A 57,671-nucleotide genomic window follows, 5' to 3' on the forward strand; every position below is an offset into this window, starting at 1 on the left:
CGCGTGGCCGGGTCCCACTCCACATACAGCGGCACCATTTTCGTGTGCACCAGATGATCCGGGCAGGCCGCACCGACCTGTGACAGCTGCTGCGCATCCTTGCTGCCAACGAATTGGAGGATATCCTCGGCGTCGTCGTAGGTCAGGAGCATCCGCTTCGTATCGCTCACCGCTCCGCGAATGACCGGCATGACCTCGGACAATATCTCTCTGCGCTCTTTTTGGGGAATCGTCTCATAGCGGAGCCCGCCGAAAAGGGTCTCTTCCTGCACCCTCGCCTCGATATAGGCAGCCGCCTCCTGAATGATCGCGATCGTTTTTTCGTAGCACGCCTCCGCTGTTTCCCCCCACGTCACCAATCCGTGCTTTTCCATCAGAACCAGCTCGGCTTGCGGATTTTCCCGTACGCCTGTCGCAATCATCTTGGACAGCGTGAAGCCAGGACGCACGTACGGCACCCAGACGAACCGGTCTCCGAAGATCTCCCGGGCCACCTCCTTCCCGTTGTCCGCGCAGCAGATGCTGATGATCGCGTCGGGATGGGTATGGTCCACATGAGGAAACGGCAGAAACGCATGGAGCAGCGTCTCGATGGAAGCGCGCGGATGCTTGCTGTCCACCATGCAGTGCGACAGGTACGCCACCATTTCCTCGTCAGACATCTCGTCCCGCTCAAGCAATGGCCGGATGTCCTCGAGACGCAGCCCTGTGAAGTGGCCCGCTTTCATCGTCGCGAGGTCGGAGCCGCTGCCTTTTACCCACATGACCTCGATCTCTCTGCCGCGAAAATCGGTTTCTATTGTTTTGGCGGAAGTATTTCCCCCGCCCCAGTTGCACACCCGTCGATCCGAGCCGATCAGGTTGGAGCGGTATACCAGCTCATCCAGTCCGGTTTGACATTTCGCCGCCTGCTCTCGATTCCATAAGCTCTGTATCATCTCGTACCTCCACGTTTTTCTGATTGATGGATGACCCTGTCCAATGGTCAGATTTTGACCCACTTTCGCAACCGCCCTTTGAGACCCGGCACCATGACCGCCACGATCAGCAAAAGGCCAATGATGATCAAAAGCATTTGGGCCGGCACGTTGACCAGGCCAAGCCCGTACCGCAAGAAGCCGATCAGGAAAATGGCGAGAATCGCACCGATCATTCTGCCTTTGCCGCCGGACGTGCTGATGCCTCCCAATACGACCATCGCAATGACATCCAGCTCATAGCCCGTGGCGATATTCGGCCGCGTGCTGCCCATCCGCGAAGTGAGGAACAGGGCGGTGACAGCCGACATGAGCCCGGCAAGCGTGAAGACGATGATTTTGATTTTGTCGACCTGTATCCCGGAGAACTGGCTGGCCGTCAAGTTGCTGCCCATCGCATAGACACGTCTGCCAAATGTGGTTTTGTGCAGCAAAAGCCCAAATATCACAGCAAAAACCGCAAAAACAATCAGGATAAACGGAACTGTTCCCACATAGCCCCATCCAAGAAACTTGAACCATTCCGGAAATTTGCCCGCAGCCTGATCCTCGAGCAGGATGTATGCAATTCCGCGGTAAATGATCATCGTCGCCAGCGTCACGATGACTGCCGACAGCTCCTTGAATCGCGTGATCAACAGCCCGTTGATGTATCCGCAAAGCGTACCGACCGCCAGGCAGATCACGACCGCCAGCTCCATCGGGACGCCCATGGTGTACAGGTCCGCCATCACGACAGAGGACAAGGCTACGATGGAAGCGACGGAAATATCGATATCCCCGAGGATGATGACGAAGACCATCGGCAGGACGATAAACGCCTTGTCAAGAAAGGTCATCGTCGCATCGCGCAGGCTGTCGGCGTTCAGATAATAGGGCGACAGGTTGGCGTTGATCACGTTGACCAGGATGAAAATGAGGACAAGCATCCATTCCCACTGCAGAAAAAAGGTTTTCCACGAAAACTCTTTGCGAGAGATGATCACTCTCTTCTCCATCGCTACATCCTCCTCTTCACCAGATTGTTCCGATCGACGCCTCGTTTGACCAATGCATTGATGATGACAGCGATGAGGATGATCGAGCCCTGAATGCCCATTTGCCAAAACGGGGACACGTTGATCAGCGGAAGGGCGTTGTTGAGGATCCCCAGCAGGATGGAGCCCAAAATGATCCCCGATATTTTGCCGGAACCGCCCGCGATGCTGACTCCTCCCAAGACGCACGCCGCGATGACGCTCAGCTCGTAGCCGGAGGCCGTGTCGCCCTGTGCCGATGCGAACTTGGAGACCCACAAGACGCCTGCCAATCCCGACAGTCCCCCCATGATCGTGTAGACCAGCCACAGGATTTTGTCGTTGTTGATCCCGCTGATTTTTGCAGATTCCGGGTTGCTTCCTACCGCGTAAATTTGTCTGCCGGTCCTGGTGTATGTAATGAAGTAGGAAAAGACGAGGTAGACCACGATCGCGATCACGATCAGCGTATTGAGCCCCAGGACAGAGCTCGTGGCGATCGCCTTGAACGAATCCGGCATCTGATGGGCGCTCACCCATTTGCCGCCGCTCACCATAAAAGTCAAGCCGCGAAAGGCGTTCATCATCCCGAGTGTCGCGATGATGGGAAGGATGCCTGCCTTGGCGACGAGCAGGCCAATGATCATTCCGCTGACGACTCCCACCGCCGTCCCCAGCAGGATGGCGAGAAGCGGATGGGTGTCGGGATAGGCGCTCACCGTCATGGCGGAAATCATGCCTGACAAAGCGAGAGTCGCCCCGATTGACAGGTCGATTCCCCTCGTCACGATGACCAGCATCATGCCGACCGCGAGAATGCTCAGAATGGCTGTATTCGTGACCATGTCATTGATGTTCTCCAGCGTCAAAAAGCTGGGATTGCGCAGCTGTACCCCCACGCACAGCAGCAGGATGAATGCCAGCAGGCCCACCTCGCGAAACTTCGCGATGCTGGCTGTTGCCGATGTCTTTTGCAGCGAATATTCTGGCACTTCTTTCACCACCTTTTTTCCTTGTGCATTACGACCCGAACGTCTCTGCCGCGCTACCCGCAATCGTCGCCGTCTCTGCGGTGCTGCTGCTCGCCATGGCGGCTGCCAGGATCGCCTCCTGAGTCACCGTCGCGCCATCCAGCGTAGCGGTCACCCTGCCCTCCCGCATGACGACGACGCGGTCGCTCATCCCGATCACCTCGGGCATTTCGGAGGAGATCATCACGACGCCGTAGCCTTGGGCTGCGAGGGTGCCGATGATTTCGTAAATGGCCGACTTGGCTCCGACGTCCACGCCTTTCGTAGGCTCATCCAGAATGATCACATCCAGATCGGCCGTCAGCAGCTTGGCGACGACGACCTTCTGCTGGTTGCCCCCCGACAGAGAGCTGGCCAGATCAAAGATGCTCCGCGCCTTCACTTGGACCTTCTCCGCCAGCGAATGCGCCAGCTCTGCTTCCTTTCTCTCCTGGATCCAGCCTCTGCTCGACAGCTTGCCCAGGGCAGACAGCGTGATGTTGCGCCCGATTCCCCACTCCAGGACGAGCCCTTGCTTCTGCCTGTCCTCCGGCAAGTACCCGATCCCGAGCTCCATCGCCTGCAGCGGATTTTTGATGCGGATCGGCTTGCCTTTGAGAAACACCTGGCCGGTTTCGTACGGGGTGATCCCGAAGATCGCCTGGCACACCTCGGTCCGCCCCGCTCCCACCAGACCGGTCAGGCCGACGATCTCGCCCCTGCGCACCGAAAAGGACACATCGGCAAAAAATCCGGTCTTGCCGAGCCCGTCTACTCGCAGCAACTCCTCGCCCGGCTTGGTGTCCTTCTTTGGAAAGAGCTGCGTGATCTCGCGCCCAACCATGGCGACGATCAGATCGTCGTGAGAGATGTCGGAAATCCCCCACGAGCCGATGTACTTGGCGTCGCGAAACACCGTGACCTTGCTCGCCAGTCGGTACATATCCTCGAAGCGGTGAGAGATGAAGATGATGGAAGCTCCGTTATCACGCAGCTTTTCCGCGATTCTGTACAGCTCCTCGCTCTCCCTCGCCGTGAGGGCTGCCGTCGGTTCGTCCATGATGATGATTCGCGCTTCGGTTGAAAGCGCTTTCGCAATTTCGACGATTTGCTGCTGGGCGACGCTGAGCGCTCCCATCTTCGTTCTCGGGTCGAAATCGGCACCGAGCTCCGTCAACAGCCGCTTGGCCTCGGCGTGCATGTCGCTCCATAAAATTCGCCGAGTTCGCTCCGTGACTTTTTCGTGTCCCATAAAGATGTTTTCCGTCACGCTCAGGTCGGGAAAACAAGTGACGTGCTGGTAAATGGCCGCAATCCCCAGCTTTTGGGCATCCTTTGGATTTTTGATATCCGCTTTCTGCCCGTTGAAGTAGATCTCGCCTTCATCGGGCAGGTGGACTCCCGTAATGACTTTGATGAAGGTGGATTTACCCGCTCCGTTTTCGCCCATAAGCGCATGGATTTCGCCCGGCTTGAGCTGAAAGTTCACCTGGTCGAGCGCCTTTACTCCTGGAAACGTTTTCGTAATTCCTCTCAATTCAAGAACGTATTCTGACATAAACGTCCTCCCGTTTAGAAAACTTGGCTTAGCCAACTACGAGGTCAGGCGAAGCACAGATTTCCGATCGTACAAGCCGGAAATGAAGTCTCTTTCATTTTTGTTTACACCTGTTTGTTTTTATATGTTTGATTATACAGCTTTGGTTTTTGTTTGACTATGATTAATTCTGTATTTTTTTATTATTCTCTGTTTTTATTTTTGTTCCTTAAAAGCTTCTCCATCCAACTTTGGCAGTGGGGGCGGAAAAAGGAGAAAACGCTGTGGCTCTTGGGTCGCAGCGGGGATGATTGACTGTCCAGCTCCATTCCAAAAGAGGAACGGCGTCCAAAAGCAGCGGTCTCGGGGGAGTCTCTCAGGGTTGGACGCTCGGGCGTGTTCCTCTTTTTCCATTGCGCTTGGGTCGCACCCCAAAGGCCTTCGCTTTTTTCTCCTTTTTCCGGGGCGAGCTTTGGTTGGTCCCAAGGGCTTGTGTGGGCACTGCTTCGCTGTCTTTGAAAGGCCTCTTGATCCAACTGTTGCCGTGGGGCGGAAAAAGGAGAAAACGCTGTGGCTCTTGGGTCGCAGCGGGGATGATTGACTGTCCAGCTCCATTCCAAAAGAGGAACGGCGTCCAAAAGCAGCGGTCTCGGGGGAGTCTCTCAGGGTTGGACGCTCGGGCGTGTTCCTCTTTTTCCATACCGCTTGGGTCGCGCCCCAAAGGCCTTCGCTTTTTTCTCCTTTTTCCGGGGCGAGCTTTGGGGTGATGATTGAAGGCATTTTTGTTGGCTCTGCTCCGCCGTTTTTAAAAGACTCTTCACTCCAACGGTTGCCTCGGAGGCGGAAAAAGGAGATTTCGCTCCAACTAGAATGGCGCTATCCTCGATACAATGGAATTTGACGATTTGTCAGGGGCAGCGGACCGATTGGAACCGTATGATTCCATTTTTCCAAAGCGAAAAGCCGCCTTCTGTGCATTCACTCAGAAGCGCGGCTTTACCTATCGCTGATGCTATTTATCCCTTTTTTACTTCTTTCCGAATCGGACTGCCTATTTTACTCTCCCGTAGCATTCGCATGTCGTGATGTGATCGTTGACCATCCCGACCGCCTGCATGAACGCGTAGCAGATGGTCGAGCCCACGAAGGTGAAGCCCCGTTTTTTCAGGTCTTTGCTGAGTTTGTCGCTCACTTCTGTGGTAGCGGGGACTTCCGACATGGACTGGAAATGGTTTTGAATCGGCTTTCCCCCTACGAAGGACCAGATGTAATCACGGAAGGAGCCAAATTCCTCGACTACCCGGAAAAAGGCTTTGGCGTTGGTGATGACCGCCTTGATTTTCAGCCGGTTGCGGACAATGCCTTCATTGTTGAGCAGCTCTTCTATTTTTTGCTCGTCGTAGTGGATGATTTTCTCCGGTTGGAAGTTGTCAAAGGCTTTGCGGTAGTTTTCGCGCTTTTTCAGGATGGTGTACCAGCTAAGCCCTGCCTGGGCCCCTTCGAGGTTGAGGTACTCAAACAAAAGCCTGTCGTCATAGACGGGAACTCCCCACTCGTGATCGTGATAGTCCAAATAGATAGGATCTTCGTTTACCCAGCCGCAACGGTTCATCGTATGGCTTCCCCCTCATTTTGCGAACGTGCATTCCTATGGATAGAATAAACAAAGACAGGCAGCCGCGCAAGTTTCTTGAAAGGCATCCCGTCACTCCTCATAAGTTTGCAGCATCCGTGGAATAGTGAAGGAGACGGATTTGCAAAAGGAGGAAAACCATGAGTACGTTTTACGAGAAATACGGCGGAGAGCAAACGATTTCCAAGGTAGTGGACTATTTTTACGACCTGGTGCTGTCAGACGAAACCGTCAATCGCTTTTTCGAAAACACGGACATGGAGAAACAGCGCAAGCACCAAACCAAATTCATCAGCTATGCCTTGGGCGGGCCCAACCAGTACACAGGCCAGTCGATGGCGAAGGTGCATACGGGGATGAATTTGCAGCCGGTCCACTTCGATGCGATCGTCCGCCACCTGAGAGATGCCCTCGCTCATTTCGGGGTAAACGAAAGCGATATCGGCGATGCGCTGGCCAAGGTGGAGGCGCTGCGTGACGATATTTTGTACAAGTGACGCCCATGCCGGAACCGAAAAAAAGGATAGACGAGCCCCTCACCAGAAAAACAGCGACACGATCCGAACGGGCACGTGTCGCCATTTTCCGTTATTCCGGCTACATCTCCATTTCCAAAAGGGCGTAGCTTAAGCTTTTCCCGTGCGTATCCATCCCTAGCGAGGTGGTGACTCCCCCAAGCAAAGCCTGGGAACAGACGAATTGCAAAGCGCTAATATTCGGCAGCTCGTAGCGGATGACCTCTCCGGACACGATCTCGCGCAAATGCTCTCTCACCGCGTCTGCCGTCACCTTTTCGCACAGCATGCCGTAATCCCGCTCGTCATAGGGGATGACGGAGACGATCAGCGTGTTGCCTTTGTCCCCGGCCCGGCTGTGAGCCAGCTCATACAATTTCCTCTTCATCTTCTTAACACTCCCGAATGGTTACTTGAGTCTGCACCTTGTCCCTCGGAATCAGGACGGAGACGATCCCGACCACTTCATGCACGTATTTTCGCGCTCCCCCGCCGCCAGCTGGACCATTGGTGTACAGGGCCTCCACTTCTTCCCCCACCTGTTCGGCGACAGCCTGGCTGGAGGCTTTGGCCGCTACGCGCAGCCGAACCTCATAGGGCTCCTCTCCATGCCCGAAGGAAGTGCGGTGCACGGAATTGCAGCCGATCAAATCGATTCGAATATCCGAAAACGAGCGGGCTGTCAGTCTTTCTCGGATGATCTCGCCTGCCAACCGGGCTCTGGCCGGGGCATTGGAGCCTGCATAGGAGATCTCTCCTTCCCCGATGTACCCCGCGTGATACCCGACGCTCACCTTCAGCGTCTCCGGCTGCCCGCTTCCTTTGCCTCCCGATACCTGGACGCGGTCCGGCCCGAGCTGGCGCAACGAGACAGACGAGAAGTCTACCGTGCTGTCTGGCGTCAAATACGCGTACGGGTCGGTCACCTCGTAAAGCAGCTGCTCTTTCACGGTTCCCAGGTGAATGACGCCGCCGGTGCCTTCCACTTTGGAGATCACCGCCGAACCATCCGGCTCGACGTCGGCAAACGGGAAGCCCAGCTCAGCCAGCCCTGCGACATCCTTTTTCCCCGGATCGGCGAAATACCCGCCCGTGATTTGCCCGGCGCACTCGAGCAAATGCCCGATGACGGTTCCTTGCGCCAGCTTGTCCGTCTCTTCCCACGACCAGCCGAAATGGTGCATCATCGGAGCCAAAAACAGGGAGGGATCGGCTACCCGGCCTGCTACGACGATATCGGCGCCCGTCTCCAGAGCAGGCAGGAGCGCGTCCGCTCCGATGTACGCGTTGGCGGAGATCAGCGGCCCGTACGACGACAGCGGTTCGCCCGCCTCCAGTGTCCGCTGCCCGGGAGAAAGCTGCCCGAGCACGTCGTCTCCCGTCACCGCTGCTACCTTGATCGCGATGCCCTGCCTTTTGGCTATCTCGACGATCTTCTCCGCCGCCGCCACCGGATTTGCTGCCCCCATATTCGTGACCAGCCGTATGCCGTTTTTCTTCAGGATCGGCAGCAGCGGCTCCAATCTTTTTTCCAGCAAGGAATCATAGCCCATAGCTGGATCCTTCAGCTTTCTCCTCTGGGCAAGCGCAATCGTCCGCTCCGCCAGACATTCCAGCACCAGATAGTCCAGCCCTCCTCGTTCGGCCAGCAAAACGGCCGGCTCCAGTCGGTCTCCGGCAAAGCCTGCTCCTGAACCGATTCTCAACATATTCAATCACCTCATCATGTAATAGCACCTGTTGCGAGGGCGACGATGGTCATGACGATCGTCGTACCGAACGCCCATTTGAAAATAAATCGCTGATGCTCGCCCAGCGATACGCCGGCAAGCCCTACCAGGATAAACGTCGACGCCGTCAGTGGGCTCAGTGGAAACCCGGTCGTCATCTGCCCCAGAATTGCTGCGCGTCCGACCGTCAGTGGATCGAGGCCGAAATTTCCGGCCGTCTCGCTGAGGATGGGCAATACGCCGAAGTAGTAAGCATCCGGGGTGAAGACGAGGCTGAGCGGCATGCTCGTAACCGCTACGGCTACGGGAAGGTAGCTGGCGAGCGAATCCGGGATGATCGAGACCAAAGCGGTTGCCATCGCTTCGATCATTTTGGTCCCCGTCAAAATCCCCGTGAAGATGCCCGCGGCGAAAATCATTGTAATGACCATGACGACGTTGCCCGCATGGCTGGTCAGACGCTCCTGCTGCTCCTGCGGCTTGGGATAATTGATCAGGAGCGCGATCGCAAAGGCGATCATGAACAGGACCGGAAGCGGGAGCCAGACTTCGATCAAGGCAACCACCAGCACGACCGTCAGCAAGAGGTTGAACCAGAACAGCTGCGGCCGTTTGGTGTGATCGGTACCCAGCTGCACGTCTGTCTCCGCGTCGCCAAGATCGACAATCCCGAGGCGGGCACGCTCCTTTTTGCCCAGCCAGTAAGAGGCGAACAGCACCCAGACGATGCCGGCTATCATTGCGGGAATGACCGGATTGAACAAGTGCGCGGAGTCCGTGTGCAGGACGGTCATCGCTCTCGCCGTCGGCCCTCCCCACGGCGCGATATTCATGACCCCTGCCCCGAGACAGACGATTCCCGACAATACCAGCGGGCTCATGCGCAAACGCTTGTAGAGCGGCAGCAAGGCGGAAATCGTGATCATGAATGTCGATGCACCATCCCCGTCCAGCGCCACGATCATCGTGATGACAGCGGTTCCGACAGCGACCTTCATCGGATCTCCCTTCACCAGCTTGACCATCCGCACGATGAAGGGATCGAACAGCCCCGTATCGATCATCAAGCCGAAATACAAAACGGCGAAGCCGACCATGATGCCCGTCGGCGCAACCTTCGAAATTCCCTCGAGCATCATCTTGCCCATGACCGGAGCAAATCCGCCGATGACGGCGAAAGCAAGCGGGACGAGAATCAACGAGACCATGACTGACACGCGTTTCGTCATAATCAATACAAGAAAAAGTCCAACCGTCAAAAATCCAAATAACGCTAACATCCACAACCCCCCATCCAGTATGACCTTCAAAAGACCTTGCGCTACTTGGTTATGCAAGCCCCATACCAAAAAAGAAAACGCTTTTATGAAGCGCTTTCTTTTTTCCGGATTTCTATTTTTTTAGAATCGGGTTGTGGGAAGGATCGTCCAAATCCTTGCGGGAAAGCACCGTTACATTTCATTAGAATGCTATTCTAAAGATTTAGAATCATCGGAGGGATTCAGATTGTACTTGCGCATTTTGTTGTACAGCGTAGCCAGGGACACTCCCAGCTTGTTCGCCGCCCTCTTCCTCTCTTCCACATCCTCGCCAAACTGCCGCAGCGTCGCGGATATCCACTGACGCTCCGCATTTTCGACGACCTCGCGCAGCGTAACACCGGGATCGGCTGCTGCCAGATCGGCAAAATTCCGCGGGAGCTGCTGCAGATATGCCGGCAAATTGTGCACCTGAATCTCGCGCCCTTCTGCCATGCACATCGCGTAGTCCATCGTGTTTTTCAGCTCGCGGATATTCCCCGGCCATTCGTATCGAAGCAGCAGCTGGAAAACCTCTTCGTGAACGCTCATGCGCGGCTGTCCGCCTTCCGCCGCCAAAAAAGAAGCGACCAGCCCGGGAATGTCTTCTTTGCGGTCGCGCAAGGAAGGAATGTGGATGGACAGAACATGCAGACGGTAATACAGATCCTCGCGAAACAGCCGTTTCTCGACCAGCTGTCCGAGATCCCGGTTCGTGGCCGCTATGACGCGTACGTCGATCTCCCTCTCCCTGACCTCCCCCACTTTTCGGATGGAGCCCTCCTGCAGGACGCGCAGCAGCTTGGCTTGCAGTTCGTATGGCAGCTCGCCGATTTCATCCAGAAAGATCGTGCCGCCGTTGGCGATCTCAAACAGCCCGGTCTTCCCGCCTTTTTTCGCATGGGTAAAGGAGCCTTCCTCGTAGCCGAACAGCTCGCTTTCCAGCAAAGCTGCCGGGATGGCCGCGCAGTTGACCGGAATAAAAGGGCGGTGGGCTCGTCTGCTTTCGTTGTGAATGGACTGGGCGAACAATTCCTTCCCGGTTCCGCTTTCGCCCGTAATCAGCACGGGGAGCTGGGAGTCGGCCGCTTTTTTGGCGATCCGAACGAGCTCGGAAAGGCCGCCGCGCGCACCCACAATGTGATCGAACGTGTATCGGGCACGGTACAGCGATCCCATCGTCTTCTCGAGCTGCTGCAGCTTTTGCTTGTTCTTTTCCAGCTCCAAAGACAGCTTGTGCACTTCGGTCAGCCCTTTGCAGATCGAAACCGCCCCTACGATCTCCCCTTCGATTACGATCGGGGCCATGTCGACGACGTACTCGGTGTCGCCCTCCTTGCGATAAATCCCCACGCGCGCTTTGCCGTCCCGAAGCGTCTCTACCAATTGGGCGCCCGGCCGCACGGACCGCAGCGGTTTTCCCATGATGACCTCGGGCCTTACGCCGGTAATTCTCGTATACTCCGGGTTGATCAAGCGGACGATCTCTTCTCTGTCGATGACGAGCACGCCGTCGTGAATCGAATGGATGATGGCGCGGAACCACTCCTGATCCTGGTCCAGGTATTGCTTGCGCATGTCGACCCTTTCCTTTCTATCCTGTCTTGCATCTCTCGTTATATTGTAGCACCAATCCCGACCGTCCGCAGTCTCGCGGAAACGGCGGCCTCTTCAGGCGCAAATCATAGAAGATAGAATTTTACCGGAACCTTTTTCTTGCAATTTCAGTCTGGTATAGACGGGAAAAACCACATACTATCTATAGTAAGGAGAAGCAGCCGGGAAAGTGGCTGCCCTCGCCAAAACCATTAACAGAAGGAGGAATCTGCGCATGAGAGAGTTGCTGATCGCAGGAGCCATAGTTGCAGCGATTTCCTCTATCGTTTCGGGGGTGTCCATCGCTTCCCCCATCGACGCTCCGGACGGCATGATCGCCCTCCACGATGAGGTAGACGGGATCTATGTACGAAACGGGATGCTGCTCGATTATCACTAGCGGCCACTCCCATCCCCCGATCGGCTCGCAAGAACATAACTTTGGCGGAGCCTTTGTGTCCTGCCCCCTCAGTCTGAACGGGATCCAAAAGCGAAAAAGCAGCTACTCGGGCTCGCACCTGAGATCGCTGCTTTTTTGCTTGGAGAACCGTTCGTGATTTCGCCCGCATGGCGTCTTTTCTTCGTCCGATTACGCCTTGCGCTTCCGGCGCAGCTGGTAGTACGTGATGGCAAGTGCCAGCGCCAGCACAATTCCTTTGACGATGTCGTATGCATAGTACGGCAGGTTGAGCATCGTCATCCCGTTCAGCAGCACCCCGATCAGGATCGCTCCGACAAAGGTGCCAAAGACGTTCGGTTTCCCCGCGCCGAACACGGAAAAGCCTACGAAAGCGGCTGCGACTGCGTCCATCAGCATCGAGCTGCCGCTGCTGACCTGGCCGGTCCCGATCCGTGCAGCGAGGAGCATCCCGCCCAGCCCGGAGAACAGCGCAGACAGCACGTACGCCAGCGTCCGGTAGCGGTCGACCGGAATCCCGGACAAGCGCGCCGCTTCGAGGTTGCCGCCCGTCATGTACAGCATCCGGCCTTGGCGCGTATAGGTCAAATAGATGTGGGTGACGACCACGAGCAGGAAGGTCAAGATGACCGGGACCGGAACAGAAGCGATCTCCCCTTGGCCCAGCCACAGGAACCAGTCCTGGAATTTTCCGGGCGCCGTCGATCCGTCTTCCATCGGCATGTTCGCGTAGATGGAGTATCCTTTGGAGTACGTCATCTGAATGCCGTTGACGATATAGAGCATGGCGAGGGTCGCGAGCAAATCGGGAATGCGGATCTTCACCGTCAGCAGCGCGTTGATCAGGCCGACGAGCAAGCTGAGCACGATCGGGACGAGCAGTGTCAGCCACGCGCTTTGCTGGTACCAAACCATCATCGAGGCAGACACGATGGTGGTCAAGGAAACGGTCGAACCAACCGACAGGTCGAAGCCGCCGACGATCAAGGAAAACGTCACCCCGATCGCCACAAAGGTCACGATCGAAATGGATCGCAAAATATCGGTAATGTTGTCATAAGTAAAGAAATATTGGTTGGTCAGGCTGAAGACCAGCATGACGATCACGATCACCGCGACAGTACCGTACTTGTACACAAAATCAAACAGGCTGAATTTCTTTCCTTCCACATTACTCACCTCCGCTTGCATAATACATGATCACTTCTTGCGTAGCTTCTTCGCGGCTCAGCTCTTTTACGATCCGGCCCTCGCACATGACGAGAATACGGTCTGCGATCCCGATGACCTCCGGAAACTCGCAGGAAAAGTAAAGAATCCCTTTCCTTTGCTGGGCGAGATTTCCGATCAGCCGGTAAATGTCGCTTTTCGCCCCGATATCCACGCCTTTGGTAGGCTCGTCGAACATGAAGACGCTGGCGTCCGTTTCCAGCCATTTGCCGATCGCTACCTTCTGCTGGTTTCCCCCGCTAAGAAATCCGACCAATTGGCTGATGTCCGCCGTTTTGACTCCCAGCCGCTGGACCAGCTCCCGGGCCAGTCCCGATTCGGACCCGCCACGGACAAAGCCGAAACGCGACCACTTGGTCAGAGAGGCAACCGACAGATTGTTTTTGACCGATTCCTCGACGAAAATGCCTTCCTTCCGCCGTTCTTCCGGCACGAGCACGATCCCGGCATCGACGGCATCTTTGGGCGTACGCAGCTGCAGCGGCGCTCCTTTCAGCCGGATGTCCCCCGCTTCCGCCGCATCCGCGCCGAACAGCAGGCGGGCCAGCTCCGTTTTGCCCGCTCCGACCAATCCGACGACTCCGACGATCTCTCCTTCACGTACCGTCAAATCGGCTCCGCGTACTTTGCCGCCCTTTGCCCCTTTGACTTCGAGGATGGGCTCGCCGATGTCGACCTTGGCTTTCGGGAATTCCTCTTCAAAGCTTTTTCCGAGCATGTGGCCGATAATTTCGTCGATGCTGGTGCTCGCCGTCTCCGTCGTGACCACGTGCCGCCCGTCCCGCATGACCGTGATGCGGTCGCAAATTTCGAAGATTTCCGGCAGGCGATGGGAGATATAAATAATGCCGACGCCTTCTTGCTTGAGCTGGGCGATGATCTGAAACAGCCGTTCACTCTCCTTCGTGCTGAGCGGCGCGGTCGGCTCGTCGAAAATGACGTATTTCGCTTTTTGCAGCGCAGCCCGCGCGATCAGGATCAGCTGTTTTTCGGACAAGGAGCACTCTTCGACGGTCATTTTCACAGGAATGGAAAAGCCGAATTTGCGAAGCAGCTCCTCTGACTCGTCGTAAAGCCGCTTCCAGTTGATCCATCCCGATCCCGTTGCCTGAACGAGCCGGTCCTGCAAAATATTTTCGGCTACGCTCAGATAAGGAATCAGCGCGGTATCGACTTCCTGGTACACGCATTGGATCCCCAGCGCCTTGGCATCCTGCGGAGACTGGATCTGGACCGTCTCGCCGCCGATGGAGATCGTCCCGCTGTCCAGCTGGTACGCCCCCGTGAGAATCTTCATCAAGGTGCTTTTTCCCGCCCCGTTTGCACCCAGCAGGGCGTGCACTTCTCCGGCCTTTACTTCAAAATCGACGCTGCGGAGGGCGGGAACACCGGAAAACTGCTTCTCGATTCCTTGCATTTGTAAAGTGGACACTCCATACACCCCCTATATAAGGAAGATTCCCGTTGAGCTTTCAACGGGAATCGCCAACCATTCTATCCGATCTTACTTGCCCCACTCTTTCACGTATTGGGGAAGGTCGCCCATCGTTACTTTCTTATCCTTTGGCAAGTCGTCCTGTTTCACGAGAACAGGGTTCAGCTTCACGTTGTCTGGCACTTCTTCGCCTTTGATTTTCTTGAATACGGTCTCGGCCTGGATGCGTCCGATGTTCGACGGATCTACCGCAGCCGTTGCTGTCCAAGGAGAGTTTGCGTCTTGCATCATTTGCAGGTCCTCGTCGCTCAGGTCGATGGAGTACACTTTGATTTCCGTGCGTCCCGCCTGTTGGATCGCGCGAGTCGCTCCTTTGGCGAATTCATCCCAGGATGCCCATACCGCGGTGATGTCGCCTTTGTTCGGATACTTTTTCAGGATGGCTTCCATTTGCGATTGCGTGTCTTGGGCAGTGTTGTTGGTGGCCGATCCGAAAGCAGCCACTTCTTTTACGTCCGGATATTTTTTCAGGAACGATTCATACGTGATTTGGCGTTTTTCCATGGGGGCGAAACCGGCTACCCAGATCTTGACGATGTTTCCTTTGCCGCCCGTGTCCGCCGCCAGCTTCTCGAGGCTCAAGTCGGCCAGCTTCTGGTCGTCCTGCTCGACGATCGGCACTCCCGGGATTTTGATGTCCGTGTCGAAGAGTACGACCGGAATCTTTTTGTCCACCGCTTTTTGGGTGCCTTGCTGCAAAGCTTCCGCTGTACCGTGGTCAATCAGGATGCCATCAAAGTGCTGGTTGACCGCCGCATCCAGATTGGACGCCATCTTCGCCAAATCGGTGTCCGCGTTGAATACGGTGAGCTCGCCGCCGTTTTTCTCCACTTCTTTCTTGACCCCGTTGATGTATTGTGCCGAAAAAGTCCCAACATTTTGACGCATAATCAACGCAATTTTCTTTGTTTTCTCACCAGACGCACCGCCAGCTGCATTTCCGCCTCCGCCGTTTCCGCATGCCGTCAATGCGAGAGACGCTGTCAGTGCGAGTGTGACCAATAGACCCAGTTTCTTTTTCATGGATGCTCCCCCTTTTGTAAATCGCTCGTCGCAGAAAAGGTCTTTGTTTTTGCCAATAAGAAAAGCCTCTTCCACAGATGAAAGAGGCTTAAATCAGCGAGATTCCCGCCTCTTATCTGTCAGGTAAAACGCTACCTGTTGGAGTTAGCACCTTGGCTCGCGAGACGTCGGTCGCGCGTGCTAGGTTGCCGGGCTTCATAGGGCCAAATCCCTCAGCCTTCTCTGGATAAGAGTAGTTTTGATTTTCGTTTCGTTGCCGTTGTATATACAGACTATAATCCCGAGTTGCCTATCTGTCAACAAGGGTTTTTTTAGATATTTTGCGTTGTTGTGACAAATTGCCCCCCTATGGCATGGAGGGATTGGACCACATGGTGTCGAAATATCGGGAAATGATAGTGAGTCAGCCTTCGGTGGAGATGCCAGATGAGCCTAATAAAAGAATTGATCCTGCAAATTTTCTTTGTGCTGATCCCATTCGTCCTGTTCAACATCTACTACCGGGACAAAATGCGCAACTACAGCGATGTGTTCATTCTCGTAACGAGTTCGATCAGCCTGTTTCTCGCCATGACGTTTTCATCCGCCGTGATCGACGGCATTATTTTTGACGTTCGGTATGTCATCATGTTCTTCGGGCTTGTCTACGGCGGAATCCAGACAGGTCTGCTTCTCCTTGCCGAATTCGTCATCTACCGGATTTATTTGGGCGGCGATGGTGCAGTGGTCGCCCTCGTCATCTCGGTGATTTCCTTTTCCGTGTCTCTGCTTCTGTACCGAACATACAAAACAACCCACCGGAAAACGCTCTTCACCCTTTTGATGGGCATGCTGTTTTCGTTTATCGCCCTGATTCTGACCTATTTCTACTTCCCTCGTTATTTTGTCGAGAACTTGATGTTCCATCTTTTGGTTATTCCATTGCAAAATTCGCTGGGCAGCTGGATCCTGATGTCTTTGTTCAGCAAATCCGTGTCTGACAAGGAAATTTTCATCAAGCACGCGCAAAACGAAAAGATCGAAACGATGAGTCACGTCGCCGCCTCGCTCGCCCACGAGGTACGCAATCCGCTCACAGCGGTCAAGGGCTTCCTGCGGCTCATCCAGGAAAATCCGTCCGATACGATCAAAACGACGCAATACATGGGGATTTGCATGGAAGAAATCCAACGCACGGAAGCAATCCTCTCCGAGTACCTCGCCATCTCGAAGCCGCTGACCAACCGGCATGAGCTGGTGAATGTCGCCGAGCTGCTCAAGGTGATGCGGGCTGTCATGTCTCCTTTTGCCATCCTGCACAATGTAGAGCTGGATGTCCGTACGCCGGATACTTCGGTCAACATCATGGCCAATCCGGATGAAATCAAGCAGGTCCTCGTCAATTTCATCAAAAATGCGATCGAGGCATGCGCAGACGTCCGACGGGGTCGCGTGTTTCTCTCCTTGAGCGTTGAGGAGGGAAAAGCGGTCCTGGTCATCAAGGACAACGGGATCGGAATGGACGAAGGACAAATGAAGCGGCTGGGCTCGATTTACTTTTCCACCAAGTCAAGCGGCACGGGGCTGGGGCTCACGTACTCGTACCACGTCATCCATACCATCGGCGGTACAGTCTCCGTGAACAGCAAGCCGAATGTGGGCACCAAATTCTCCATCATCTTTCCTTATCAAGAGCAATAATCCCCATATCCGGGAAGCGGGTATGGGGATTTGCTTTGGTTGACACCGCTACGGGCGCGTAAACCTTTGAAACTGACCGGCCGGCACTTCTTTGAAGTCAGGCAGTGTCGTCAGACCTTTTTCCGCTCCTCCCGGATTGTAGAAGGCCAGCAGACGCAGCGGCTCCCAGCCTGTGTTGTAGGTAGAATGGAAGACCGCTTGCGGGATGTAGATGACGTCTCCGGCCTTCACAGAAAACGGCTCTTCATCTCCGATCATCTGCCTCCCCTCTCCGGACAGCACGTACAGGATCTCCTCCGCATCCGGGTGATTGTGGCGGTCGTGCCCCTGTTCGGGAAGCAAGATCACTTCCCCGAAAGTCACCTTGGCCCCTTCCGTCTGATCCGGTGTGATCATCCATTTAATCATGCCCCAGTCAAATGAGTGGGTCGAAACGTCGTTCGGATGGATCTGTTTCAATTCATTCCCCTCCATGTCCGATGGATTTGAATTTGCGCATGTTTGCAGAAATGGCGACTTCGGTAGGAAGCCGCTCCATGCTCGACGCCCCGAAGAAACCGACTACGCCCGTCGTTCTCTCCAGCACGTAGGCGGCATCGTCCGGCTCGGCGATCGGGCCGCCGTGGCACAGCACGATGATGTCCGGATTGACTTCCTTGGCTGCGTCATGCATGGCTTGTACCCGTTCGACTGCTTCATCGAGCGTGAGAGCCGTCTTCGCGCCGATCGTGCCGGAAGTGGTCAGCCCCACGTGCGGAACGAGGATATCGGCTCCCGCTTCGGCCATTTTTCTGGCCTGTTCCTCGTCGAAAACGTACGGAGCCGTCAAGAGCCCGAGCTCGTGCGCGTGGCGAATCATGTTCACTTCCAGGTCGTAGCCCATCCCCGTCTCTTCCAGATTGGCGCGGAAATTGCCATCGAACAGCCCTACCGTCGGGAAGTTTTGCACCCCGGTGAAGCCCATTTCCTTCAGCTGCTTCAGGAACACAGGCATCAGGCGAAACGGATCGGTGCCGCACACGCCCGCCAGCACCGGCGTTTTCTGTACGACCGGAAGCACCTCGCCCGCCATTTCCACCACGATCTGGTTGGCATCGCCATACGGAAGCAGCCCCGCCAGAGAGCCGCGTCCCGCCATCCGGTAACGGCCGGAGTTGTAGATGATGATGAGGTCTGCGCCTCCCGCTTCAGCTGACTTTGCCGACAGGCCCGTGCCTGCCCCTGCACCGATGATAGGACGTCCTGCCTGGATTTCGCTTTTCAAAGTCGCCAGTGCTTGTTCTCGTGTGATCATGAATCGATTTCCTCCTTTTGTGGTTCCCAGATGATCGTTGTGATTGTTGACTTCATGTCCGCTGACTCGGGACGGACGCTTGCAGGAGTGCATGGAGACGCTCTGCCATGGCGCGGGCGAATACAGGATCGTTCATGTCCGTATCCATCTCCACCCATTCGACCACGGCTGGATCTACATGCTGGCGCAGCGCCCCGATCAAAGCCTGGTCTGCCGCCGGATCGTGGAACAGCTGTCCTTCCTTGGAGAGGATCGACACCCCGCGCAACGGAACAAACAGCGCGACCGGGCCCTTCGCCTGATTCAGCTTGAGTGCGATCCGGCGCCCCAGCTCCGCGCATTCCTCCGGTGTTGTGCGCATCAGCGTCACCGTCGGGTTGTGTTCGTACAGCAGCCTTCCTTCAAAGCGGTCCGGCACGGTATCCATCGGTCCGAAATTGACCATGTCCAATGCCCCCAGCGATACGACCTGCGGAATTCCCAGCTCGCCTGCTGTCTCCAGACGATGCGGCCCTGCCGAAAGCACGCCGCCTACCAGATCGTCGGCCAGCTCGGTCGTGGTCAAATCGAGAGCTCCCCGGATAAATCCGTCACGCATCAATGCCTCCATCGACTGTCCGCCGGTGCCGGTCGCATGGAAGACGAGAATTTCATACCCGAGCTCCTCCAGATGCTTGCGGGCCGTCTCGACGGCTGGCGTCGTCACCCCGAACATCGTAGCGGCGATCAGCGGTTTTTCGCCTGCCAGCTCGGGGGCCGCAGCCTTGACCATGCCGGCGATCGCCCCGGCTGCGTTGGACAAAATCCGGGCGGAAAATTGATTGATCCCGGCGATGTCGACCACCGAGTACATCATGGCGATATCCACTTCCCCGACGTACGGCCGTGTATCGCCCGATGCCATCGTGGAGACCATCAGCTTGGGCACTCCTACAGGCAGCTCGCGCATCGCCTGCGTGATCATCGCCGTTCCGCCCGAACCCCCGAGTCCCAATATCCCTTGCAAGCGTCCTTCGCCATGGAGCTGCTTCACGATCATCGCCGCCCCGGCTGCCATCGCTTTGATGGCCGCCCCGCGATCTTCCGCATCCACGAGCTCCCGCAAGCTGCTGCCTGCCGCCTGCGCGACCTCTTCTTTTGTCACATCCGGCTGAACCCCCGGCTCTCCCAGGACCCCCGCGTCGATCAGGAGGACGTTCAATCCGCTCTCATGTAAGCGCTCTCGTATATAGCCATACTCGGTTCCTTTGGTATCCAATGTGCCGAGCAGTACGACAGTGGGTGTTCGTTGCAGCTGTTGTCCCATCTTGTCCTTTCCCCTTCCCATGGAAATGTGCCTGCCATCCACTCTATAAAGCAACGATCATGCCAATCGAAAACCGTTGGGAAATCAGCATGGGAAAGGGCAAGGCGAGAAATGTTTTCCCACGCAACTTGCCCACTCCGAGAAAAAAATTCCCAAACAAAAGAACGGACTGTTCTCTCACTTGGGAAGAGGCTCGATGCCGTATTTTTTCATTTTGTTAAACAGCGTCCGTCTGGTAAACCCCAGCGCTTCCGCAGCCTTGGTCCGGTTCCAGGAGTGCTTGGCCAGCGCCTCGAGGATCCACTCTTTTTCCAGCGATTTGAGCGGCTTGACGGTTCTTTCTCTTGCCCGTTCATTGATTCCGCCGGCACCCCACTGCACGAGCTGCAGATGTGCAGGCAAATCCTCCAAACCGATCCGGTCGCCCTCACACAGGACAGATGCCCGCTCCAGCACATGCTCCAGCTCCCTGACATTCCCCGGCCAGTCGTAGGCGAGCAAGGCATCAAACGCTTGCGGCGTCAGTCCGTTGATCGAAGACTGGAATTTCTCGTTGATCTTCTTCAGAAAGTGGCTGACCATCAGGGGGATATCCTCTTTCAGCTCGCGGAGGGGCACGGTCTGAATCGATACGACGTTCAGGCGGTAGTACAAGTCTTCGCGAAACCGCCCTTCCTGGACGTCCTTCCACAGATCCCGATTGGTAGCGCATACAATTCGCGTGTCGACCTTAATCGTCTTGCTTCCGCCCACCCGCTCAAACTCGCGGTACTGGATCGCCCGCAGCAGTTTGGCCTGCGTCACCAGACTCATCTCGCCGATCTCGTCCAGAAACAGCGTCCCTTGATGCGCCAGCTCGAAGCGTCCGATTCGCTGCTGGATCGCTCCCGTGAACGAACCTTTCTCATGCCCGAACAATTCGCTCTCCAGCAGCTGCTCCGGCAGGGACGCACAGTTCACTTTGATGAAGGCGTGTTTGAAGCGGTCGCTGTTGTAGTGAATGGAGCGCACGATCAGTTCCTTGCCCGTCCCGCTTTCCCCTTGGACCAGGACGTTCACATTCTTTCCCGCTACCTTGCTGATGATCTCGTAGATCTCCTGCATCGCCCGGCTCTGCCCGACGATCTCGTCGAAGCGCATCTTTTTTTGCAGCTCTTTTTTGAGGTAGCGGTTTTCTTCCACCAGCACGCCGACTCTTTTAAACTCGCCGATGACACCTTTGATCCGCTCTTCGGTAGGGATCCGCTCAAAGGTAGATCCGCCGATCACCCCGATCGCGCTCGTCTCCAGGTAAAAGTGGCTGGCGTGCTCGGGGGAGACGATGGGGCCGCCGTAGACCATGTGCAAGCATTCCGGATTGACCTCTTTGGCCGCCTGGAAGATACCGCCGGCCATGCGAACGGCTTCCGGGATGCTCATGCCGTGCTTGATCCCGGTGCCGCCCCCGATCGTCCAGCCAAAGTGGGCGCAGACCACATCGACACCGGCCGCTGCCATCGCGCGGGCCTGCTCCTGGGTAAACACGAATCCGATCGTAAACAGCCCCCGCTCGGCGCACTCCGCCAGGAAGTCCACTTCCTGCTGAAAGCCCATTCCTTCCGCTTCCAACAGCTCTCGGACGGTTCCGTCGATCAGCCCCACCGACGGAAAGTTGTTGACGCCCTGAAAGCCCGCCGCGATGATCTGGTCAATCAACACGGGACGATGAATGGTCGGATCCGTCGCACACACCCCGAAGATCACGGGCTTTTCCCCTGCATGGGGCAGCACTTCCCGCGTGCCTACTTTCATCACCATCTCGTTGCTGTTCGCAAAGGGCAGCAGAGAGCCCAAAGACGACACCCCCGCATTGCGAAACAGGCTGGCGTGCAGGACCAGCAGCAAATCGGCGCCGCCCTCCACCGCCTGCTTGGCCGAAAAGCCCGACCCGGTTGCTACCCCAATGATCGGCTTGCGTTTTTGGATCGAGTCTGTGAGGGTTTTGCGGATGGCTTCCTTTGCATTCATGGCTGCCTCGTCTCCTTTCCTGGTTGATTCGCTGCTCGCTCTTTCTTGTCCGTGTACCCTTTCCCCTTTCGAGAAGAGATTTCCTGCACGCATGGGAGAAAAGAGCTCGAGCAAAGACGACTTTGATTCCTTTGATTGTAGATCGAAACGGGGAGTCTGCGGGCGGCAAAAGTTTCCATTCGGTGGCTTCAATGGTTTATGATGAAAAATGAAAGAGAAGGGCTCCATGCCCGAAGGAGGGGGAGTTGTATAGGATGGTTCATTCTGGTCGTGATCGCTCATTTGCCGGTTCTGTATCGAATTCATAGACGTCTGGATGCCTTGGAAAAAGAGGTCGCCAGACTAAAAGGCGAGAAAAATTTGCACTAGGATTCGGGAAGGCAAATCCGAAATCTCCACTCGAAATCCAGAAGGGAGGGCTTGCTTTGATCGCGTTTTTTGAATACAACTGGCAGGTGCGAGATGAATGGTTCGACTGGTGTGCCCAGCTATCGGCGGAGGAATTGCTGAAGGAGCGTACGGGTGGGGCAGGAAGCATTCTCTATACCCTTTTTCACATCATGGATGTGGAGTACAGCTGGATTCGCGGAATTCAGGGAAAGGAGGATGTGACCGTTGCGTTTGCTGATTATGCTACGCTGGAACGGATAAAAGCTCTTTCCAACCAATGGCGAAGGGAGGTGGCCGAATTTTTGCAATCGGATCTCGAGCAACTCAGAGAAAAACTCGTCCGCGTACCTTGGGATGAACGTACATACACCGGGAATGAGATCCTGCACCATGTCATCGCCCACGAAATTCATCACATCGGCCAGCTTTCCGTGTGGGCGCGGGAATTGAATCTGAGCCCTGTATCTGCCGCCTTTGTGGGGAGGGAGTTGAAACCAAGACAAATCAAAAAGGCATGAGACCGGTACAACACCAGCTCATGCCTCCCCTCACCCAAACAACCTTCCCTCCAGCCGCGGCCGATACCGGTAAGGACCGACCGGCACCTGGATCAGGCACGTTAATCCCCGGGCCTCCAGCTGATACAGTTCATCGCAGGAAATCGCATCAAATCCGAGCAGCGGATGTCCTCCCAGTCCAATGGCTCCCGCAGCCAAAAGCAGCCTCTGCACGAGCATGCCTGCCTCCATCTGCAGGATCCGATAGCCCCTGTAGCCGAGCTCCTTCAGAAGGAAGTCCCTGTCACCCGCGACGTGAAAGCAAAGCGGCACCTGAAACAAGTTGACATTGTCCATCGACATCCCTTGCTGCAGCCATAGCCGCTGATCCCCCGGACGTATCGGCTGCAAGGCATGCAAGGCAGCATCGTAGCGGTAAGCGCCGTCGGCTACGCCCTCTACGCCATGCAGACAGACGTAAAGGGAGACCCGCATGCCGCTGTTTTGAGGCGTCCGGTCCAAATCGTTCCGGTACGAAAAAGCAGTGGTGGTCTCTCGCAGCAAAGCGGCAAGCTCCGAAAGCGTTACCTTCCCCCACGTGAAATCCAACTCGGGCGAAACCCGTTTTCGGCAAATTTCCGCCAGATCGTAGCTCAGCTTTTCACCTATAGGCAGCTCCAGCTCCCCTGCTCGATCCGCCTGCTCCCCGTCCTCAACCCCGAGCGCGCTGCGGAACGCATCGGCCGTTTCCATCCAGGAGGCTTCATTGATCGCAAGCAGTTGCGGGTACTCCTTGATTGTGCGGGACCGGACGTAGTGGCGGTGCTCCAGCTTGGGCAGCTCCTGGATCAGGTCAGCCGCAGCCGCTCCGCTGGCCTCAGCTTCCCCTTTCTCCGTCGCCTTCCCTTTGGGGAACCAGGCTTTCCCCGGATCCGCCGACAGGGGGATGACAGCGTACACGCTCTCCTCTCGTTCGGACAATCCGAGCAGATGATGTACCGCCCGATCGAGAAACTGGAAGTGCACTCCCGCTTCGTAGCCAAACCGCTTCGCCACTTCCAGCAGCTGCCCAATGGCCACGCCCGCATCCAGCCCTTGCAGACGATAGGCAAAGCTGCTGTATTTAAAGTAGTTTTTCCAAAACATGGTCGATACGAAGACCGTCGCAAAGCAATCCGAAACGTCGCAGCGACCGCCGAGAACGCGAGCGAGGTAGGAATCAAACCGACCTGGGCGCAAGAGGACCAAGCGATGATGCGCCGCGTCGTAATGGTAGATTCCGCTGCCGTTGTCGAGCTCTTCGCCCCGTACATAGACGTACAGCTCGCTCGGATACAGCCCGCCGCCCGAGGGCAAAAAACGCCGGAGCGATTGCATAGGCCACCCTTCTGGAACGGTTACCGATTGAGTGATTTGCGCAAGTCCGTACACGTACCACAGAAAGTGGCCGAGATCGCGCCATTCGGTACCAGCCGGCCCCGCCTTACCTGCCATGATCAAGGGCACCTCCAGCGAAAGGGGAATGGCCGGCAAGCCTCGATACAGCTTGTATGGCAAGGGAGCGTCTGTCCAATCGACTTCAAAGGAAGGCGGCTGTTCCTTTTCCGGGCTGTATTGCAAGTGGCGCAAAAACGCCTCCAGATTCATTTTTCTTCCTCCTCCCGCCGCTTGCTGCCCTGCACCTTCCGTTTCGACCTTCCCTGCCGGCAGGTTCTTTTCACGGAAACGGATGCGGGTGCGGATTGAGCTGTTCATAGGTCAGCGGCCCCGACGCATACCCGAGCTCCATCGGCACCCGCAGCACTCTCTCCAGCCCGGACACGCGGGTGAGATGATGGCCAAACGTCATGGGCAGCATCCCCGGGATCAACACCCGTACGCAATGCAAGCCGTTGCGGGAGATTTCGGGAGTCGTTTGGTCCACGACAATCACATCGAGGTTCAGCCGGCGAAACGTCCGAAGCAGTTCTTTCAAATCATCCGTCAGGTCGGCGTTTCTGTCTCTTTCCCCGAATGCCTGGGCAAACGTCTGCAGTGGACGAGTGCCGCCTAGCAGAAAATGCAGCCGTTCTTCCGCCTCGGTCAAAGCGTACAGCATGGAGTGATCGTCCATCTTCTGCACCAGGGACGGGTTGTGAAGCATTTCCAGATAGCGATCCCGGTTCGCCTCGAATTTGTCCGAAAGCGGCAGCAGCATCGCCGCGACCTCAAACAGCGAGCTTTTTACCGCCCGTATCGGATCTGGATGGGCCCCGCCCGCGCAGATCAGGTTTACTCCCGCTTGGTTGTTCGCTTTCTTCGCAATCGTCCAGACGCTCGGAATTCCACTTTCCAGCGTCGCATTAAACAAGTGGATCTCGTATCCCGCCGCCGCCCGGATTCGTTCGATCATCAAGCTCAATTCCTCGTCACGAGCAGAGTCGGGATCCAGTCGGGGGAGGCCGAGCCTCGCATACCAGGTCAGCAGGAAGGAATCCCGCTCCACCACTTCCAGAATGCCGTAAAAGATCGCTTCCTCCAGACTTCCGCCAAGCGCGCAGCCGTTTGACGTCTCAAAGACGAAGCCATCCCCCGTGCCCAGGCTGTAATAAGCCAGCAGCTCCGGTACCAAAAGCGGGCGCTCCTGCAGAAAGGAGTAGCCCCATACCCAGTCGAGCGGACGATCGGGGTGAAAGGGCTGGAACGGAAAGCCGGGCAAGTCGTACTGCTCCTTCGTGTGCAGCCCGACCGTCGCGGGATCGAGCGCCTGGTCACGGAGCGCGCGGTAGCTGTCGCGGACGACTGTCCGTTTGCCGCGGGGCATCATGCCGCAGTAGCGCTCCAAGCCCTCCAGGATGGCGGCCATCTCGCTGTCCTCATACGAGTGAGTCCGGCCGGCCGTGGACTCATCGCCCCTGAACAGCGGCAAATTTACGCCCACGTCGGCAAACGGCGATACGAGATCGCGCATCTTGCCGTTGATAAAGCCCGTCCGGTAATCCAGATAATCGGCTTTCAGCACCTTTTTCAGATCGCCCAGCGAACGGCAGCGATAGCTGTCGATATGGGGCTTGGGGTTTGGTTGAAGCGAGATTCGGGCCGCTTCTGCACTGTCCTCGGGAAGATGGCCGCAGACGTCGCAGGACGGATCCGGCAGGACAAAATGGCGCGAGCTCCTGAGTGTTTTCAAATGGAGCAGGTATACGTGCCCTTCCGTATGGGCCCGCCCCCCTGCCAGCACCCTCTGCGTCTCCGCCGCGATCACCTCCGCCATTTGCATCAGCCCAGACCGGGAAGCCCATGCGTCCCGCGGCATGCCGCCGTACTCGCCGAGCCTGCGGGCCAGCTCCCACATCTCCTTTCGGTCGCGCCCCGCCATGAGCTTTCGTCTATCCGCACAGCGGGAGCAGCCCTGCCCGCCCGGACGCACCAGCGGTCCGATCACGCCTTCGCCAAAGGAAACAAAGCCCCGCAGCCACGGAATGCCGGATGACAGCATGAGCTTTTCCGTCTCCCGATGGACGGAAGGGTGCCAGGCATCGTGCAGCACCAGGGCCAATCGCGTTTCATTCGCCACTCCTGCCGTCCAATCCGGCTGGCGCACGACCGAAAACGACGCGGACAGTCGATCGCTCACCAGCTGTGCCAGCTGTCCGTCTCCGACAACCATGACGACTCCGCTCACCTGGATTCCTCCTTTCGCACCAGCACACCGTACACCCCGGCCAATCCCTTTTTAAACAGGGGCTCCAGCTCCAGCTCGAAAATGTCTACCCGCCTGCCCTGCTGCATGAGCACGTCAAGAGCGGACTTCACCGCCTCGGTATGCCCTGCTGCCGGTTCTGTCGGGATAGCAAGGCATTGCTCCAACGTTTCCTGCACATGGGCAACGGTGGCAGTTCCAGCCTCGTGTGACAGCTCTCCTTCGTTTTGTATGGCCATGATCGCCAGCTGCAGCGACTGGCGCAGGGCCCTGGTCACATTCAGCCCGACACTGCCGTGCCAGCTTCCATTCGCCTGGACCCATACGACCGGGAATCCGAACACCTTCTCCCCCAGTCCGACCAGGGGCGCTTCCTCCATCAAGGCCAATGCGTCCCAAAAATAGCGGCAGCGCTCATCTTCCACCTCTCCCAACCGGACAGGTACGATTGACGGTTTTCCTGTCTCCCTACTCTGCTTGCTCCATTCGTCCGCCAAGCACGCCTCGATTCCCCGGCATACAGCCTCGGAAGCCGTTTCGCCCGCGCCAACCCCCATAAATTCAGCGGGTCCCAGCTCCCATTCGATGGAGGAAGCTGCCAGGACTTTGTCCATCAACCGGGAAGCATACGCTTCGATTCCAGCCAGTCCCGCTTCTTTCCTGGCCTCTTCGTGCGTCAATCCGGAGAGGATCCTTTTCGGCAGCAGTCCGGCCGGTCCATCCCCGATAGGGTCGGCTGCCTGCACGCAGCATTGGGCAAGCGGGAGCTGTTTCAGGTCTTCCTCCTCGTACGTATGGAAGATCCCCGTTTCCGCCGATGTCAACGTATTGAAAAAAGAGAGCACGCCGTCCGACTCTACTGGCTTAGGCTCGCTTTCCAGGAGGATCGCAGCCTCCTCCTTTCGCATTAGACGAACGTTTCCGGACACCAGTGGATGAACCGCAAATGAATGCCAGTTTCCCTCCAGCGTCTCCAGATCAAGCAAAAAAACCTTGTTTTTTTCCGAGTCGCTCACACCGGCAGCGGTCTTCAACCATTCAAACGCCACCACGTTCGCCAGCAGCGCACCAGCGGGAGCAGAAAAAGCATGGAGATCCGGATCTTTTTTTACCGCCGATTGGTGCAGTCGACGCCACATCGACTCCCAGCACGCCTCTTCGCCCGGCGACACAAGGGGTCCCGCGAGGCCGATCTGCTCCGCAAAGATTGCAGGCAAAAACAGCTTGCCCTCGTCTCTGCACAACGCTTGCAGCTGCCGCAGTTCTTCGATGTTTCCTTGCTGCGACACGTACAGGACGGCCTCAAACGGCTGCAGAGCCTCACACAAGCGGCTCACGTCCCCGTCTGGCACAGGGAGCTCCTCAACAGCGACTTCCGCGTCCATACTCCGGGCGTGTCCAATCAGCTCCTCCAGCCTCTGCCGATTGGTCGGCACCTCATCGGTGATCAGCAGGTGGAATTTGGGCAGGCCAGAATCGAGCAGCGCCGCTACCAGCGAGACAAAGAAGGGGCCGCAGCCCGCTGCAAGCACGTTCGACTGGCGAAATTTCATGAACCGATATGCTCCGGAATCGGCGACGTTGCTCAGAAACTCGATTTGCGTCCCATACCGCTCGAGCACCTTGTCCGGCAAGGAATGCGGGCGCTCCTGGCTTGCATCCTGAGCGAATCCATTGTGAAACAGGCTCCCTGCGATTTCAAAAACCCGGTCCCGGTATTCGTCTGGAAGTCCGTCCGTGAGCTCTTCCAGCGTATACTCCCCATTGAACATGGGCAGAAGCCGCTCCACCCATTGATCGATCATCCTGCCTTCCATCCGGAACGAACCGACGTTGTTTCGGAAATACACGCTGCCATGCGGATCGGGGAGAAAAAACGTGTCCCTTTTCACCTTCAACCGCATCGAAGGGGGCAATTTCGTCATGTCACTCCTCCTGACCGTTTCCCGTCCTTATGCCTTTGCACGTTTGATCGCTTTCATCGTCATTTTATGTAGCCCTCTTTGTCCCTCATGCCAGTTGGCAAAGAGATAGCCCCCGCAGGCATCCGTCCGTGCTTGGCAGGGGCTGTTTTCCGATTCGGCGGTTCAGTGGGCCATACCCGGTAACAAGAAGCAGGCTGTCTTCAAATAAAGCAGTTGAAGAAACAAGGAAAGAAACAACTGCAAAAACAGCTGCAAGAACAACTGCACGAACAACTGCACGAACAACTGCAGGAACAACTGCAGGAACAACTGCACGAGCAGCGTGCACATCTGTGGCAACCCCCGCAGCGTCCGCGAACCATCATCGCATCTTGCTGATCAGCATTATCCCAAGGCGTTACTTCCTCGCTATTAAATGAATCCACCTGCAATTTTTTAATTTCGTTTTTGAAATCATCCATGTGTTCCACCTCCCGTATATACGAACGGGTTTCCTCTCCACCTACGCGGATACCCATCGTCGTTTTATACCTTAGGTGTATGAAACATGGGCAGGTGCTGGTTACAATGGCAGGCGCCCATTTTTTGTGTGCAGGCCAGTTTTGCCGTCTCCCCCCGGCCTCATGCGAAGAAGGAAAGACCTATTTTCCCCTTGAGAAAACCATGACGGAAGAACCAAAACATCTTTTCTCTGAAATAAAATTTCATGATGCGACGACGCTACCTTGAACAGCCGAAGCATTTGTTCCAAAAAAAACAACAACCTCCACCTGAATTCAGGGGAGGTTGTTGAACCATTCGTTAGATAGAAGCGCCTGCTCCGTTTTTCGGATTGACTCCGTACTGGTTGTCTTCCGTGCTGTCCAAGCACAGGAATACCAGCAAGACAATCGTGCCGATGACGGGGATCAACGAGATGAGGATCCACCAGCCGGTTCTGCCTGTATCGTGCAGTCGGCGCACGATCACGCCAAGGGAAGGAAGCAATACAGCCAAGGAGTAGAGTCCGCTCAACACCGAAGGAATACCGATCAGGTTTTCCACGATAGCCAGTACCGTATAAATGATGACATGAAACAGGACAAACATCCAATACTCCTTGCGTCTAGCCCTTCCTGTAAAACCTACGTAGTTCTTAACTACTTTCAAATACCACTCCACGCAAAAATCCTCCAATCTTTTCCAAAATTTTTATACACCTGGTTATTTTACCATTGAAGCACATGTAAAAAAACTACATTTTTTCACCTTTTTCCATTTAGTTCTTTGGTAGTGCATGCAATCCGGGACGTTAGTAGCGCAGAATCTGTCAAGAACCGACGTAAAAAAAGAGAGACCCTGGTCTTGGTCGAATCTCATGCTTACTGCGCAAAATCGCTTCGCCCCCACTACCACTCGGCCTGCTGACCTCCCCACGATACGAGGGCAGGTAGAAAAAGGAGAATGACATGATCGTCACCACAATCGGTTTCTCCAAAAAATCACTCCGCACCTTTGCCACGGCCCTGCAGCACCATCAGGTAAACCGCGTCATTGACACCAGACTGCAAAATACGTCACAGCTGGCTGGCTTCGCCAAGAAAGAGGACCTCTCCTATATTTTGGAGCTGCTGAACATCGAGTACCTCCACGAGCTTTCCTTGGCGCCGACGGAAGAGCTGCTCAAGGCCATCAAGCAGAAAGAGGTTTCCTGGAAGGAGTTTGAGACGACGTTTCTCGATTTGCTGCAGCAGCGCAAAATCGAAACGAAGATCAATGACTGGGTCGGCGACAAGGTCCCCTGTTTTCTGTGCAGCGAAGAGAAGCCCCACCATTGCCACCGAAAGCTGGTGGTCGAGTATTTGCGCGAGTTCGATCCTCGGATGGAGATTGTGCATTTGTAGGCAGCCCCAAGCGTCGATTTGGGCGATTCTTTCTACCCCTATTCCTATGCGAAAGAAATCGCGAAAAGCCCTCCTTGAAGAGGGCTTTTTGTGTACATGAGCGGATTTTCCATGCTCCGCCTTTCCTTCTGTTTCCTTATTTCAAATCCTCATTCAGGAGAGCTTCTTGATTCGTTCCAATCCTGATCGTAGACTCGGCTGGCCTCCACAAGCCGGTGACTTCATCCACTCCCTGGAGGACGTATTTGGGATTGCTTTTTCCAATTTGGGATGCAGCTTCTTTGGAAATGTTGCCGAAGTCCCCGCTGCTCAGGTGGTTGACGATCAGCCCGAGCTCAATCCCTTTTAATAGAGTAAAGTTCCCGTAGTCCGAATTGCTGTCCCCCGCTACCAGAATCGGATCGCGTCCGCCGCTTTTGACGGCGATTTCCTTGCGAATCAACTCAGCTTTCCCTTCCCGATACGTAAACGGATATTCCTTTTTGTACAAGGGCTGATACTGATTCTGGGCGTTTTGCTCCAACCGCAAGCCAAACACGTGGTCTTTTGGAACGTTGTAGCCAAACTCGGGGCTGGACGCGATGGCCTCCACGACTGGTTCAAAGCCTGCCGAAACTACGTACACATCGATTCCGTTGCTTCGGAGTGTGTTCATCAGATTGGAAATTTCAGGCGCCAAACGCATTCCTTCCACGTAGGAAATGCTGACCACGCCGGCCTCTCCTGCCATTGACGCGGGGCTCGTCCCTTTCACCTCCGAAATGGCCGAAGACAAGCTGTGGCGGTGAGAAGCCGTCGCCAATTCCACCACTTCTGCTTCCGTCATGTTCGCACAGAAATAAATTTCCCACGGGTACGCAATGTTCGCTCCGTACGCCTTGCTGATGGCTCTGTACAAGAAGTAAAGCTTGATTTTGAAATCGTGGAACTGGTCCGTCTGGCGAATTTCCTCAAGGGTGCTGCTGCCCTTGAAGCCCTCGTAATGGGCATACAAATAGTCGTAGTCTCTCTTCAGATCGTTCGTTATTTGCTCCAAAGTTATCGGCTTTCCACTGTCATTTTTCACACCGGTTAAAACGCCGCTTGGGACAGTGAGCTTGACCACATTCGCGAACTCGCTCGGAGTCAGCTTGTAAGCCAGCTGGTCCATCTGGTAGAGGAAAAATTTATCCGTCACGTCGTTGATGATGCTGGTATCGTCCCAGTCGAACGCGGCATAAGGCTTCGCTTTGACGTCGTACCCCGGGTTGTTTTTGCTGTATTTTTCAATCACGTTTTGCACGGCCGTATACGTCGCAGGCGCCCACTTCCCCTTGTCGAGCACCGCTGGCACTTCCGCTTTTTGGGCTTCCCTGGAGATCTCGCCCGCGAACGCCCCGGTGCCGGGAATGCTAACGCCAATAGCAGCCAGCAGCAGCGCGCCCACCATGACTTTTTTTTGTTTCGACGAACCCTTCATTCCGTTTCCTCCCCTTTATCGTGAAAGATAGAACACCGTACCTTCCCTGAAGCTGGAACGGAACCTAGAGCATCTTCTCCAGAAACTGCCGGGTCCGTTCGCTTTTGGGATTCGTAAAAAACTCTTTCGGAGAAGCTTCCTCGATCAGCTGTCCTCCGTCCAGGAAGCAGATGCGGTCAGCCACTTCCCGGGCGAAGCCCATCTCGTGCGTGACGATCACCATGGTAATCCCTGTGTGGGCCAACGATTTGATGACTTCCAGCACTTCCTTCACCATCTCCGGATCCAGCGCAGAGGTCGGTTCGTCAAACAGCATGATCTGTGGCTCCATCGCCAGCGAACGGGCGATGGCTACCCGCTGTTTTTGCCCTCCCGACAATTTTCCCGGATACACGTCCACCTTTTCGCGCAGCCCGACCTTCTCCAGCAGCTCCATGGCCTTTTGCGTCGCCTGCGGTTTGGACACCTTCTTCACGGTTATCGGCGCATAAATCATATTTTCCATGACCGTTTTATGGGGAAAGAGGTGAAAGTGCTGGAATACCATCCCGATCTGTTGGCGAACCTCCATGATATTGGTTCCGGGCGAAGCCAGATCACGGCCATTCACATACACGTGCCCGCTCGTCGGCGTTTCCAGCAGGTTCATACACCGCAGCAGCGTGGACTTTCCCGAACCCGACGGACCGATGAGCGCGACCACCTCTCCCTTCTCGATCGTGGTGGAAATACCCCGCAGCACTTCCAATCTTCCAAACGACTTATAAACATTCTCGACCTTAATCACTGCGGCGAAGCCTCCTCTCCAGCCCGCGGGCGCCCCACGTCATTGTCACAATCATCAGATAATAAATCAGCCCGACAATCAATAGCGGCTCGAAGTACAAATATTTTTCCGCAGCGATTATGTTGGCCCGGCGCAGCAAATCCGCCGCCCCGATCGTCGAGACGAGGGCCGAATCCTTCAACAGGTTGATCCCTTCGTTTACCATGGCCGGCAAAATGTTTTTCATCGCCTGGGGCAGGATAATGTCCCACATCATTCGGTTGTACGGCACCCCGAGCGCCATCGCCGCCTCCCTCTGTCCCTTGTCCACAGCGAGTATGCCGCCCCGAATCGTCTCGGACGTATAGGCAGCCGAATTGAGCGCGAAGGTGATCACCCCTGCCTGCAAAGCGGATATATCGTACTGCAGGAGCTGTGGCGTCGCAAAATAAATCATCGTCAATTGCAAAATCAGCGGCGTCCCGCGAAAGACCGATGTGTAGGCAGTGGCCAGCCCCTGGAGCGGCTTGACCGAGGAGATTTTGCAAAGCGACAGGAGTACTCCTAGCAAAAAGCCGAAAATAGCAGACAACAGCGTAAATTCTAGGGTGACCAGAATTCCTTCGAAAATAAACGGGACTTTCGGGAGGATCTGGTCAAAGTGCAGGTTCACATCCCATCACACCTTCTCTTGTTGGTAGGCCCAGCCGTTATTTTTTTCCGAACCACTTTTCCTCCAGCTTTTGCAGTTCTCCCTGATCCTTTAGCGCTTGGACGGCTTTGTTGAATTCCTCCACACGCTTGGAGCCTTTCGGGAATGCGATGGAGACGTCGAGTCCCTCCAGATCGTCCAGGGAGCTGTAAGCCAGCTCGTTGTTGGCTTTGACGTAATCCTCCGCTACCAGGTCTTCGACGATGACGCCGTCGATGCGGTTGGATTTCAGCTCCTGGATCAGGTCGGGCACCTTGTTGAGACTCACCAGGTCCATCCCGCCTGCCTTTTGGGCCGCCGCCTCCTGCGAACTGCCGAGCTGAACCCCTATTTTCTTGCCCTTGAGGTCGGAAATGCTTTTGTACGAGTTTCCGCTCTTGTACACAACCGCAAATTTGGTCTTGTAGTACGGATCGGAGAAATCCACATTCTTCCTGCGCTCTTCCGTCGGATTCATGGCGGCCATGACAAAATCAAACCGATTTGCCTGAAGGGCGGAAAGCAAGCCTGTGTAATCCATGTCTTTTATATCCAGCTCGTAATTCAATTCCTTCGCGATCGCTTTGGCCACATCGATATCAAAGCCATCGATCACGTCATTGCCGCTCGATGTGTCATGGAATTCAAACGGCTTGAAATCGGCGGAAGTCGCCATCGTTATTTTCCCTTTGAAGGCATTGCTCTGACCTTGACCGGTGTTCCCGGCTTGTCCCGCGGCTTGCTGATTTCCCCCTCCGCATCCGGATAACACGCCGAACGCCAGAGCTGCTGCTATCCCCCACAGGCATATCGCCTTTCGCATGAACCCACCCTCTTTTTTGATTTTTTAAAATAGTAGCACGATAGATTCGCGAGGGAACAATTGTAATGATTTATGGTAACCATTGTGAAATCTTATTCCTGCCGCTCTGCTGAAAAAAGAAAAACCCGACATTCGCGGGAAATGTCGGTTCGGCTGTTCTAGCTTTCCTTGCTTTCTGCCTGGGCCGTCTCATCCCAGCCCTCCACCACCAGCTCGGTGAACGATCGGATCGTCACCTCGTCAGCGCGGTCCTTTAGCGTGATGATAAAGGTCTCCAACGGTTGACGAAAGCGGTGCAAGGGAACGATCTCTCCCTTTTTCAGCTCCTCACGGATGAGATCCACGCTGATGATCCCCACACCTGTACCGTTCAACACCCCTTGCTTGATCGCTTCCTCACTGCTGCTCTCAATCACGGACAGCGGTTTTGGCGTAATTTCCTCCATGCAGCGGTCATAGAGCCCATCGAGGTGGTAGCTTTCTTTATAGATCAACGGATATTTTTGAAAAACAACGGACAAGTCAGCGCTCTCGAAAAGGTCTCTGCTCGTTACCAGGAGCAGCTCTTCCTCGTCCAGCAGGGTAGCTTCGATGTCATCGCTCTTGTGGTTCCCCGCGATCACTCCTACATCCGCTTCGTTGGACGTAATCATCCGGATCACATCCACACTGCTGCTGGAGACGAGCTTCAGCTTGACCTTGGGATGAAGCGAGACGTAGGAATGGATGAGCAACGTGAGAAAATGCGTCCAGTAGTATTCCGGCGCAGCGATGACGAGCTTGCCGTTGGGGCCGTTCAACAGGTTCAGCGCCTTGTCCATCTCGTCCCTGTAAGCCAGCAGCTTGTCCACGTGCTGTTTCAGCACTTTTCCGGCCGGCGTCAGATACGTTTTCTTCCCTACCCGGTTAAAGAGCGGGTGGCCGATCTCCTGTTCCAAATTCCGAATCTGCATCGTGATGGTCGGCTGGGTATAGCCGAGGATCTCAGCGGCTTTCGTCTGATTGAGTTGGTCTGCGACGACCTGAAAGGTTTTCAGCGTCCGAAGCTCCATGTTCTTCCCCCCTCATCCGGCATTCTCTAAGCATTTGTGATGGTAACTATAAAAACCCTCAATTTTTATAGCCCGTAGCCTGTATGTTAAAGTCAAAGCCATAGCATTTCAACCACTTTCAAAGGGAGGGTCAACCTTGCTGCCTTTCAGAGTCGTCGATCAGGAACACGTAGAACAGCTGCTTGATATGAAACATGTGATCCAACTGGTTGAACGCTCCTACACCTTGAAGGAGCAAAACGAAGCGGCTTTGTTCCCCTTAGTCTTCCACGAATTTTCTCCCGGAGTAGCAGATATGGACATCAAATCCGGCCACTTGACCGGAGCCGATATTTTTGGCTTGAAACTGGTGTCGTGGTTTGGCGGGAATCCTGCGAAGGGCCTGCCCCCGCTCGTCGGTTTTGTCCTGGTGCTCGACAGCCGGACCGGAGTCCCCGTCGGAATGATGGGCGGAGAAGCCGTCACTTTGATGCGGACGGGAGCTGCCGGCGGAATCGGGGCGAAGTATTTGGCAAGAAGGGACTCGGAGAATTTGCTGCTGGTCGGCTCCGGCCACCTCGCCCCGTTCCTGATCATGTCGACACTCATGGTCATGGAGCATATCAAAAAGGTGACCGTCTATAATGCCCGTTCGCACGAAAAGGCGGTATCTTTCTGCTCTTCTCTCAAGGACAAATTGAAGGAAAAGTTTCTCGCCCCCTACGAGGCAGACGCCGAGCTGTATCGTACGCTGCTGCGCCGCATTGATATAATAGAGGTGGCAGCAGCAGATGACATCCAGCGGGCGACAGAAGAGGCCGACATCATCCTGACGGCGACGCCTTCTCGCCAGCCGCTCATCAAGAAGGAATGGGTAAAGCCGGGAACGCACTTGTCCTGCGTAGGCGCGGATATGGAAGGAAAGCAGGAGATTGACGAAAATCTGTTTCCGGCTGCCCGCGTATTCGTGGATGACATCACCCAAGCTGTCCATGTGGGCGAAACGGAGGTCCCGATCAAAAAGGGGACGTTCGCCAAGGAAGACATTGTCGCGGAAATCGGCAGCGTCATCCTGGGCAAGACGCCTGGCAGGCTTTCCGATGACGACATTACGATTTACGACAGCACGGGCATCGCTCTTCAAGATTTGATAACCGCAGATTACATTTTGAAACAGGCGGAAGCACGCGGAATCGGCGTTGTCGCCCGCCTGTAAATCAGAGGAGGCTGTGTTATGGAAATCAAAGCTTTTTCCGTAGAGGAATGGATGAATGCCTACGAAATGAGCGCGACCTACAATATCGCCGAGACCTGCGTGGACTCGCTCACTCTCGAGGAGCTCGTCACAATGGATGGCACCAACCCGGACGAATTTTTCCGTTCCCTGTACAGCAAAAAGCTGACGTACGGCCACATCGAAGGTTCTCCTGAATTCAGGCAGCTGGTGGCCGGACTCTACACCTCCATCGAACCGCACAACGTTCTCGTCATGAATGGAGGCATCGGCGCCAATTTCCTGGTCTTCTACTCGCTCGTCCAGCCTGGAGATCACGTCGTCTCCGTCCATCCGACCTATCAACAAATTTACGAGGTACCCGCATCGTTTGGAGCGACCGTCGACCTGCTCAAGCTGCGTCCGGAAAACAACTTCCTTCCCGACCTCGATGAGCTGCGGTCCCTTGTCCGCTCCAACACGAAGCTGATCTGCATCAACAATCCGAACAACCCGTCCGGCGCGGTCATGGAGCGGGACATCCTGGAGCAAATCGTCGAGATCGCCCGTTCCTGCGGGGCTTACGTGCTCTGCGACGAAGTATACCGCAATCTTTTGCAGGACGACGATGCCGACGTGCCTTCCATCGCGGACCTGTATGAAAAAGGCATCAGCACGTCCAGCGTGTCCAAAGCCCTTTCGCTTGCGGGCCTTCGCCTGGGCTGGATCGCCGCCCCGCAGGAAGTCATCGCGGAGTGCATGAAGCATCGCGATTACACGACGATCAGCTGCGGCATGCTGGACGATATTCTCGCGGTCCACGCGCTGAAAAACTACGACAACATCCTGAAGCGAAACCGCAAAATCGTACGGGACAACCTGGCCATTTTGGACGAATGGGTCAAAAATGAGCCGCTCTTCTCTTATGTAAAACCGCGTGCCGGGACGACCGCTCTGTTGAAATACGACCTGCCCGTTCCGTCGGTCACCTTCTGCACCGGACTCTTGGCAAACACAGGCGCCTTTTTGACGCCGGGCACCTGCTTTGACATGGAAGGCTACGTGCGTATCGGGTATGCGTGCAGTACGGAAATGCTGCGGGAAGGCTTGACCAAGCTGTCGGAGTATGTACGGACATTAAGGTAACGGGGTTTGAAAGGGGAAAAGGCAAGGGCCTGTGGGTCCTTGCCTTTGTTGTGCCCTCATCTGGTTTGATAGGCCGACGCAAGAAACCGCCAATCCTCTAAAAAATGCAGCCATAGGTTGGGACGCCTGCGTACAGCCAGCGGATGGTAGGAAACAGCTGTTTTCATCCCCCTCGGCGAATGCCAGGCTTGCCGTAGCTTTTTCACGTCGGCCTCTTCGCTGGCGAAAAAGGACTGAACCGCTACATTTCCCAAACAAAAAACAAGCCGGGGCGACTTGCTCTCCAGCTGCACCAGCAAATGCTGCAAGCATCTCTTTCGCGCTTCCGCCTTGTCGTATGCTTTGATCGGACGCCGTTTCAACACATAGGTGACGTACAGATCCTGTTCGCGAAACCCGGCCTCAAAAGCCGCCTTTTGCAGCGTCTCCCTCGTCCCGCATAGAAACGGACTTCCTTCCCTGTCTTCCCTTGCTCCCGGATTATCCAGCAGGATCATCACAGGCGCATGCGGATTGCCCTCTCCCCAAATCAGGCGGGATCCATGCTCGTAAAGTCCGCAATCCGTGCAATCCGCGACTCCTTGCGGCGGCTTTTCCTCCGGCCACAATGCCGGGCAATGCTGGTCCATTCCCTCTCACTCCTGTTCGCTTCATTCGGTCCCCTTTTGCACAGCATGGCGTGCGTTTCCTGATTTCAAACGTACTGGACCTTGATCCCAATTACTGCTCCTTCGCCCTTTTCCACGATTGACAAAACAATTTCTGGAATGGTTCAATGTAATTTGTTTACATTTTTTCAGGAGGGCACCAAATTGGAGAACCATCCATCACCGCAGCCAGTAACGGCAGAAGCTGCCCCCGCGGCACAGCCGGACAGCTTCGCCCCGATCGAGCCACCAAACATGGCTGCCTTGTCCGAAACATACGGGTCGTCCACTTTCTTCAGAAGATGGGGCGCCCACGTCATTGATCACATCCTGCTAGCTTGCTTTCTGCTTGGGATGTCGTCGTTCGCTGAACAGTCCGGGGAAACATGGGCCGTCTTTCTCATTCTCGCTCTTTTGATCGGCATCCCTTGTTATTATGTGCTTTTGGAAGGGCTCACCGGGTTTACGGTCGGAAAGCTGGCTCTTCAAATAAAAGCGGTGGATGCGGATGGACGGCCGCCGGGTTTGGGGAAATCGTTCATCCGTTCGCTGCTTCGCTTCGTCGACACGAACCCCTTGCTCGTCGGCGGGTTGCCTGCCGGGATCAGCGTACTCGTGACGAAACGAAAGCAAAGACTGGGAGATCTGGCCGCCAATACCTACGTCGTGAAGCTGAAAGATTTGCCTCACGCGAGCAAAAAATCGACAGCGCGCTTCACTGTTATCTTTTCCATTGCGGCGCTTCTTTGCCTTATTTTTGGCATGTACGGCGTCGTCTCTCTCGCCAAAAGCACCCCCAAGGAACGGGTTTTTACCTCAAAAGACAAGCTGGTGCAGCTGACGGCAACCTCGGGATGGAGCAAGGATAATTCCCTCCATGAAGAAGCCAATCTCGTCATCTCCAACCGATTCGCAGACAAATATGTACTCGTGATCTCCGAGGCCAAAGACGACTTGGGCGATTCCCTGACACTGGAGGAATATGCGGAAATTGTCGAAACGAATTTCGATGACGAATTGGTCAATAGTTCGATCGGCAAATTCCGTCCTGCCATCGTCGACCACAATCCGGCCATACGATTTACCGTGAGCGGGGAAGTGGACGATGTAGATGTCACGTACATCATGACGGTCATCGAAACGCCGACGCATTTTCATCAGGTCATGGCCTGGACGGAAGCACGAAAATTCGATTCTCTCGAGGAAGAGCTGCTGGATATCACTTCGAGCTTCAGAGAGAGCGCGGATACGGCTGGAGAGTTATGATGCAAACTTATGAAAATCTGACACTGACAAACGTAAATGATGCTTGCTTGATCTCGAAAGTAGAGCGAGATCACTAGCTGTAAAAAACCGCCCTGAATGATGGCGGTTTTTTTATGCAGGAATTTTAGAAACCGGTATTCATGGCATCGGCACGTTATCCCTCTACCTTTTGTTGCTCCGTCCCCGGGATCATCCCGCTTTTCCCTTCTCGTTAACGACGAAATCTTGACAATGGTAAACCTCCTTTATTCGTTTGTGGAAAGTATATGGGGATCAACCCGCCGCGGATTGTACAGGAGTCTACTTCACTTTTTGGGGAAGAGCCTGATTTCTTCGGGCAAACAAACATCGCTGGCTCTGCTGGAAGCCTGCACCAAATACTCGGAGAATGGTAGGGTCAAAGTGGTCCCTTTTTCCCCTCACTTGACTCTCCCCTTAACTGGATAGTTATACTCGGTAAAGACAAATGGGTTTCCGATCTTTTCAGCAAGGAGGATGTTTCGATGTATAAAATCAGCGAGTTTTCGAAGCTCAGCCAAGTATCCGTCAAGACGCTTCGTTACTACGACCAGTTGGATTTGCTCAAACCGGCCCATACCGACAAATTTACAGGCTATCGATATTACTCGGCAGACCAGATGTTCCAGCTCCACCGCATTTTGGCTTTTAAGGAATTGGGCTTCTCACTGGAACAGATCCGCCGGATGATGGGCGAAAATATACCGCTCGACCAAATCCGGGGGATGTTCCGGATGAAGCAAAGCGAGATTCAATCCCTTCTGGATAAGGAACAAGCGAGACTTGCGCGGATCAAGGAACGTCTGAGCTACATTGAAAAGGAAGGGAAAGACATGGCCTCACTAGATGTCGTCCTAAAAGAAATGGATGAGCAACTCGTACTCTCGTATCGCCAAAAAGCTTCGCTGAAACAAATTCCCGAGCTTTTCGGGCAAGTGGACGATTATTTGGGAAGCTTTGGACTATCCTCGCTTACTCAAATGGTCATTTGGCATGGCTGCGATGAGTGCGAAGACGATATCGACATGGAGGTGGCTCGCGTGCTCCCCCACGAGATACCCGGCCGCTCTCCCTTTACCGTGAAACGACTGCCGAAGGTCCCCATGATGGCCACGTTGATCCACCATTGCCGGACGACAAGTCCCTGCACCGCCAGCACGGAGCTCGCGATATGGATCGAACGAAACGGTTATCGCATGGTAGAAAATGAGCCCAGACGCGAAATCTGCATTCCTCAGGAGGCTTCCGTTGATCCGGAAGTTTATGTCGCCGAGGTCCAGATCGCTGTCGAACGGGCTTGAGCAAACAGGGAAGGTGATTTTGCTTTGAACACACAACAAAAGCTATTGACTTTCAATCTGTTTTTATTGACCTTTGTTCTGGGAACAAGTGAGTTTGTCATTGTCGGACTCCTGGATGAGGTATCGACCTCATTGGGGATCGCCCTTTCCAAAGCAGGGGCCCTAGTCTCGGCCTTTGCCCTATCGTTTGCCATCGGCACGCCTGTCATGACGGCGATCTGCAGCCGATTCTCCAAATATCCGCTAATGCTTTCGTTAATCGGAGTCTTTATTGCAGGGAACGTCTTTACCGCTTTGTCCGAGTCGTATGCTCTTCTGCTTTTGTCCAGAATGGTCACCGCTGTGGTTACCGGTGTTTTGATCGCTCTGGCCATGACGGTTGCCGGCAGTACGATCCCTGCTGAAAAGAGGGGCAAGGTGATTTCGATCATTTTCGCCGGCTTCACGATTGCCAGCGTAGTCGGGGTGCCTCTGGGTACAGCCATCGGACAATGGGGCGGCTGGCAGATGGCCTTTTGGTTTACCTCCGTCTTGGGAGTCATTTCTTTGATCGCCAGCTCGGCGACGATACCCAAGGGACTGAAAGGATCGCAGAGCACCTTGCAAAAACAGATCGGATTGGTGACCCATTCGCGGATTGTCATCGCGTTCTTCATACCGGCGCTAAGCATTGCGGCTACCTATACCGTCTACACCTACTTGACGCCGCTGCTGCAAAATGTGCTCGCGGTCCCGGCGCGCTATTTGAGCCTGGTATTCATGCTTTACGGAGTTGTTTCCGTATTCAGCACGCTGCTGGGAGGCAAAATCGCAACCGCCAACGGAATGGGAAGACTGAGGTATGTGTTTCTGATTCAAGCCGCCATTCTCGCGTCCCTTTATGTGACTTCCCACTGGATTTTCGCAGCATTCATCAGCATCTCGTTCATAGCCCTCGTCGTTTATGCGATGAACTCCACCATCCAATTGTATTTCCTCGATCTGGCCGACAGACACTTCCCGTCTGCGAAAGAGCTGGCGTCTTCGCTGGCTCCCGTATCCGTCAACGTCGGAATTGCGATGGGTTCAGCGTTGGGCGGATTTGTGACGACGAGCATGGAGTTGATTGATGTTTCGTGGGTCGGGGCGATCCCTGCGCTTGGAGCTGCGTTGTTGACTTTTATCAGCTATCGGCTGGATCAGAGAGGTATGGCGAAGCGGGAAGCGGAGCAAGCGACCTGCTGTGTGTGAGATCGTGGTCTTGCAATAAAAGCAGCTGCAGCCTTGGGCTTGAAAACAAAGTCCCGGCTGCAGCTGCTTTTTCTACGTCATCCGCCATTCTCGTGAAGGACGGGCCAATGCTTGGCATGCTGTTCGCGCGCTTTCTCCAGATAAGACTGCTGATCGGGCGTAACCACATCGGTCGGCAACTGCCGGAGGGCGGGAGCGAACGGATCATCTACGCCGCTTTTGGCGCCGCTCAACGCTTCGATTATGCGCAGCGTGCAAAAAGGAACATAGGCCGCGCTGTACCCGCCTTCGTGGCAAGCGATGATCCTGCCCTGGCAACAGTCATCCGCCACAGCAAGCAGTTCCTCTGCCATGCGGGAATACCCTTCCGCGGTCACCATCATTCTGCCCAAAGGATCAAACAGGCTGGCATCCTGCCCCGCGGAGATGAGGATCAGCTCCGGCTGAAACTGCCGGAGCACGGGGACGGCGATGGTGCGGATCGCTTCCAAATATCCGGCGTCGGCAGTTCCGGCGGGCAACGGAATGTTGATCGTGTACCCGGTGCCGCGCCCGGCTCCCGTATCGTGCGGATTGCCCCGCATCGGAGGATATAGATACTCCTGATGGAGGGAAACAAACAGAACATCGGGATCGTCGTAGAACATGCTTTCTGTGCCGTTGCCATGGTGCACATCCCAATCCACGATCGCAATCCGCTTCAAGCCGTACGCTTGCTTGGCGTATTGGGCCGCGATCGCGATGTTGTTGAACAGGCAAAACCCCATACCTCTGTCTTTTTCCGCATGGTGGCCGGGCGGTCTGTTCAAGACGTAGGCATTGTCCACTTCCCCTTGCAAAACGGCATCGACAGCGCACAACCCTCCCCCTGCCGACAAGCAAGCGATTTCGTATGAACCGAGTCCAACCAGCGCCATTTCCCCCGCGTCCCCCGTCGTCTGGCTCAATCGCTCCACCCGCTTTATATACGCCTCGTCATGCACAGCGGCAATCTCTTCTACGGTAGCCATTCGGGGAGCGAGTCTCTCCAGCTCCCGAATGAACCCGGAACGCTCCAGCAGATTGATGACACGGCGCTTGGTTGCGGGGTTCTCCGAATGCACATCCGCTTCCACCCATCCGCCTGCAGGCAAAAACAAGGCGCCATTTCCCGTTTGATGCCAAAAGTAGCTTTCATCGCAAATAAAGCCTGTTTTTCTTTTCATTGCCGCATCCAGTCCTTTCCGGCCAGCTTCTGCTTCCGACGTTTCCAGCTGTACCCGGCCGCATACCAGACGATCATGGCGGCAGGCACGAGACTGAGAACGGCGAACACGCCAAAGACCACGTGCCCGAACCCGCTTTCCCATACGATCGGGGCCACCGGAGCGCCAGATTCTTTCAACCGGGTGATCCATATATTGCCGGCTGCCCCTCCCGTCTGCAGCGATGTCTCGACCATGAGGCTAAATAGACTGGCGGAGATGGAGCTTCCGATTACGGCGCCCCCCAGGCGGAGCATATTCAGCAGAGCAGAGCCGAAGCCGAGCCAGTGATAGGTGAATTTCTTCATCCAAGCCGAGGTAATGGAAATGATCACGATGCCAAGGCCAAGGCCGGCCAGAAAGGAGGCCCCCATATATACGGACAGAGGCGCTTCCCTGATGATATACAGACAAAAACTGGCCAGCAGACAGAAAAATCCTGTGCTGATCAGCCATTCCAGCGGCATTCTTTTCTCCAGTCTGCCGACGATCGCGACCGAAACGATGACGGCCAGACACAGAGGGGTGACGGTCAATGACACGCGTACACTGTCGTAATCGAGAAAATTGCCCAGCATGAACGGCAGCAGATACAACAGACTGTTCATGACAAACCCTGCAAAAAAATTGCCGATGAGGAGCATGTACGTCTCGCTTTCCTGCCAAAGCCGCGGAATACGATGAACAGGCGCTGCTTCGTCCTCCCTTGACTCTGGACGCGATTTCGCCATCGAGGCGATCATGCCCAGCAAGGACAGGGAAACCGCGACGCCGTTCAGCAAAAACGTGAATGGCCAGCTGGCGAAATGACCGATCACCCCTGCGCTGACGGGACCGCAGGCAGCTGCCAGCGCGCACGTGGCACTCCACGAGCCGATCGCGTGCGTGTAGCGTCCCTCTCCATATTGCCGCAGCAAAATCACGAGACTGACGGGAACGAGAATGGACGAACCGACTCCCTGGATGAAACGGCACCCAACCAAAAAGGCGAAGGACCCGCCGAGATACCCGAGAAAGGAGCCTGCCAGATAGATGGCCAGGCCGAACAGGAATATCCGGATATGCCCGTAACGGTCCGCCACTCTGCCCATGGGGACCATGAGCAGAGCGAACGGCAGAATATACAGATTCATCACCCAGATCGACTCAGACAGACTCGTTGCGTAATGCTGCTGGATCTGCGGCAATAGCACATACAGCAAGGTGCCGTCCTGCATCACAATGAACAGGCTGAGGAGGACAGAAGCCAAAAACAGCTTTTTCATCGCCGATCACACAGGCGCCTTCATTTCTTGCATCTGGCGTTCCTTGTACAGCATCTGCTGCAGGTGCGCCGAAGCGAGGGCGACAGCAATGATGCGGACGGTTTCCTGCTGCTCCATGCTCTGCGTCAACACGGTCCGGACCATCCTGCGTATCCGATTTGCCGATTCTGTCCACATGTGCTGAGGAAGAGCTTCCCCCGTAATGATCAGCCCAAACGACAGAGCCGAACCCGCATTCACCATGAAATCCGGCAGCACGAGCACCCCTTTTTCCCGAAGGATCTCATCCGCTTCCTGCGTGGTTGGCATGTTGGCCGCCTCCACGACGATCTTCGCCTGAATCGACTCTGCATTCCCTTCGTGGATCACCTGCGAGACGGACGCCGGAATCAACAGGTCGACGGGCAATTGCAGCAGCTCTTCATGAGTCAGCAGCTGCACGCGGTCAAGCTGCTTGCGGTCGATGCATCCGTTCGGCTGGCGAATGGCCAGCAGCTGATGGATATCCAGGCCCTCTTCCCGATAGATGGCTCCTTCCACATCGCTTACTGCTGTAATCTTTACTCCCTGCTCATGCAGCAGCTTGGCGATCTCACCGCCTACCGTCCCGAATCCGTGAACGGCGGCAGTCGCTTCGCTCAGCGGCAGCTGTATCAACTCGCTCGCCTCCAGCAAGCTCTCCATCAATCCAAAACCTGCCGTCCTCTCCATGTTGTGATCAGACAGCAAGTCGTTGGCCTGTACGCCCGAGCCGATCTCATACAGAACCCCACGATCGCGCAGGCGGTTCAATACCTTTTCCAGTGGGTCGAACTGGATGTGCGCATACATGGCTCTCACGTCATCCGCATACACGCCCATGTCCTCCCCGAGCAAAAGGCAGCTTCGAAGCAGCGGTTCTGCCATTCTCGCAAATGCTTCTATTTTCTTCTTTTTGTCAGGAGCGGACGGGTCTCCGACGATCCCGGCCTTGGCTCCGCCGAGCGGCAGGTTCATCAGGCCGTGTTTGAATGTCATGACTTCCGCCAAATCCCGCACTTCCTCAAGCGTAACCGTCGGGGACATCCGCAAGCCGCCTGTCGCGATGCCCCCGATCAGCCTGTCGATCACGATAAAGGCCGTCGTGTCTGTCTCCGGATCGTGCATCGTAATTTCGTAGTACGTATTCATGATCTACTCCCCCCGTTTTTTCAGGACTTCAAAAGTAAAGGCGAACGCCAAATCTTCGTGATTCAGCCGCTCGATCATTTCCGTATCCCGCTCATACTGGGCCAAGAGCACAGGGTCCGGCACCCGCTTCGCCAAAAAGTTCCGGTAACAAAGAATTCCGTTGCTCCTCATTTTTCCGGTGATTTCATAGAGGATCTTCTGAAAGGTCTGGTTCGGAATCCAGCCCGAAATATCCGAGAGAGACACCTTGTCAATGAACGGCGCCTTCTCCCTCGCCAAATAGTTGTCGATGAGGTCCGTCACGATCTCCACTCTGTCGAGATTTTTTTTGATCGTGTCGTAATGCCTCTTTTGCAAATAGACGGGAAGCGCCTCCTCGTTCATGTACTGTCCGCAGTACAAAAAGGTGAGGAAATGATTGTCCCGGACCAGGTGATTTTCAAACGTGTGAATCAGCCTTTGCAAAATATAGTTGCCGATGCTTTGCTGCTCGCTGACCTGATTGTCGTAGCTCGGGTCTCCCAGTGCCCATTTAAACACGCTTTGACGGCACAAGGTCTCCATGGACCAGCGCCAAAGCGGCGTATTGAAATGCTCTTGAAAATACGCCCTCTGCTCTTCCAGAGAGGATAGCCGGAGCATGTGCATGAATTGCTTTCGTTTCGGGCGGAACAGAAGCGAACCGATGAATCGTTTGTAAAATTGCTCGTGCTTTCCCAAGTAAATCAGGCCCTCTTCGATCTTGCTGCTGTACCGGCGCCAGTAATCCTGGGCTTGCAGGGTCAAATCCGGTTCCACCTGTCTGTATATATCCAGCCTGGAAAAGGATGCCGGCCTCACGCCGAGGAATTGGAGATACTCCTCATGGGAAAGCAGGCGCATGGCCTCAATTTTCAGCTCCAACAAGTAGTTTTGATAAGGATTGGCATCCACGGAAATCAGTCGCTTGGGCTCATCGGCCAGCAAGGCGAGGCTGCGGCATCCGCTCCCGGTGATCAACAAGACAGAGTCGCTTGGACGGATTCGCAATGCTTTCAATTCGGAATAAGAATCTTCGTCGCTCGTTGTGTACAAAATCCACTCTTTTTTATAGATGCTGTCGTTCACAGAATGGATGATTCGCTTTGACTCGGGCTTTTCTTTGATCGCCGTTGCCATCCGGGGCACACCTCATTTACGGGTAATGGTTACCGAACTCTTGCCATGAAGGTCAGCAAGCCCCCCGGCTATGTATCCCTGCAGTTGCTTGCGTATTCGCACACAGGAGGCTTGAACTGATCTCACGGCTCTTTCACGAAAGTCGATTCAGGACGGTACCGAAAACACCTTGTCGGCTTAGTTCAAGTATTCGAGCCCGATTTTCTCCAGACGCTCCCTGTGTCCGCCGACTATGTCGCGCAGCAGCATGTTCACTTGGTCCACCACCGGCGTGTCAATCATGCGCATGCCGGGGGCAATCTCGGCATCTCCCACTTTTTCTTTATGTTCCTGGCACGCATCCTGATAGAGCCCTACGAATTCATTGAGGAAGCTTTCAAAGGCCTTTTCCATTTTGATCGAGCATTCTGTCGCCAGGCGCGACAGACGGGCTTTTTCTTCCGGTCGCTGCAGGATGCACTCCGCCAGTTTTTTCTCGGCGAATCCTACATGGCGGGTCTCGTCCTTGAACGCTCCGATGATGATTTCGGTCAGACCGGGATCAAATGGCTTCCAGAATCTCGCCTCGTAGCCGTACAGCGGGAAAGCCATTCCTTCCAGAATGATATTGAGCGTGACCAATCCGCCCAGCAGGTCTTTGTTGTCCACCTGCTGCAGCATGATCTTTTGGAATTCGCGATACTCCGGACTGGCCACTTCCTCAATCAAATGGGCGATCTGTTCATCGGAAAGACCCATTTCGCGGATTCGCTCGACGAATATTTCATAGTGGCGCGCTTCGTCAAACGTCTGGGTCGCGAGAAAAATACGGCTCCAGTCATCATCGGCGACGCTCGTCAAACCGGCGGCGGTGGTCACGGCAATCTTTTCGGCGGAAGCAAAAATCGCCAAATCGTACAGGCACACTTGACGCAGCTTGCCTTCCTCCATCAGGTAGTCAGGCACACTGTACTGCGGAGAATGGCCGTAAATCATCCCTTTCAGATAGCCATGCGGCACGGTCTCCAGCCACTTCTCGGCGGTAAAATTACGGACGGATACTCTCTTTTTGCTGGAAATGGTAGTCATTGCGATTTCCTCCTCTATATCAAGAAAGTTTTGAAACTACTTTTTCGTTCGCCGCCTCTTTGACTCGCGCAATGTAATCGTCGTCGATTTCCTTCTCGAAGCTGTGCAAGCTGGCCAGCGTAAAGCCGTGTTTTTCCGCAAGGTCTTGAATATAGTACATGTCTTCCATCGTGATTCTTCCGCCGATCCCCATGCTGCGGTTGCTATTTTCCAAGGTTAAGAGAATCGTCTCCGACAGGCAGGCCAAATTGACCCCTGGTTTGTACCCCAGGTTCTGGCCAAACGACAGCTCTTCCGGGAACTTGACCAAGCCGCCCTCGATGACCAGTACATCCGGGCGTCTCTGCTCGACAATCTTGCCGACATTGGCAGGACGGGATACGTCACAAATCACTGCCCCCGATTTGATCAATTCAGGGTGCAGCAGCTCCCCGATGCTGCTCGTCGCGACCAGGATGACATCGAGCTCTGGCAAGAAGGAATCGATATCGACGCCGTACCGGATTGGCGGTTCCAGCTTGGCATGACGGAACAGCCGCTCGATATCCGCAATGACGCTTTCGCCCATCAGCTCTTCGCGATTCTGCTCCTGCACCTCGCCCGCCTGGAACAGTTCATACAGCCTGTGGCGCACGGGGGAGAGTTCGAGATCGAAAATGGCTTCGCTTTGCAAAACCGACAAGATTCTGGCTCTGACCCCTGTATACTCTTTGTGGTAAAGCAGGGCGTGCAAATAGATTTCGTTGGCCAGTTCCCTCAGCCTCTCCATGTTGAGCTGCTCATTACTCTTTCTGCCAATCAATACGATATTTTCCATTTTTTGAGACAAAAGAATCGCACAAAGACGGCCGATGGACCCATTGGCGCCCACGACAGCTCCTCTGCATGTATCGATGGAAATATCCATTTTGGCTGCGCCTGTCAACAAGGCATTCACTGATGTAATGACGGTAAACGTATTGCCGGTCGTTAAGATTTCATGGTCTAGCATCATGTCACGGACATCGATGCCGCCGCGTGTGACGATGGAGGTGTAGGCACCGAGCCCGAATACGGTTGCGCCCATTTCACGGCCTTCGAGGATCGCGGCTCGAATCGCGGAGACGACTTCCTTTCTCGGACGCTCCAACACCTTGGGACCGCCGTACGGAATGGCGATAATGCTGCCGGTGGCAACCTCTCCATGCTTCGATGAGATTTTGGAAAGGGTGCAGACCACTCCCGGATCTCCGTAATCGGCCTGCCACTCCAATATTTCCGACAGCTCTGATTCCTGAAATTGTTCAAACGATGGTGTGTTGAGAGCTAGATCTCTCGTTTGAGGGTAGTGTGCAATAAAGGCAAAATTGCGCTGAGGCTCTTGGCTGGTCGAAGAAACGATAATCTCTCTTCTTCTGGGACGATAGTCTGTAATCGTCTCGGGGACGGTATTGTCTTGAATCGTATACCGGTATAAATGATAGAAGTCGCGGTAATAGAGTATCTCGCAGGTCCGATCGATGGCGAGGAGCAGCTGGTCGATTTCTTCCTTGGGCATCGTGAGCGGCGGTTCAATCCGCACGGCCATTTCCTGGTTGAGGTAAGGCATGATTCTCAGTTTGTACACGTTGAGCAAAAAGCCGCTGATCAGATAGCCGAGACCGCCCTGCGAGCAGAGGATGGAAAACTCAAAGGAATCGCCCGCATCAATTTCTTCAAATTCAATGGCTTGCAAATAAGCCTCTCCGCGGACTTCCTTGATGACGCCCGGCCACTTCCGCTGAATGTGCTCCAGACGCTCCCGCATGTAGGCCCCATTTTGCTTGACCTGCTCGAAAATGTGAGGGTTTTGGTCCATATACGTCAGAAATGCCAGGCTGACGGAGCATGTAAAATTGTTGTTGGCAAACGTCGAGCTGTGATTTTTCCCAAAATCGTCGCCTTCCCAAAGCGCAGGAGTGCTCATGCACACGCTGATGGGAACAATTCCTCCGCCCAACGCTTTGGAGAGAAGCAGGATATCCGGCTGCAAGCCTTGCTCGACGCACACGGCCCAATTGCCCATCCGCCCGAGCCCTGTCTGGATCTCATCCAGAATAAACAGCACGCCGTACTGACGGCACAGCTCCTGGGCCTTTCTCAAGTAATCGGGCGATGGCACGCGCACTCCGCCTTCCCCCTGAACGGGCTCGACCAGAAATCCGGCAATGTCGGCTCCTTGCTCTTGCAACACCTTTTCCAGTGCTTCCACATCGTTGAACGGGATTTTGATATAGTCGGAGGTATCTATGAAAAACGGCTTCTGATAGACTTCCTGTCCAGTCGCTGCCAACGCGCCTGTCGTTTTCCCGTGAAAGCTTTTCAGGGTACTGACGATTTTGCGTTTTCGCGTCGACGCTCTGGCCAGCTTGATCGCCGCTTCCACAGCTTCAGCGCCGCTTTGTCCGAAGGTGCAGACAGACAGATCTCCCGGCATTTTCTCACTCAGAAACTCGGCCAATTCCTCCGCCTTGATCGGCGTGGACGGCTGGCACAGACTCGGAAGCTGTCTCTCCCTGATGTCATCCAAAGCTGCCCAGATCGCCTCATGGTTGTACCCGAGGGGAACAGCGCCATATTGCGCGATGAAATCCGTATAGCGCGTGCCGTCTCCTTCGAATAAGTAGTGACCTTCCCCCCTGACGTACTTTTTGTCCATCTTGAAAATGCGAAGCAAGTCTGCAACCACGGGGTTCAATCTCTTCACCGTCGTTTCCTCCAACTCTATGGTAAATTTACTTGTTGCCTTTTGCCATGAACAACGGAATCACCAAATACAGGCCGTAGGCAAACGCCATCCAGATCGTAAAGGCGAGCAATTGTTCAGAGGATAGCTTGGAAAAAAACACATCACGGTTCCACAGCACAAACGCGTCGATGATGAGCCCAACCGCGCTGCCGATCGTTCCCAGCTTCACTGCCGCGTAAGGACTCGGGTCCAACCTGCGAAAGATGACGAAGACCACATACAGAACCACGGCTGTTGCCGCTTCGAGCAAAAGAAACGGCAAGAGAAAGCTTTCCTGAAAAGGATCGACCAATACCATGCTGCCAAAAAATACGAAGAATAGTGTTGCGCCCAACCAGACCAAGATGGAGAAAAGCAAGGTCAAGCCCAGTTTTTGCGAGAACATCGAGACACCCCTTTTCTTTCAAGTGAGATATATGGAAGGAAGTCCTTGGAACCCCGTGATGGCGCGCACAGCGAAGCGGAACCTCGGACTTCGGATTGGCTTAGTCGGCATTCCCATGCTGGAAGAGATGCTGAAAGAAAACCCCCAGTTCTGCGAATACCTTATCCCGGTCGAATTCCGGAGCGACGAGACTTTGTACGGCCAAGCCGTCAATCAGCGCGTTTATAATCACTGCCCACGTCTCGGAGGAAACCCCCATCAACCGGTTCCCATGCGGGGAGTCGCCAGCAGCCGAACTCTCTGCCATCAATCCCTGAATCTTTTCCGACAGCACCTGATTTTCAAAGGAAAGCAGCTGTCCCAGCTCTTGCTTGATGTCCGCATTGTTAAAACTAAATACGACCAACGACAGGAACAGCCGGTGAAAAAAAGAATCGGGACTGCATCGTTCTTTCGCCGAATCGAGAGCTTCCTGGATGACGAAGTCAATATTTTGCGTATGGGACATCTCTTCCCAGGACCGAAGGCAGACGTCTTTTACCACGTCCATCATCAACTGGTTTTTGGTGTGGAAATGGTAGTAGACGGTCCCCTGCGAGACACTGGCCCCCTCCGCCACGGTTTTCAAGGTGAGTTTCTCCAGGCCGTTTTGCACGATGCAATTCTTGGCTGCTTCAATGAGCTCCTGCTTCGAAACGACGTTCGGTTTTGCCATTATTCTCAATCCTTCGCTTGTATTTACAGCAACAGTTCCCTGCTCCACCGTCCTATTTATCTATGGGAAGACATGGGCTCCCCTTGAGTCAGTTATGCGACTAACTAATAACAATATATACCATATCTTACAGAAAAGACATCACGATATCCATATCTTTCCTATAAATTTTTTGTAAAAAAAATTCGCTACGGGGCCTTGCCTTTCATCAGACTGCGTCGTCGTACACCTGCTCTTTCTGCCGCATGTTGCCAAATCAGCCATGATCCTGTGATAAAAATGGGCTTTTCTCCTCTTCGTTCGTAGACGTTTGCCCATTCTCGGCGTTAGGCATTGACATAGAATACAGGGCAGGACTCCGCATGAGTCTACCCACACAAAAGACTAATCCGCATTTATCCGCTTCGAGCCCGGTTGATTTGGCACGATCTCTATTCAAAATAAGGAGGAATCAGGATGAGTATGAGCATGAGTGCAGATCCACTTTGCCAGCAGTTTTGTTCGATATTGGGCACTCCCCCACAGGTGATAAACGGTGTTTGTACCGCGATGACCGTCAGAAAATTCGATGTCACGATTATGGGCAGGCCTTCCCGATCGGCCGTTACCGTACCCATGATGTTCACGTTTGAGTCCATGGACAAAGACGGCAATGCCCTTTGCCTGGGGGAAACCGTGATTCTCCCCGAAGAAATCAACCCGTTTATATCCGTACTTCGCTCTTACGATATTCTTGTGACCGCTCTGCACAATCACTGGCTTTTCAACAATCCAGGGATTATGTATATTCACTTTCAATCCATTGAGAATCCGATCCAGTTTGCCTATAAGGTTCGAAACGCACTGAGTGTTCTGAGGCAATAGCGGAAACGATGAAAGTGCACCTCTTCAAGTGGACATGGGGAATCCCTCCTGGGGAAAAACCGATGTGACCGTAGGGGTGCATTTTTATGGCCGTCTACGGACAAGCAAGCGTGGTCCGCTATGCTCGGTGCCCAGTGCATAACTTTTCCACGTATAGAAGACCCTAACCGGTAAACAGCGCATAGGAGATTGTCCATGGGTTTTTGGAAACAGCTGCTCAACAACAACAGGCATACCCCGGCTTCACCTGCGAACGCAAATGATTTGCCTGCCCAAGCCGTATCCTCCTGCTTGCCCGACAACACCACCTACATACGCAAAGCGTTTTTTGACACGGACGATCTGAAAATTCGCGAGGTGATGCTGGGGCCACGAAAAGGTCTGCTCCTTTATCTGGAGTCTCTTTGTGACGACAAGACCATCTCTGAAAAAATAATCAAACCGCTCGTGGAAACAGAGAAACCGATAACAGAAGAAGTTTTGATCACCATCAGTCAATACAGATACGATGAACTGACGCGTGTCGTTGACTCGATCGCAAAAGGCTATGTCGCGCTTTTCGGGGAAGGCACGGCCGAATGCTGTTTGATCAATGCGAAGGCAAATAATGAGCGAGCCGTCAACGAACCGGAAAATGAGAAAGTCGTACGCGGCCCGCACAAAGGGTTCATCGAAAACCTCGACGTGAATCTGCAGATGGTCCGCAAGCTGATTGCAAGCCGGCATTTGGTCATACGTTATTATGAATTGGGATCAGAGACAAAAAGCCGCACAGCCATGGTCTACCTCCAAAATCTGGCGAACCCCAGCCTTGTTCAAGAGGCAGATCGCAGGATCCGCAGCATTTCCGTTGACAGCGTGGCGTATTTAGGGATGATCGAAGAAAACCTGGAAGGCCGCTCCTATAGTCCGTTTCCGCAATTGCTTACGACGGAACGGCCAGGGAGAGTAGTGAACAACCTGCTGGAAGGGAGAGTCGCTCTTTTTCTGGAGGGGCATCCGGCCGCAAACCTGTTTCCGGCCACTTTTATTGCTTTTTATCAATCTCCGGATGATTATGGGAGCCGGTCACTGACTGGTACTTTCATCCGTTTGATCCGCCTGTTCAGCTTTTTCATCGCGATCGTGCTGCCCGCCTTTTATATTGCCGTCATTTCGTTTCATTTTGAAGTCATTCCAACCGATTTGTTTCTCACATTAAAAAGCGGTGTGGAGAGGATCCCCTTTTCCCCCATCCTCGAAGCGTTAATTATGGAGCTGACGATCGAGCTGCTGAGCGAAGCAAGCATTCGGCTGCCGGGACGCGTCGGACAGACCATCGGCATTGTCGGGGGTCTGGTGATCGGGGATGCGGTCGTAAAGGCAGGTCTGGTCTCCAATGCGATGATCGTCGTAGTCGCGTTGACGGCGCTCGCTTCCTTTGTCGTGCCCAGCTATGAGATGAGCAGCGCCCTTCGCGTTCTGCGCTTCCCTGTCATGATCTCGGCCGCCTTGTTTGGTTTTCTCGGCATTGTGGTCAGTGTGACGGCGATTGTCATCCATCTATGCAAATTGGAATCATTCGGCACCCCGTATTTTGCTCCGTTGGCACCTTTTCGTTTGAAGGATTTCAAAGATGCTCTCGTACGGCTGCCTGCATGGAAGCTGAACGAACGGCCTCTCGACGCCCACCCGCAAAAGCTCCGGCAAGAGTATCCGTCAAGGGAGTGGGAAAGAGATGACGACAAATGAACAAAACCGGATCACGCCTGGCCAGCTTGCCTTTCTGATCTTCCATTCCCAGCTCGGCCAAGGCATCCTGGCCCTCCCTTATGCCGTATATTCCGTATCAAAAGCAGACGGGTGGATATCCACCTTGCTCGCCGGTGTGGGGACCCAGCTGATCATCCTCATCATGTGGGCAGTCGGCAAACGGTTCCCGTCCGCTACCTTGTACGAAATTCTGCCTCGCGTTTTCGGGAAGACCCTAGGTACCCTATTGAAGGCGGGATATATCCTGTATTTCATCCTGATGGGCGTCCTCATCGTCGATCGATTTGGCAGTATCCTGGAAAAATGGGCGTACCCCAAAACGCCCAGCTGGGCCATTTACCTGTTGATGATTGCTCTTTGCATGTATTTGGTCCGGGAGCCATTGCGGACGATCGCCCGTTTTTATGTGCTGGTGAATATACCGGTTGCCATGATGTTCGTGATCGCCGCCTATTCCTACACCAAGGCCAATCTTCTCTACCTCCTTCCGATCGGACAGGCCGGATGGACAAACATCTTCAAAGGCAGCATCGAGGCGACGGACGCCATGCTCGGGTTTGAAATTTTGCTGGTGGTCTACCCGTTCGTGGAAGGAGGCAGCAAAGAAATCGTCAAAGCCGCTTCGATCGGCAACGCCCTGTCCACCCTGCTCTATACCTTCATGGTGCTAACCAGTCTCGCTTTCTTCAGCCCCCCTGTGATGGCGCTTGTTCCGGAGCCGGTTTTGTACATGCTGCGAGCCCTTACGTTTGAATTGGCGGAAAGGCCGGATCTTTACTTTCTCACCATTTGGATGGTCGTGGTCACGACGGCCATCATGAGCAATATGTTCATGGCTGCCACCGGAATTGCCCGCATGTTTGGCGCAAAGAACCATCGCCACGCGGTGACTTGGGTGGCGATCCTCAGCTTTTTCCTGGCACTGTGGCCGCAGGACCCGTTTCAACTGGACTGGCTTAGCAAATCGATCGTGAATGTCAGCTATGTCTTTACGCTTGCCATTCCCCTCGTCATTCTTGTGATCGCTTCGTCCCCCTGGATCCGAAACAGGAGAGGTGTCCAATCGTGAAAGGCGTCTATCGGCTTCTCGCAATCGTCTTGCCGTCTGTACTTCTATCCGGATGTTGGGATCAGCAGCTGTTGAAAGATGTGCAGATCATTTCCACGCTGGGAATCGACGTCACCCCCCAGGGGAAAGTGCAAAGCACGGCCTCCGTCTTGAACGTAAAGAAGACCGAGACAGGAAACTCGGAACAAGCGGAGATCCATTCTGTCATCTCCAAAACGCTGCGGGACGGACGCGATGTTCTCAATCAAGAGGTACCGGGCTTGCTTACGGCCAACAAAATGAATGTGCTGCTGCTAGGAGAAAAGGTGGCCAGACAAGGGATCTACCCGTACATCCACGTCTATTACCGGGATACCCGGACCGCCATCGACGCCCGGGTGGCTGTCGTAAAGGGAGATGCGCGAGAGTTCGTGGAAATGAAAAAGGTCGACAACAAACTGGTCGGGGAGCATCTCCGGAATCAAATCAAAGCGTTGGAGGAAGTCACGATCGTTCCGAAGGTAAACATCCAGACATTCTTTCCCGTCATGCTTGACCCGGGCCAGGATATCGCCCTCCCCTATCTCTATAAAAAAGAAGACAAAATTGTGGTTCGGGGGATTGCGCTTTTTGACGGCGACCGCATGAGCGGGGAGCTGAACAAGGACGAATCCATCCTGTATCTGCTGCTGCTTGACAAGAAAGGGAAATCCGCTGCCCGACTTACGCCAAAAATTCACGGCTCCAAGCAAGCCAAAGTGACTGATTACATCTCGATCGATGTCAAACGAGTAAAGAGAAACATGAAGGTACTCGTCGGAGAAAATCGGAGCATTACCGTGCAGCTTCGGGTACAGCTGCCTGTCGTGGCTTATGAGTACGCTCGCGATCATCTGAACGAAAAACGGGTGGTGGAAGAGTTGAATCAGACGCTGTCAAAGGAACTGACTGAACAGGCAAAAATCGTCCTTCAGAAGATGCAAAAAGCCAATCACGATGGGCTGGGAGTGGGGCGTTATCTCATTGCTTTTTATCCGGATACGTGGAAGACGCTAAAGTGGTCAGAGGATTATGCGAAGGTGGTGTTTGAGCCGCAGGTGGATGTGCATATTGTGGGGCATGGGATTTTGGATTGAGGGATGGGGATTCAGCCCCCCATCCCTCCTGTCGATGTACCCAAAGGGTCAACCGGCGATACCTCCTCCAACACAGCAGCTCAGTCACTTCACCGCGAGTTCATTCGCACGGTCAAACACGACTTTTCCATCGACAATCGTTACCACCGCTTTTACTTCAGGGATGTCATCGACGGGGACTTCAAAGAGATTTCGCTCCAGTACGACGATGTCAGCCAGCTTGCCTGCTTCCAATGTCCCGAGCTCATGCTCCCGGAAGCAGCCGTAAGCAGACCCGGACGTATACGCCTTCAATGCGTCAGCCAGCGAGATTCGTTCATGCGGATGCCAGACAGTTTTTCCGCTGCTGTCGATTCGGGTGACCGCTCGATAGATCTGGAGGAGCGGATTTAAGACATCGATCGGGAAGTCGGTGCCGAACGCCAGTCTCGCTCCGGCCTCTTTCAGCGTGCGAATCGGAAATACGTGCTTTTCCCGCTCACCACCGATGCGTGCGGTATAGACCCCCCGCTCGGACATGGCGAAGTGATCGGGCTGCATGGAAGCCGTGACACCCAGCTCTTTGAAGCGACGGATGTCATCCGGATGAATTACTTCCACATGCTCGATGGAATGGCGGGAATCCCGCTTCCCGTTCGCCAGCTGCGCTTCCTCATAGGCGTCAAAGGCAAGGCGGATCGCCCCGTCTCCGATCGCATGGAAACGAATGCTGAACCCCTCCTTATCCGCATCCACGACCCATTTTTTGATCGTGTCAGCTGGAAACGTCGTCTCTCCCCGCGTCTCCGGATCATCTGCATAAGGCTCGAGCATATAAGCCGTACGCGCGGTGATGACCCCGTCGATGAACTGCTTCAACCCCGATACGCGTAGCCGATCCGACTGGTACCTGTCCCGCAGCTGCTTGGCGTGCTCCAGATCTCCGTCCAGCGCGGGCCACAGATGGAGGCGCGCCGTTAGACCCCCTTCGTCCTCGAATTCCTTGAAGAGCTCATAGTCCGTGAGAATCGCAAGGGATTCCGTCGCAAACAAATCGTGGACCGCCGTCACTCCGAGACTGGCCGCATGCGCCAGGAAATTGGCGAACAGCTCCCTCTTCTTTTCCTTGGTAAAACGGTAGGCATGCTCGATGACGGCTCCCATGGCTTTTTCGTACAAGATGCCGTCCGGCTCGCCGTTTTCGTCCTTCCCGATGATCCCGAACGCGGGGTTTTTGGTATCCCGATCAATGCCCGCGATTTCCAACGCCTTTGAATTCACCCAGGCATAATGGCCTTCCGCGTGAAACATGAGCGCGGGACGATCCGGGAGAATCCGATCCAGTGCATAGCGATCGGGCAGTTTTTGCGTATCCCAATAGCCCGAA

The 57,671-nt window shown here is 54.7% G+C and carries 50 protein-coding genes and 1 riboswitch (2 of these 51 running past the window's edge); of the genes, 14 read left to right on the plus strand and 36 right to left on the minus strand.

The annotated features are described in order from the left end of the window. From RGB73_RS27085 to RGB73_RS27105, 5 genes are all read right to left on the minus strand, one after another. On the minus strand, positions 1-938 hold the 5' end (the start) of the coding sequence (locus RGB73_RS27085; RefSeq protein ID WP_310766238.1) for a bifunctional aldolase/short-chain dehydrogenase. It extends 1,132 nt beyond the left edge of the window; only the first 938 of its 2,070 coding nucleotides appear in the window; the start codon lies at positions 936-938; its stop codon lies off the left edge, out of view. Positions 939-985: 47 nt separating this feature from the next. After that, positions 986-1,975: an ABC transporter permease gene (locus tag RGB73_RS27090; RefSeq protein ID WP_310766239.1), complete on the minus strand. Its 990-nt coding sequence runs from the start codon at positions 1,973-1,975 to the stop codon at positions 986-988. Positions 1,976-1,977: 2 nt separating this feature from the next. Next, positions 1,978-2,994: an ABC transporter permease gene (locus RGB73_RS27095; protein WP_310766240.1), complete on the minus strand. Its 1,017-nt coding sequence runs from the start codon at positions 2,992-2,994 to the stop codon at positions 1,978-1,980. Positions 2,995-3,013: 19 nt separating this feature from the next. Then, positions 3,014-4,561, minus strand: coding sequence for a sugar ABC transporter ATP-binding protein (locus tag RGB73_RS27100; RefSeq protein WP_310766241.1), 1,548 nt, complete (start codon positions 4,559-4,561; stop codon positions 3,014-3,016). A gap of 1,030 nt (positions 4,562-5,591) precedes the next feature. Further along, a complete protein-coding gene (locus RGB73_RS27105) occupies positions 5,592-6,152 on the minus strand; it encodes a DNA-3-methyladenine glycosylase I (RefSeq protein ID WP_310766242.1) in 561 nt (186 codons plus the stop codon). Positions 6,153-6,313: 161 nt separating this feature from the next. On the opposite strand from RGB73_RS27105, the gene RGB73_RS27110 reads away from it, so the two are divergent. Further along, complete coding sequence (locus tag RGB73_RS27110) at positions 6,314-6,670, plus strand: group I truncated hemoglobin (protein ID WP_310766243.1); 357 nt, start codon at positions 6,314-6,316, stop codon at positions 6,668-6,670. A 100-nt stretch (positions 6,671-6,770) separates the two neighbouring features. Here the strand turns inward: RGB73_RS27110 and RGB73_RS27115 are convergent, their stop codons facing one another. The 4 genes from RGB73_RS27115 to RGB73_RS27130 form a co-directional block, all read right to left on the minus strand. Further along, on the minus strand, positions 6,771-7,076 hold the full coding sequence (locus tag RGB73_RS27115; RefSeq protein WP_310766244.1) for an AtuA-related protein: 306 nt from the start codon (positions 7,074-7,076) through the stop codon (positions 6,771-6,773). Positions 7,077-7,080: 4 nt separating this feature from the next. Then, positions 7,081-8,397, minus strand: a complete 1,317-nt coding sequence (locus tag RGB73_RS27120) for an acyclic terpene utilization AtuA family protein (protein ID WP_310766245.1) — start codon at positions 8,395-8,397, stop codon at positions 7,081-7,083. Between the two features lie 14 nt (positions 8,398-8,411). After that, positions 8,412-9,698 (minus strand): CitMHS family transporter, encoded by a 1,287-nt coding sequence (locus RGB73_RS27125; RefSeq protein WP_310766246.1) that lies wholly within the window; start codon positions 9,696-9,698, stop codon positions 8,412-8,414. A 189-nt stretch (positions 9,699-9,887) separates the two neighbouring features. Beyond that, positions 9,888-11,294: a sigma-54 interaction domain-containing protein gene (locus RGB73_RS27130; RefSeq protein WP_310766247.1), complete on the minus strand. Its 1,407-nt coding sequence runs from the start codon at positions 11,292-11,294 to the stop codon at positions 9,888-9,890. A gap of 253 nt (positions 11,295-11,547) precedes the next feature. Between RGB73_RS27130 and RGB73_RS27135 the strand changes: the two genes are divergently transcribed. After that, positions 11,548-11,712, plus strand: coding sequence for a hypothetical protein (locus tag RGB73_RS27135; RefSeq protein WP_310766248.1), 165 nt, complete (start codon positions 11,548-11,550; stop codon positions 11,710-11,712). A gap of 189 nt (positions 11,713-11,901) precedes the next feature. On the opposite strand, the gene RGB73_RS27140 is transcribed toward RGB73_RS27135, so the two are convergent. From RGB73_RS27140 to RGB73_RS27150, 3 genes are all read right to left on the minus strand, one after another. Beyond that, on the minus strand, positions 11,902-12,900 hold the full coding sequence (locus RGB73_RS27140; RefSeq protein ID WP_310766249.1) for an ABC transporter permease: 999 nt from the start codon (positions 12,898-12,900) through the stop codon (positions 11,902-11,904). A gap of 1 nt (position 12,901) precedes the next feature. After that, a complete protein-coding gene (locus RGB73_RS27145; protein WP_310766250.1) occupies positions 12,902-14,392 on the minus strand; it encodes a sugar ABC transporter ATP-binding protein in 1,491 nt (496 codons plus the stop codon). A 72-nt stretch (positions 14,393-14,464) separates the two neighbouring features. Further along, positions 14,465-15,478: a sugar ABC transporter substrate-binding protein gene (locus RGB73_RS27150; protein ID WP_310766251.1), complete on the minus strand. Its 1,014-nt coding sequence runs from the start codon at positions 15,476-15,478 to the stop codon at positions 14,465-14,467. Between the two features lie 109 nt (positions 15,479-15,587). After that, positions 15,588-15,711: riboswitch (SAM riboswitch) on the minus strand. A gap of 193 nt (positions 15,712-15,904) precedes the next feature. Between RGB73_RS27150 and RGB73_RS27155 the strand changes: the two genes are divergently transcribed. Next, entirely contained in the window at positions 15,905-17,158 is a 1,254-nt protein-coding gene (locus RGB73_RS27155) for an ATP-binding protein (RefSeq protein ID WP_310766252.1), read from the plus strand. 48 nt (positions 17,159-17,206) lie between these two features. Here RGB73_RS27155 and RGB73_RS27160 read toward each other — a convergent pair whose 3' ends face one another. The 4 genes from RGB73_RS27160 to RGB73_RS27175 all read right to left on the minus strand — a co-directional run bounded on the left by RGB73_RS27160 (position 17,207) and on the right by RGB73_RS27175 (position 21,765). Continuing rightward, positions 17,207-17,617, minus strand: coding sequence for a cupin domain-containing protein (locus RGB73_RS27160; protein ID WP_310766253.1), 411 nt, complete (start codon positions 17,615-17,617; stop codon positions 17,207-17,209). 1 nt (position 17,618) lies between these two features. After that, positions 17,619-18,452, minus strand: a complete 834-nt coding sequence (locus tag RGB73_RS27165; RefSeq protein ID WP_310766254.1) for a phosphoenolpyruvate hydrolase family protein — start codon at positions 18,450-18,452, stop codon at positions 17,619-17,621. Between the two features lie 52 nt (positions 18,453-18,504). Next, a complete protein-coding gene (locus tag RGB73_RS27170; RefSeq protein WP_310766255.1) occupies positions 18,505-19,758 on the minus strand; it encodes a Tm-1-like ATP-binding domain-containing protein in 1,254 nt (417 codons plus the stop codon). Positions 19,759-19,935: 177 nt separating this feature from the next. Then, positions 19,936-21,765 carry a phosphoenolpyruvate hydrolase family protein gene (locus RGB73_RS27175; RefSeq protein ID WP_310766256.1) on the minus strand — a complete coding sequence of 610 codons (1,830 nt, stop codon included), beginning with the start codon at positions 21,763-21,765 and terminating at the stop codon, positions 19,936-19,938. A gap of 425 nt (positions 21,766-22,190) precedes the next feature. Here RGB73_RS27175 and RGB73_RS27180 point away from each other — a divergent pair, with 425 nt between their 5' ends. Then, on the plus strand, positions 22,191-22,673 hold the full coding sequence (locus RGB73_RS27180; protein ID WP_310766257.1) for a DinB family protein: 483 nt from the start codon (positions 22,191-22,193) through the stop codon (positions 22,671-22,673). A gap of 30 nt (positions 22,674-22,703) precedes the next feature. On the opposite strand, the gene RGB73_RS27185 is transcribed toward RGB73_RS27180, so the two are convergent. The 5 genes from RGB73_RS27185 to RGB73_RS27205 form a co-directional block, all read right to left on the minus strand. Further along, positions 22,704-24,299 carry a SagB family peptide dehydrogenase gene (locus RGB73_RS27185; protein ID WP_310774572.1) on the minus strand — a complete coding sequence of 532 codons (1,596 nt, stop codon included), beginning with the start codon at positions 24,297-24,299 and terminating at the stop codon, positions 22,704-22,706. A 70-nt stretch (positions 24,300-24,369) separates the two neighbouring features. Next, entirely contained in the window at positions 24,370-26,316 is a 1,947-nt protein-coding gene (locus RGB73_RS27190) for a TOMM precursor leader peptide-binding protein (protein WP_310766258.1), read from the minus strand. Beyond that, on the minus strand, positions 26,313-28,259 hold the full coding sequence (locus RGB73_RS27195; protein WP_310766259.1) for a putative thiazole-containing bacteriocin maturation protein: 1,947 nt from the start codon (positions 28,257-28,259) through the stop codon (positions 26,313-26,315). Before RGB73_RS27195 ends, RGB73_RS27190 begins: the two co-directional genes overlap by 4 nt. Before the next feature lie 200 nt (positions 28,260-28,459). Further along, positions 28,460-28,777: a heterocycloanthracin/sonorensin family bacteriocin gene (locus RGB73_RS30710; RefSeq protein WP_396136146.1), complete on the minus strand. Its 318-nt coding sequence runs from the start codon at positions 28,775-28,777 to the stop codon at positions 28,460-28,462. Positions 28,778-29,060: 283 nt separating this feature from the next. After that, complete coding sequence (locus RGB73_RS27205; protein ID WP_310766261.1) at positions 29,061-29,420, minus strand: DUF805 domain-containing protein; 360 nt, start codon at positions 29,418-29,420, stop codon at positions 29,061-29,063. 287 nt (positions 29,421-29,707) lie between these two features. Between RGB73_RS27205 and RGB73_RS27210 the strand changes: the two genes are divergently transcribed. Further along, positions 29,708-30,142 carry a DUF488 domain-containing protein gene (locus RGB73_RS27210; RefSeq protein WP_310766262.1) on the plus strand — a complete coding sequence of 145 codons (435 nt, stop codon included), beginning with the start codon at positions 29,708-29,710 and terminating at the stop codon, positions 30,140-30,142. A gap of 136 nt (positions 30,143-30,278) precedes the next feature. On the opposite strand, the gene RGB73_RS27215 is transcribed toward RGB73_RS27210, so the two are convergent. The 5 genes from RGB73_RS27215 to RGB73_RS27235 form a co-directional block, all read right to left on the minus strand. Then, positions 30,279-31,601, minus strand: coding sequence for a haloacid dehalogenase-like hydrolase (locus RGB73_RS27215; RefSeq protein WP_310766263.1), 1,323 nt, complete (start codon positions 31,599-31,601; stop codon positions 30,279-30,281). Positions 31,602-31,665: 64 nt separating this feature from the next. Continuing rightward, the gene (locus RGB73_RS27220) at positions 31,666-32,388 is read right to left on the minus strand and encodes an amino acid ABC transporter ATP-binding protein (protein WP_310766264.1); all 723 of its coding nucleotides are present in this window, start codon (positions 32,386-32,388) and stop codon (positions 31,666-31,668) included. Continuing rightward, positions 32,381-33,040, minus strand: a complete 660-nt coding sequence (locus RGB73_RS27225; RefSeq protein ID WP_310766265.1) for an amino acid ABC transporter permease — start codon at positions 33,038-33,040, stop codon at positions 32,381-32,383. The genes RGB73_RS27220 and RGB73_RS27225 overlap by 8 nt, the downstream gene beginning before the upstream one ends. A 37-nt stretch (positions 33,041-33,077) precedes the next feature. Further along, positions 33,078-33,881 (minus strand): transporter substrate-binding domain-containing protein, encoded by an 804-nt coding sequence (locus RGB73_RS27230; RefSeq protein WP_310766266.1) that lies wholly within the window; start codon positions 33,879-33,881, stop codon positions 33,078-33,080. Positions 33,882-34,039: 158 nt separating this feature from the next. Beyond that, complete coding sequence (locus tag RGB73_RS27235; protein ID WP_310766267.1) at positions 34,040-34,933, minus strand: LysR family transcriptional regulator; 894 nt, start codon at positions 34,931-34,933, stop codon at positions 34,040-34,042. 136 nt (positions 34,934-35,069) lie between these two features. Between RGB73_RS27235 and RGB73_RS27240 the strand changes: the two genes are divergently transcribed. Next, positions 35,070-36,128: an ornithine cyclodeaminase family protein gene (locus RGB73_RS27240; protein ID WP_310766268.1), complete on the plus strand. Its 1,059-nt coding sequence runs from the start codon at positions 35,070-35,072 to the stop codon at positions 36,126-36,128. A gap of 18 nt (positions 36,129-36,146) precedes the next feature. Further along, the gene (locus RGB73_RS27245; protein ID WP_310766269.1) at positions 36,147-37,271 is read left to right on the plus strand and encodes an aminotransferase; all 1,125 of its coding nucleotides are present in this window, start codon (positions 36,147-36,149) and stop codon (positions 37,269-37,271) included. Between the two features lie 56 nt (positions 37,272-37,327). On the opposite strand, the gene RGB73_RS27250 is transcribed toward RGB73_RS27245, so the two are convergent. Further along, entirely contained in the window at positions 37,328-37,900 is a 573-nt protein-coding gene (locus RGB73_RS27250; RefSeq protein WP_310766270.1) for a uracil-DNA glycosylase, read from the minus strand. A gap of 183 nt (positions 37,901-38,083) precedes the next feature. On the opposite strand from RGB73_RS27250, the gene RGB73_RS27255 reads away from it, so the two are divergent. The 3 genes from RGB73_RS27255 (at position 38,084) to RGB73_RS27265 (ending at position 41,733) form a co-directional block, all read left to right on the plus strand. After that, entirely contained in the window at positions 38,084-39,184 is a 1,101-nt protein-coding gene (locus RGB73_RS27255) for an RDD family protein (protein WP_310766271.1), read from the plus strand. Positions 39,185-39,687: 503 nt separating this feature from the next. Next, on the plus strand, positions 39,688-40,503 hold the full coding sequence (locus RGB73_RS27260) for a MerR family transcriptional regulator (RefSeq protein WP_310766272.1): 816 nt from the start codon (positions 39,688-39,690) through the stop codon (positions 40,501-40,503). A gap of 24 nt (positions 40,504-40,527) precedes the next feature. Then, entirely contained in the window at positions 40,528-41,733 is a 1,206-nt protein-coding gene (locus tag RGB73_RS27265; RefSeq protein WP_310766273.1) for an MFS transporter, read from the plus strand. Between the two features lie 77 nt (positions 41,734-41,810). On the opposite strand, the gene RGB73_RS27270 is transcribed toward RGB73_RS27265, so the two are convergent. From RGB73_RS27270 to RGB73_RS27305, 8 genes are all read right to left on the minus strand, one after another. After that, positions 41,811-42,938, minus strand: a complete 1,128-nt coding sequence (locus RGB73_RS27270; protein WP_310766274.1) for a class II histone deacetylase — start codon at positions 42,936-42,938, stop codon at positions 41,811-41,813. Further along, positions 42,935-44,242, minus strand: a complete 1,308-nt coding sequence (locus RGB73_RS27275) for an MFS transporter (RefSeq protein ID WP_310766275.1) — start codon at positions 44,240-44,242, stop codon at positions 42,935-42,937. Before RGB73_RS27275 ends, RGB73_RS27270 begins: the two co-directional genes overlap by 4 nt. 6 nt (positions 44,243-44,248) lie before the next feature. Further along, complete coding sequence (locus RGB73_RS27280) at positions 44,249-45,412, minus strand: Glu/Leu/Phe/Val family dehydrogenase (RefSeq protein ID WP_310766276.1); 1,164 nt, start codon at positions 45,410-45,412, stop codon at positions 44,249-44,251. A 3-nt stretch (positions 45,413-45,415) separates the two neighbouring features. After that, on the minus strand, positions 45,416-46,570 hold the full coding sequence (locus RGB73_RS27285) for a DUF3419 family protein (protein WP_310766277.1): 1,155 nt from the start codon (positions 46,568-46,570) through the stop codon (positions 45,416-45,418). A gap of 177 nt (positions 46,571-46,747) precedes the next feature. Then, complete coding sequence (locus RGB73_RS27290) at positions 46,748-47,638, minus strand: ferritin family protein (RefSeq protein WP_310766278.1); 891 nt, start codon at positions 47,636-47,638, stop codon at positions 46,748-46,750. Between the two features lie 19 nt (positions 47,639-47,657). Then, on the minus strand, positions 47,658-50,363 hold the full coding sequence (locus RGB73_RS27295; protein WP_310766279.1) for an aminotransferase class III-fold pyridoxal phosphate-dependent enzyme: 2,706 nt from the start codon (positions 50,361-50,363) through the stop codon (positions 47,658-47,660). A 28-nt stretch (positions 50,364-50,391) separates the two neighbouring features. Further along, positions 50,392-50,790 carry a hypothetical protein gene (locus tag RGB73_RS27300; protein ID WP_310766280.1) on the minus strand — a complete coding sequence of 133 codons (399 nt, stop codon included), beginning with the start codon at positions 50,788-50,790 and terminating at the stop codon, positions 50,392-50,394. Between the two features lie 100 nt (positions 50,791-50,890). Beyond that, entirely contained in the window at positions 50,891-51,505 is a 615-nt protein-coding gene (locus RGB73_RS27305) for a TetR/AcrR family transcriptional regulator (protein WP_310766281.1), read from the minus strand. 456 nt (positions 51,506-51,961) lie between these two features. Between RGB73_RS27305 and RGB73_RS27310 the strand changes: the two genes are divergently transcribed. From RGB73_RS27310 to RGB73_RS27325, 4 genes are all read left to right on the plus strand, one after another. Next, on the plus strand, positions 51,962-52,369 hold the full coding sequence (locus RGB73_RS27310) for a DUF1259 domain-containing protein (protein ID WP_310766282.1): 408 nt from the start codon (positions 51,962-51,964) through the stop codon (positions 52,367-52,369). 195 nt (positions 52,370-52,564) lie between these two features. Beyond that, the gene (locus tag RGB73_RS27315) at positions 52,565-54,100 is read left to right on the plus strand and encodes a spore germination protein (protein WP_310766284.1); all 1,536 of its coding nucleotides are present in this window, start codon (positions 52,565-52,567) and stop codon (positions 54,098-54,100) included. After that, positions 54,087-55,190, plus strand: coding sequence for a GerAB/ArcD/ProY family transporter (locus RGB73_RS27320; RefSeq protein WP_310766286.1), 1,104 nt, complete (start codon positions 54,087-54,089; stop codon positions 55,188-55,190). Before RGB73_RS27315 ends, RGB73_RS27320 begins: the two co-directional genes overlap by 14 nt. Next, entirely contained in the window at positions 55,187-56,305 is a 1,119-nt protein-coding gene (locus RGB73_RS27325; protein WP_310766288.1) for a Ger(x)C family spore germination protein, read from the plus strand. The genes RGB73_RS27320 and RGB73_RS27325 overlap by 4 nt, the downstream gene beginning before the upstream one ends. A gap of 84 nt (positions 56,306-56,389) precedes the next feature. Here RGB73_RS27325 and RGB73_RS27330 read toward each other — a convergent pair whose 3' ends face one another. Continuing rightward, on the minus strand, positions 56,390-57,671 hold the 3' portion of the coding sequence (locus RGB73_RS27330) for an amidohydrolase (protein WP_310766290.1). The gene runs 350 nt beyond the window's last position; the window shows 1,282 of its 1,632 coding nt (coding positions 351-1,632); the start codon falls outside the window, past its right edge; the stop codon is at positions 56,390-56,392.

This window comes from Brevibacillus brevis (assembly GCF_031583145.1).
Classification (GTDB): domain Bacteria; phylum Bacillota; class Bacilli; order Brevibacillales; family Brevibacillaceae; genus Brevibacillus; species Brevibacillus brevis_E.

Excerpts from the sequence above, each read along its gene's own strand:
- RGB73_RS27090 (WP_310766239.1), bottom strand. The coding sequence starts at position 1,975 with ATGGAGAAGAGAGTGATCATCTCTCGCAAAGAGTTTTCGTGGAAAACC.
- RGB73_RS27100 (WP_310766241.1), bottom strand. The coding sequence starts at position 4,561 with ATGTCAGAATACGTTCTTGAATTGAGAGGAATTACGAAAACGTTTCCA.
- RGB73_RS27105 (WP_310766242.1), bottom strand. The coding sequence starts at position 6,152 with ATGAACCGTTGCGGCTGGGTAAACGAAGATCCTATCTATTTGGACTAT.
- RGB73_RS27110 (WP_310766243.1), top strand. The coding sequence starts at position 6,314 with ATGAGTACGTTTTACGAGAAATACGGCGGAGAGCAAACGATTTCCAAG.
- RGB73_RS27115 (WP_310766244.1), bottom strand. The coding sequence starts at position 7,076 with ATGAAGAGGAAATTGTATGAGCTGGCTCACAGCCGGGCCGGGGACAAA.
- RGB73_RS27120 (WP_310766245.1), bottom strand. The coding sequence starts at position 8,397 with ATGTTGAGAATCGGTTCAGGAGCAGGCTTTGCCGGAGACCGACTGGAG.
- RGB73_RS27125 (WP_310766246.1), bottom strand. The coding sequence starts at position 9,698 with ATGTTAGCGTTATTTGGATTTTTGACGGTTGGACTTTTTCTTGTATTG.
- RGB73_RS27130 (WP_310766247.1), bottom strand. The coding sequence starts at position 11,294 with ATGCGCAAGCAATACCTGGACCAGGATCAGGAGTGGTTCCGCGCCATC.
- RGB73_RS27135 (WP_310766248.1), top strand. The coding sequence starts at position 11,548 with ATGAGAGAGTTGCTGATCGCAGGAGCCATAGTTGCAGCGATTTCCTCT.
- RGB73_RS27150 (WP_310766251.1), bottom strand. The coding sequence starts at position 15,478 with ATGAAAAAGAAACTGGGTCTATTGGTCACACTCGCACTGACAGCGTCT.
- RGB73_RS27155 (WP_310766252.1), top strand. The coding sequence starts at position 15,905 with ATGAGCCTAATAAAAGAATTGATCCTGCAAATTTTCTTTGTGCTGATC.
- RGB73_RS27165 (WP_310766254.1), bottom strand. The coding sequence starts at position 18,452 with ATGATCACACGAGAACAAGCACTGGCGACTTTGAAAAGCGAAATCCAG.
- RGB73_RS27170 (WP_310766255.1), bottom strand. The coding sequence starts at position 19,758 with ATGGGACAACAGCTGCAACGAACACCCACTGTCGTACTGCTCGGCACA.
- RGB73_RS27175 (WP_310766256.1), bottom strand. The coding sequence starts at position 21,765 with ATGAATGCAAAGGAAGCCATCCGCAAAACCCTCACAGACTCGATCCAA.
- RGB73_RS27185 (WP_310774572.1), bottom strand. The coding sequence starts at position 24,299 with ATGAATCTGGAGGCGTTTTTGCGCCACTTGCAATACAGCCCGGAAAAG.
- RGB73_RS27195 (WP_310766259.1), bottom strand. The coding sequence starts at position 28,259 with ATGACGAAATTGCCCCCTTCGATGCGGTTGAAGGTGAAAAGGGACACG.
- RGB73_RS30710 (WP_396136146.1), bottom strand. The coding sequence starts at position 28,777 with ATGGGTATCCGCGTAGGTGGAGAGGAAACCCGTTCGTATATACGGGAG.
- RGB73_RS27210 (WP_310766262.1), top strand. The coding sequence starts at position 29,708 with ATGATCGTCACCACAATCGGTTTCTCCAAAAAATCACTCCGCACCTTT.
- RGB73_RS27215 (WP_310766263.1), bottom strand. The coding sequence starts at position 31,601 with ATGAAGGGTTCGTCGAAACAAAAAAAAGTCATGGTGGGCGCGCTGCTG.
- RGB73_RS27230 (WP_310766266.1), bottom strand. The coding sequence starts at position 33,881 with ATGCGAAAGGCGATATGCCTGTGGGGGATAGCAGCAGCTCTGGCGTTC.
- RGB73_RS27235 (WP_310766267.1), bottom strand. The coding sequence starts at position 34,933 with ATGGAGCTTCGGACGCTGAAAACCTTTCAGGTCGTCGCAGACCAACTC.
- RGB73_RS27245 (WP_310766269.1), top strand. The coding sequence starts at position 36,147 with ATGGAAATCAAAGCTTTTTCCGTAGAGGAATGGATGAATGCCTACGAA.
- RGB73_RS27250 (WP_310766270.1), bottom strand. The coding sequence starts at position 37,900 with ATGGACCAGCATTGCCCGGCATTGTGGCCGGAGGAAAAGCCGCCGCAA.
- RGB73_RS27260 (WP_310766272.1), top strand. The coding sequence starts at position 39,688 with ATGTATAAAATCAGCGAGTTTTCGAAGCTCAGCCAAGTATCCGTCAAG.
- RGB73_RS27270 (WP_310766274.1), bottom strand. The coding sequence starts at position 42,938 with ATGAAAAGAAAAACAGGCTTTATTTGCGATGAAAGCTACTTTTGGCAT.
- RGB73_RS27275 (WP_310766275.1), bottom strand. The coding sequence starts at position 44,242 with ATGAAAAAGCTGTTTTTGGCTTCTGTCCTCCTCAGCCTGTTCATTGTG.
- RGB73_RS27280 (WP_310766276.1), bottom strand. The coding sequence starts at position 45,412 with ATGAATACGTACTACGAAATTACGATGCACGATCCGGAGACAGACACG.
- RGB73_RS27285 (WP_310766277.1), bottom strand. The coding sequence starts at position 46,570 with ATGGCAACGGCGATCAAAGAAAAGCCCGAGTCAAAGCGAATCATCCAT.
- RGB73_RS27290 (WP_310766278.1), bottom strand. The coding sequence starts at position 47,638 with ATGACTACCATTTCCAGCAAAAAGAGAGTATCCGTCCGTAATTTTACC.
- RGB73_RS27300 (WP_310766280.1), bottom strand. The coding sequence starts at position 50,790 with ATGTTCTCGCAAAAACTGGGCTTGACCTTGCTTTTCTCCATCTTGGTC.
- RGB73_RS27305 (WP_310766281.1), bottom strand. The coding sequence starts at position 51,505 with ATGGCAAAACCGAACGTCGTTTCGAAGCAGGAGCTCATTGAAGCAGCC.
- RGB73_RS27310 (WP_310766282.1), top strand. The coding sequence starts at position 51,962 with ATGAGTATGAGCATGAGTGCAGATCCACTTTGCCAGCAGTTTTGTTCG.
- RGB73_RS27315 (WP_310766284.1), top strand. The coding sequence starts at position 52,565 with ATGGGTTTTTGGAAACAGCTGCTCAACAACAACAGGCATACCCCGGCT.
- RGB73_RS27320 (WP_310766286.1), top strand. The coding sequence starts at position 54,087 with ATGACGACAAATGAACAAAACCGGATCACGCCTGGCCAGCTTGCCTTT.